This window comes from Sphingobium sp. LSP13-1-1.1 (assembly GCF_040676415.1).
Taxonomy (GTDB): Bacteria; Pseudomonadota; Alphaproteobacteria; order Sphingomonadales; family Sphingomonadaceae; genus Sphingobium.
Genome location: NZ_JBEGHU010000012.1, coordinates 54,826 through 108,660, shown reverse-complemented (window position 1 = coordinate 108,660; position 53,835 = coordinate 54,826). Strand labels below are relative to the sequence as shown.

Below are 53,835 nucleotides of genomic sequence, written 5' to 3'. Positions count from 1 at the left end.
CGGTCTGGGCGTGGCGCGCAGTTGGGATGCGCCCGCGCAGGTCGGCTGGATATTGCCGACGCAGGACGGCCTCTTCGCGGCCGGGCTCCAGTCCGGTGTGCATCGTTTCGATCCGGACGACGGCAGCTTCGCCCTGCTCCATGCGCCGGAGGCCGACCGGCCCGGAAACCGACTGAACGATGCCACCGTCGATCCGGCCGGCGGCCTGTGGTTCGGGTCGATGGACGATGGGGAAGAGGCCGATGAGGGGCGCTTCTACCGCCTGTACCAGGGGCGGCTGACCGAAAGTGGACTGCCCCCCGTTTCCATTACCAACGGCCCTGCCGTCTCGCCCGACGGCACTCTGCTCTATCACACCGATACGCTCGGCAAGCGAATCTGGCGGACGCGGATCGCCACCGACGGCACGCTGCATGATACGGCTGCGTTCGTGGATATAGAGGAGGGCGCCGGCTATCCGGACGGCCCGACCATCGATGCGGAAGGCTGCCTTTGGACAGGGCTGTTCGCCGGCTGGGCCGCGCGGCGCTATGATCCCGCCGGAAAGCTGATGTCGGAGGTCCGCTTTCCCGTCGCCAACGTCACGAAGATCGCCTTTGGCGGGCCTGACCTGTCGGTCGCCTATGCCACCACTGCGCGGAAGGGCTTGACGAACGACCAGCTTGTCGCGCAGCCCAGTGCGGGTGATCTTTTCGCTTTCGATCCCGGCGTACGCGGCCAAACATCCTATATCGCAATCATTTAGAATATAAATCGGAGGAGGAGCAGGAATGTCGGAAGGGAGTGCCGAGAAGGTCAATATGGCTTTCATCGCCGCCATCGTCGCCGTGGCGACCATCGGCGGTTTCATGTTCGGTTATGACAGCGGCGTCATCAACGGCACGCAGAAGGGGCTGGAAAGCGCCTTCGACCTTGGCAAGCTGGGGATCGGCGTCAATGTCGGCGCCATTTTGGTGGGCTCCTCCGTCGGCGCATTCCTGGCCGGGCGCATGGCCGACCTGATCGGGCGGCGCGGCGTGATGATGCTGGCGGCCGTGCTTTTCCTGTTCAGCGCTTTATTGGCGGGTGCGGCGGGATCATCCGCCATCTTCATCATCGCGCGCATCATCGGCGGCCTTGGCGTGGGCGCGGCGAGCGTGATCTCCCCGGTCTACATTTCCGAAGTCACGCCCGCTGCGGTGCGCGGCCGGCTGTCCAGCGTGCAGCAGGTGATGATCATCTCCGGCCTGACCGGCGCGTTCGTCGCCAATTTCGTTCTGGCGCGCTATGCTGGCGGATCGACGGCGCAGCTGTGGCTGGACTTTCCGGCCTGGCGCTGGATGTTCTGGCTCCAGGCCATTCCGGCCGCGATCTACTTCCTGGCGCTGCTGGTCATCCCGGAAAGCCCCCGCTATCTGGTGGCGCGCGGGCAGGAAGAGCGCGCCCATGCCGTGCTCACGCGCCTGTTCGGTGCGGAGGCCGCATCGCGCAAGGTGGTGGAAATCCGCAACAGCCTGGCCGCCGACCATCACCGGCCCAAGCTCAGCGACCTGGTCGACAAGGCCAGCGGCAAGATCCGCCCCATCGTCTGGACCGGCATAGGCCTGGCCGTTTTCCAGCAGCTCGTCGGCATCAACGTCGTCTTCTATTATGGGGCGACGCTGTGGGAAGCCGTGGGCTTTTCCGAAGATTATGCGCTGCAGACCAACATCCTGTCGGGCGTGCTGTCGATCGGCGCCTGCCTTGCCACCATCGCGCTGGTCGACAGGATCGGGCGCAAGCCGTTGCTGCTGATCGGATCGGCGGGGATGGCGGTGACTCTGGCCACTGTCGCCTATGCCTTTTCCACGGCGGTCACCGCGCCAGGTGGGGCGGTGACGCTGCCCGGCAATAACGGCGTGATCGCACTGGTTGCCGCCAATCTCTACGTGATCTTCTTCAACATGAGTTGGGGTCCGATCATGTGGGTCATGCTGGGCGAGATGTTCCCCAACCAGATCCGGGGATCGGGCCTTGCCGTATCCGGCTTTGCCCAGTGGATCGCCAATGCGCTGATCTCCGTCAGCTTTCCGGCGCTGGCGGTGTCGCCCGGCCTTGCGATCACCTATACCGGCTATGCCTTCTTTGCAGCCATCTCCTTCTTCTTCGTTCGCGCCCTGGTGCATGAAACAAAGGGTCGCGAGCTTGAGGACATGGTCGGCTGACCGGCCTGATCACCTTGAAGGCGGGCGCGGCGGAAGCCGTGCTCGCCCCCGCCGTTGGCGGATCGCTGGTAGCGGTACGCTTCGCGGGTGCGGACATTTTGCGGCCCGCTGCCGCGAACAATGTCGATCCATTGCAGATGGCCAGCTTTCCGTTGGTGCCCTACACCAACCGCATCGCCCATGGCCGGTTTCGTTTCGGCGGTCGCGACGTGCGGTTGCCGCTCAATTTCGGGGACCATCCCCACAGCATCCACGGCTTGGGCTGGACCAACGCATGGCATGTCGAGGCGGTCATGCAAAACAGCGCGCATCTGACGCACCATCATGGCGGCCATGACGGCTGGCCCTGGGCCTATGAGGCGCAGCAGCATTTCACCCTGTCGGACAATGCGATCGAGATGCGGCTGATGCTGCACAACATCAGCGATGCGCCCATGCCGGCGGGCCTTGGCTTTCACCCCTATTTCCAGGCGGATGAAGGCACATCGCTTCAATTCCAGGCGGACCGGCTGTGGCTTGCCACGGCAGACATGCTGCCCGTGCAGGAGGTTGCGGCAGATATGCTGGGCGACTGGTCCGCCGGCGCGCCGGTGCGGGGCGACAGGCTGATCGACAATGTCTATGGCGGTTGGAACGGAAGCGCCGCCATCCAGCGGGGAGACGGGACGCGAATCCTGCTGAGCGCGGTGGGCGCTGGCTGGTTCCATGTCTATCGGCCGCCTCTCTCAGGCCATTTCTGCCTTGAGCCGGTCACCCACATGCCCGATGCCGTCAACCGCCCCGGCGGCATGGAAAGCATCGAACCGGGCGCGGAAAAGACGCTTTCCCTGCGCATCGCCGTCTCTCAGGCCGACGAGGTGCTTCCGCAGCGCGACAAAATCGCCTAAGCTGCGCGCTCAGCAGCTATAGGAGCGTTGATGCAATTTCTGCGGACTGCCTTCTGGGTCGTCATCGCCGTCGCCCTCGCGCTATTCTGCGTCGCCAATTACACGCGCGTGGAAGTGAACCTCTGGGGCGACCTGGTCATGGAAACCAAGCTGCCGGTCCTGCTGATCGGCGCCTATTTGCTGGGAGCGCTGCCCTTCTGGATCATGGCGCGTGCGACGCGGTGGCGGATGAAGCGCAAGCTGGAAAACACGGAGCGCGCTCTCGTCGCGGCAACCACTGCGCCCTCTCACCCCCTTTCATCGTCCCTCGCCGTTGCGGACGACACGTCCGCCTCTCCTACCCTCTCCAGCACAGGACCAGCATGACCAGCCCGATCTATGTCGCCATCGATACGCCCGACCTGCGCAAAGCCCAGGAACTTGCGCAGCAGGTGCGCCATCATGTCGGCGGGCTGAAGCTGGGCCTCGAATTTTTCTGCGCCCATGGCCATCATGGCGTTCATGAGATGATGAAGTTCGGCCTGCCGATCTTTCTTGACCTGAAGCTGCACGATATTCCGAACACCGTCGCCAAGGCGGTGCAGGCGCTGCATGTGCTGGAACCCGCGATCCTGACCGTCCACGCCGCGGGCGGACGCGCCATGCTGGAAAATGCGAAGGCGGCGGCCGGGGTGAATACGAAAGTGGTTGCAGTGACCGTGCTGACCAGCCTGGATGATGGCGATCTGCTGGATATCGGCATTGGCGGCAGGGCAGAGGATCAGGTGGCGCGACTGGCTGACCTGGCGCGCAGCGCGGGGCTGGATGGTATCGTCTGTTCCGGCGAGGAGGTTGCGCTGGCGAAGAAGGCCTGGCCCGATGGGTTCTTCGTCGTGCCGGGCGTGCGGCCGGCGGGCGGCGCCATGGGCGACCAGAAGCGCGCAGTGACGCCGCGCGAGGCGCTGGACCGAGGCGCTTCGATCCTGGTGGTCGGGCGGCCGATCAGCCTTGCGGACAATCCCGACATCGCCGCGCGCGAGATAGAGGCGACGCTTTAAGAGCAAGGCGAGATTGACAGGAAACCCTCCCCGCGCAAGGCGTGGGGAGGGTTTTTCATGCCTGCTTCCGATTGCCGGTTCCAGGCTATCGAAAAGGGCGGCGTGAAGGGGCTGAGCCCCTCCCGCCCTTCCCAGTCAGAACCGCCAACCCAGGCTGGCGACGACCTGGTGCCTGTCGGTATCGATGCCGAATTCATCGGTCGTCGTACCATTCGCAAAGTCGATATGCGCATCCTCATATTTGGAATAGCGATATTCAAGCTTGGCAAAGCTGTTGGCGCTGAGGGCGCGTTCCACGCCCGCGCCAATGCGCCAGCCGTCCAGTTTGAAATTGGTATCGGTCTCCACATTGGTGTTGCCGGCGAGCACGTCCAGCTTCGTATTGGTGTAGCCGCCCTTCACATAAACCAGCGTGTTGGGGCTGGCGAGAATGCCCGCGCGTGCCCCGATATAGAGGTCGCGGCCCTGCTTGACGCGGCCGAAGCCGAACTGGTCGGTCGGGTCGGTGCGGCTGCTCTTGGCGGTGGAGTCGGTAAATTCACCCTCGACGCCAACCACGGCGCTACCAAGGTTCACGTCATAGCCGGCACCCACGCCGTAGAGCAGGCCGTCGATCGACTGATCGTCGCGGCTATTGTCATTGTCGACGCTGCTGCCGGCACCGGTATGGTCATAGCCCAGAATGGCCTCGACGCGCGGCCCGGTGAAAGTGGGATTGGCGTCCTGCGCCATGGCGGGGCTCGCGACCGCTGCGCCGGTGAGGAGGGTTGCGACCAGGATCTTACGCATATTCAATACTCCACCTTGTCTTCTCAATTCCCTGTCAGTCGGGAAGACGATGAAGTCGCGAGCGTCCCGTCGGGTTTCATGAACCCAGGATAAACAATTGAATTTGTGTCATTTATGCCACAGAAACAATGTAGTCTGTCGCGTGATCGAGCCAATGGAGCGATGAGTCGATCAGCATGTGACGACGTTGCTCCATGCCCATCGCCCTAATTGGATCGACGCGGCAATCGGCCGCGCTCAATAATCCTTCGAAATGCGCACATTGGCGCTTTCGCGGCCCAGGGTGGAGATGGCGGCAAGCAGCGACAGCCAACGAGTGACCTGATATTCGATGCGGGTGGCGGAATAGCCCTGACCGTCGGTGATCAGCTCCACATAGGTCTTGCGGGTCAGATATTTGCCCGCCGCGATCGATGTTCCCTGGCCCTGCGTCGGGTCGGCAGGAATGATGCGGAGCCGGTCGAGCCCCGCCGCCTTGCGCACCGCATTGATCGGATCCAGGCCACCTTGTCCCTGGAGCGAACCCACCGCCGACGCGAGTTGCAGCGCTTCGGGCGCGGACAGGCTGGTGATCGACGTGCCGAACAGGATCCGGGACAGCAGCTCGTCCTGCGGCAGCGCGGGCACGCTGGTGAAGCTGATCACGGGTTTGAGGCCCGTGCCGCCGACATGGATGGTGGCGGTCAGGTCGCTGACATTCGCCTCTGCATCAATGTCGAGCGTCGGATTGACCGGGGTGCGGCCATCGAACTGGATCTTCCCTTCCCTCAGGTCGAAGCGGCGGCCGGCAAAATCATAGGTGCCCCGGACGAGGTCGGCCGTACCAGCGATGGCCGGGCTGGTGACGGTGCCGCCAATGTCCAGGTCGGCACGCCACTCGCTCTCCAGGCCGAGGCCGGTGACGGTCAGGCGGTTGCGGGCGCGCGCCTTGATGGCGAGGTTCCAGGGAATGCTGGTGCGCGGTCGCTCCAGCTCGTCGCCGCGACGATTGGTTTCGATCACGCGCAGTTCCGGAATTTGCGCGACGGCGGCCGCCCGCCCCATGGTGAAGCGGCTGCGGTTGAGGATCAGGTCGCCACCGATGGTGCCGCCCTTGCCCGTGGAAATGATCGTGATGGGGCCTGTCACGGTAGCGGCAATGTCGTCCCGTTCCAGCAGCGCGGCATTTTCCGCCTGGAGGCGCAGGTCCATCCCGACGCCCGCTATGCCCTTGAAGGTGAAGCTGCCCGTACCCGTAACCGTCCCGCCATTTTGCGCGGCTGCGCTGAAACTGGTCATGACGAGCTGCGCGCCGGAGAAGCGGCCGCGGGCCTTGACGTCGTGCAGCCGCATGCCGGTGACGGGGCTGTTGATCGCCGCGGCGTCGGTTGCCAGCGATCCGGCAATGACGGGATTGCCCAGCGTGCCGCGCGCGTCGGCAGTGATGCTGACGGGGCCGGAAATGTCGACAATCTCCACCCCCGTGAGGCGCCAGAGCGTGTCGGCAGTGCCATTATAGCGAAGCTGCGCGAAGAGGGGCGCGCGATTGAGGCGCTCGACCAAAGAGCCTTCCGAGCCGAGCGGCGTCAGCAGCACCTGCGCGCGGCCGATCGTCTGGCCGTTCGCCACGAAGACCATGCGCGTGGCAAGCCGGTCGTGCGTCAAGATCGCGTTGACGCCCGCATCGACCGGACGGGAACTGAGCGACAGGCCAGATCGGGAAAGACCACGCACGCGCAGTTCGGCCTTGCCCGTCGGCATGTCGCCCCGCCTGTGCACATAGCTGAGCGAGCCCGTCGCCGTGCCGCCCAGGCCCAGATCGTCATAGGCGATATCGAGCAGCGACAGCGGCAGTTTCTGCAACCGCGCCTCTATGCTGGTCGTCCCGCCGCTGAGTTCACCGCCAAGCTGGAGCGAACCGCCCGCGAAGCTGATGGAGGCGGGGTCGAGCCGCCAGCCGTCCTGCGTGCGGCTGACGAGGGCCGGACGATTGAGCTTGATGGGCCGTTCGTCGATGGTGCCGCCGGCCTGGATCTGGATACGGTCGGGCGTGACCTGCGCCTCGCCGCTGAGGTTGAAGAGGCGGCCGCGCTGGCCGGAAAGGCTGGCCGTCACCTTGCCGCTGCCGTCGACCAGATCGGCATTGGCGGCAAGGCGCCCGATCTGGACGGCGCCGATGCGCAGGCCCCTCGCCTGCGTCGTCGCGTTGATCGTCGTACCCGAAGGGTCAAGCAGGATTGTCGCGTCCAGCTTGCCCCGGCGTACGGCAATGCTGGTCGGCCCATCGAAACTGGCGTCGGTCGCGGTCAGGGCCAGCTTCAATTGCTGGACGCCATTTACCGGGGCGAAGGCGATCGAACCGGTCACCGGACCACCGACGTTCAGCACGCCATCGAGCCCGCCTGTCACCGGGCGCAGGTCACCGCCGGCGCTGACGCCCGATGCGGTGACCCGCGCGATGCGGACGATCGCCTGGCCGCCCGGCGGCAGCAGGATCGCGCCATTGCCGGTGAAGGGACCGAGCGTCGATCCGCCCTCCGCCGTGAAGCCGTAACCCGCCGCATCGGGGACCAGATGGGCGTGCATGTCCGTGACGCCGAGCGCCTTCAGCGGGCTTTGCAGGACGACATCGACCGTCGGGCGATCGATCTTGCCGTCCAGGATCAGGCGCAGCGGGCCATAGCTTCTGTGCTGACCGCTGCCTTCGAAATGGAACGTGCCGTCACGACGGCGATAGCCCTTGGCCGCCAGCTTCAACAGCGGCGCGTCAAGGCGGAGATTGGTGAACTGAAGCTGGCCGTCCGGACCCAGCGACAGGCCGCTGCGCAGCACGGGCAGGCCGCCCCCCAGCGACCGCAGGAAGCTGTTGTCCAGCCGCCGCATCCGCGCCATCGCGTCGCCGCTCAAGGAGAAGGCGCCTTTGGCGCCGGGGACAGCGCGGAGCTTAGACGTCAGGTCGACAATGCCCAGGCCGCGAATGGCAAGGCCGCTGACCTGACCGTCCAGGCCAATGTCGTACCGTCCGGATTTCAGGTCGGCGAGGAAGAGCAGCTTGCCCCGCAGCTTGTCGGACCGCACCGTCATCGGATTGCTGACGATCTGCTGGTTCCTGAGTTGCAGCACGCCGTTGAGTTCGAAATTCCGGATGATGCCTTCCACCAGCGGCCCTTGACCGTCGAGCCGGCGGGCACGCAGGTGGAGCGGGATCAGCGCGACGCCCCCTTTGGCCTTGCGACCCTTCCCCTCGGCACGGACGTCGTTGATCACGGTCTTGCCGAAGGCGAGCTGTCTGGCGGTGAGCAGATATTCATAGCCGAAGCCGGATAACGGACCATCCAGCCGGACGCGCGCCGCAACGTCCCGTCCCCCCATCGACCTGAGCAAGGCCTGGGGACGGGCCAGCTTCACGTCGACCAGCAGGTTGTCGAGCGCATTGTTGCGCAGGTCGATGGCGCCGTCCGCGCTGAGATGGATGGCGGCGGAACGGAGCAAGATCTTGCCGTCGATGACACGGTCGGCCATCGACCCGCTTGCCTGGATGGCAAGGCGCGGCGCGGAAAGACGCTGGACGAGGCCCTGCCCTGCCATGGCCGACCCTTCGAGGGTACCGGTGGCCGCATAGGCGCCGCTGCGAGCCGTCAACTGCAGGTCGATCGCCGGATCGCCGTCCAACGTACCGGCCAGCCGACCATCCCAGCGGGTCCAGCTTCCCCTCCCCTGGATGCGAAGATTGGCGTCCTGTCTCAAGCCCGCCATGATCGCCAGCACGCCGCCCCTGGGAGCATTCACCGTGACGTCCAGGTCGAACTTGTCGTCGTCAGGACGGCTGTCGAGCGCGAGGTTGAGCGCATCCTCCCCGTTCAGCACCCGGGCGGCAAGGTCGATAATGGCGCGGCCGCCGCGAATATCGGCATCGCCTGAGAGCGTCGCCTGCTGTAGCTTGCCGGTGATACCCCGCTCCAGGGTGAGGCGGCCGACCGAAAATTGCATCAGGCGAATGTCGAAACCGGGCAGGATCGGCCCTTCCCGTTCGCTGGGATTGAGCTTCGGCAGCTTGTGCAGCGTAGCCTGCGGAATGAAGAGGCGGTCGATGTCGAGCCGGTTGGAAAGCCACGCAAAGGGCCACCAGTCCAACTCCACGCGCGGCGCGTCAAGGAACGCCCCCTTGGGATCCGACAGGGTGACGCCCAGAAGAACGGCCTTTCGGTAAATGCTGCCGTCGATCCGGTCGACATGTATACGCAAGCCCGAAGGCGGACTGATCCTGGCGATGCGGGAAATGAGGAAGCGATGCCCGGGCGCGGTGTCGAGCCAGGCAAGCGCACCCGCGACGATCAGCAGCAGCGCGGCGAGCACGCCAGCGACCCAGCGCTGCCAACGGCCATCCCAGGCGCGGCGGCGACGCGGCGGCTGCGTTTCGGGCGCTTCGTCAGCCATCAGAAGGCCTGTCCCAGCGAAACATAGACCGCGATCTTCGGGTCGCCAGACTGCGGGTTGAGCGGCGTGCCCAGGTCGATGCGGATCGGACCGAAACTGCTGTAATAGCGCAAGCCCATGCCTGCGCCGATGCGCAGGTCCCGAAAGCGCGGCAGGAAACTGGCCGAGATGTTGCCGGCATCGACAAAGGGCACGACGCCGAAATTGCCGAAGCGTATGCGCGATTCCAACGAAAATTCCGCCAGGCTCTTTCCGCCCACCGGATCGTCATTGGGACCGTAGCGGGGACCAATGGCCTGATAGCCATAACCGCGCACCGACGCACCGCCACCTGCGTAGAAGCGCCGAGAGGGCGCGATCCGGTCAACCGTCGACCCCAGGATCGTGCCGAAGCGGGCGCGGGCAGCAAGTACGATGCGGTCGCTCATCGGCTGATAGACGCTGCCGTCGAGTTGCACGCGGGCATAGCCGAAAGTGCTGTTCTGGAAAGACAGTTCGGGGCTGAGGCGGCCGCCGAGGCGGAAACCCTTGCTGGGGTTCAGCAGATCATCGCTGCCGTCATAGGTAAGGCTCAACGGAATGGCGCTGATCAGGAACGTGCGACGGTTGCCGTTGCTGAACGCGTCGGCTTCATCCGATGCGATCAGTTCGCCGCCAATGCGCCAGACCCATTTCTTCTGGAATAATATGTTGGTCTGCCGCTCCAGCACGCCGGACAGGGTGATGGTGCGCGCATCATAGGCATCACGCTTGATATTGCTGACGGACAGCAGGCCCGTCAGCACATTGTCGCGTCGGCGGAAATTGTTGCGGCGATAGGTGAAGGACGCTGTCTGCTCCTGCGTGCCGAGCACGCCGCGCACCGTCACCGACCCCTCGGGCGGGAAGAAATTGCGATTGGTCCAGCTCAGTTCGGCGCGATAGCCCTCGCCCGTGCCATAACCCAGTTCGCCGGCGACGGTCCGCAGCGGCGCCGGCCGGGCATCGATCGCCAGGTCGACATGCTCCCCGTCCTCGGCATCCCTGGGAGTCATGGTCAGGGATGAAACCAGGCCGGTCGCGATCAACGCCTGCCGCAGATCCTCGACATCGGAGGCCATATAGGTGTCGCCCGGATGGAAACGAGCTATGCGCTGGACGTGACGGGCGCTGAACAGCGCGTCATTGGCCATGACGATCCTGCCGAAGGTGCGATATGCGCCCGGATTGACGACGATATCCAGGTCGCCCTTGCGCTCCTCATGATCGATACGGACTTCCGGCTCCTCCACCTTCCCGAAGGGAAAGCCGTTTTCGAACAGTGCGACCGCCAGGGATTGCTGGCCGGCAAGGATGGCGTCGGCGTCGACCGGGTCACCGACCTTGGGCGGGAAGGCAGCGCGCAATTTCGCCTCCCGCTCGCCCGTGGTTTCCAGGCCCGTCAGGTTGACGGCCGAAAGCAGGTAGCGCGCGCCCGGCACGATGCGGAACGTGACCGCCAGCCTGTCGCTGCCCGCCGGCGGAGCAGCGGCCGCTCCCCGGACGCGCGCGGCGTAATAGCCCTTGGCGCGCAGCAGGCGATCCAGCAGGTCGCTGTCTTCCTTTATACGGCGGTTGATCTGGGCAAGGTTGGCGGGCTTCCCCTCCCCCTGGCGCAGCGCCGACAATTCGTTGAAGCGGGTCGTGAACTGGTCGTCGGCAATGTCCTCAACGCCGGTCAGTGCAACCGTATAGCGGCGCTCCTCCCCCGTGTCCGCAAAAGTGGCGGCTTTCTCCTCCGGCTCCTCGGCGGTTTCGGGGGCAGTCGCCTGCTGCGGCGCGTCGGCGGACTGCGGCGGCAGTTCGACCATCGGCGTCACGATGTCGGGTTGCCCCATGTCAGGCCAGGCGACGCCGATGTCGGGCATGGGCGCCAGACCGGGATCGAGGTCGGGTTGATCGGGAACGGGTTGGGCGCCAGCCTGCGGCTTCTCCTGCGCATGCGCGACGGGCAGGAGAAGGAGCAGCGGCACGAGCAGAGCAGCTTGCGGCAGGCCTGAAATGCGGCGACAGGTCCGCAAACCGATGTTCATATCGCTGATCTAGACCAGTTATCGGGCGGATGGCCAGCCCCCAACAACATGGCGAGGCAGGCCGTGCGCGATTGTGCCTGGAGCGAGGAAAGCAGACCTTCAACCTCCGTTCGTTCCGAGCCGGTCGAAAGCATCTGCCGACCCCAGGGTCAGACATGGGAATGGTTCAGCAGGACCGCCCGTCAGAAAGCGGCGTTGAGGCGATCCATCAGTGCGCGGGCCGGATTGGGCTCCGCCTGCGCGCGCGGATACACCATGCGATCCTGCAGGCGGGCGACCCGTTCGTAAAGGTCCTGGCTTGCCTCTATCAAAGCGCGAGCGGCGAAGGGAAAGCTGCCGGCGACCGCCGGATCCGTGATCGCGGCATGGCCGAGGCGATATTTCTCGTCTCGCATCTCCGCATCGCTGACCTCCCCGCGCTGCCACGCGCGCTGGCTCAGCAACCAGGCGATGATGTGCATGAGGCGGGTCGTGACCTTGAGCGATTCGCAGGCGAAGGCGACGCGGCGAACAGGATCGTCAACCTCCGGTTCGTCTCCATCGCGAAAGTCGAAATAGGCGCGCGCTTCGTCAGCCATGACCATGGCTTCCACGTACAGACCATCGACCAGACGGCGATGCAGGGCCTGGTCAAGAGAAGCGGCGAGTTTCATGGCGGATATGTGGCATAGAGCAGGCGACTTGTCAGTCCCGATCCGCCGCCGTTAACCGCGAATTGTCTCATTCGGGATCAATGGGACAGGCATTAACTACAATTTCCTGCCGCTCAGGCTATGATATCGGGAACGAGTTGATCTTCCAGCAACGCCATTTCGTCGCGCAGGCGCAATTTGCGCTTCTTCAGGCGCGCAACCTGCATCTGATCGCCCGAACCGGACTCCACAAGGGCACTGATCGCGCCGTCCAGATCGCGATGTTCGATTCGCAGCAATTCCAGCCGACGCATGATGTCTTCGCGGCTCACCATACACCTACTTTCGCACCCATTGCCGTCCCATCGCCTCCTGATAGCCCGGCAGACCCGCACGAACCATCGCAAATTTCAACGCGGCCTGCCGCAAAGCACGAATCGACCGAAGACAAGGCCAGCGAATCATGATCTACTCGTTCATCCATTGCCCTCGTAAGGAGAATGTCATGGAAAATAGCCACATTTCAGCTCTTTCGGCCAAGCATGCCGGGCTTGAGGCGCGAATCAAGGCGGAGACGAGTCGTCCCATGCCTGATGCGATCCTTGTCGCCTCGCTCAAGAAGCAGAAGCTGCGGCTGAAGGAGGAAATGGAGGCGCAACACTGACAGCGGTGACGCCTGCGTGAAAGGCATGGATCGGCGGTCGTTTTGCCGCTGATCCTGCCCTTTCCAAAGCGGTGAACCGAACAGCTCCGGGGCTGATGAGCCTGCGGAGCTTTTTCTTTGCACGACGGGAAACGGGTGATCCCAGGTAGCTGAGCATTGGCACCCTCGTCCGCCGGCTTATTCAGGCCGGATTGGGGGACGCGTTTTCAGAAAGCGCCTGAAAAAGATCAGCGCACAAACCGCCGCTGGCGCAGATAATCAGGCACGGTCAACTGACCGGGCGACGCGGACGTGGGACGCCGCGCAAGTTGAGGATCGATCGCCACATCGAACGCAATGCCGACCCGGTCTTCCCGCGACCAGACCACCGAACCTGTGACCTGTCCGATGCCGCGCAGATCGAAGCGGACATTCAGACCGTTAGGTATGATGCGTTCGCAATCAGCCATGAGGCCCGTCGCGGAAAGGTTACGGACACGGGCGCGGCCGAGCGGAGCGCCGTCCGCCGAACTCAGGTTGGTAAGCAGGAAAAGACTGTCGCGCGGGCCGGAACGCGCCGGGCCACGGGCATCACCATCCTGATTGCTATCCATCAATAACGCCCTGCAAGATCACTGGAAATTCCAGGCGACCCTGCCATGGCGGCATGGACAAAAGGTTAATCGTCGCGAGAGACTTTTTCCTGCCGCTCGTGCCGTTCCTGCGCCTCGACCGTCATGGTCGCGATCGGCCGGGCCTCCAGGCGGCCCAGCGAAATCGGTTCACCGGTCACTTCGCAATATCCATATTCGCCCTCATCGATGCGACGGAGCGCGGCATCGATCTTGGAGATGAGCTTGCGCTGGCGGTCGCGTGTGCGCAGTTCGATCGACCAGTCGGTCTCGCTCGAAGCGCGGTCGTTGAGGTCGGGTTCGCGAAGGGGCTCATTCTGCAGGACCGCCAATGTCCCTTCCGCTTCGGCCAATATCTGCTTCTTCCAGTCCCACAGGCGCTGCCGAAAATATTCCAGCTGGAGCGGGTTCATGAACTCTTCGTCTGCGGAAGGACGATAGTCGGGCGGGAGTATTACAGCCGATTTCGGCGGATTTGGGCCGTCTTTATCGGAATTCAGGACCGATGCCATCTGGCTCTCCGACTCGCGGGACCCCCGGTGCTGAAAGTGCCGGGGTATCCGTGACTTGTGGTTGACGGCGCCTAATAGCCAGCGTCAAGGCCTGAGACAAGCGGGCAATCGTGGTACGGGCTGCCCGCCGCGCGCTTATCCACGAAAAATCGCGATTCCCGGGCATGGACCAATGATAAAAGAAAATGGACGAGCCGCATCAACCATGCGGCGGGGCTTCGTCTCACTATGGGACGTTAACCATATATGATCATAATTTATTAGTTTTTTCCTCGACTTGGCATCGATATTCAGAGTTAACGCCGTTGAAGTTAACGCTTTATTTTGCGTTGTTAGCAATAGGGAAGGCCCCGCTTCCGTTACTGCAGCGCAGTGGCAAGATTGCAGGGCCGAAAACAAACAAGAGTGGAACCTATGTCGGTACGGATGGCATTGGCTAAATTATGCGCTTGCGCCGCCGGGGGAGCGATCATCGGCGGTGGCGCGGTCCATGTCGCCGAAAGCGCGCGTCCGGCAGGGGTCCAGAGCACGAAGAGCGTCAAGGCAGCGCCGCGCAAGCATTATGCCGTGCGCAAGGTGCAGCGGGTGGTCAAAACGGTATCCTGCGCGCCGCAGACGGTGAATGTCACGACCCAGGCCGCCCCCATTCCCCTGCCCGCACCGGCAGTGGCAGCGGAAATGCCGGTCATGTCCGGCGGCGGTGGTGGAGCGCCGGTCGTGCTGGCGGGCGGCCCCGGCTTTGGCGGCGGCGGATTTTTCGGCGGCTTCTTCGGCGGCAGCGGCGGCAGTTCGGGCGGATCGGTGGTGATATCCTCCACCAGCAGCTCGACCGGCGGCATCACCAGTTCCACCAGCTCTACCACGGGCGGCGTGTCCACCTCGACCGGAGGCGTATCGACGTCCACGGGCGGGGTTTCGACCTCTTCGGGCAATGTGTCGACTTCCTCCGGCAATGTCTCGACCTCGTCGGGCAACGTCTCCACGTCCAGCGGCAATGTGACGAGCAGTTCGTCGACGTCGAGCTCCACGTCCAGCTCCTCCTCGAGCAGTTCCTCGACCAGCAGTTCGACGTCATCGTCGACTTCCTCCTCATCCTCTTCCAGCTCGTCGGGCGGCGACCATCATCATCCGCCGCCGCCGACCGATGTGCCGGCACCGCCAATGGTGCTGCTGTTCGGGGCGGGCGCCGCCGCCCTGCTGGCGCGCAAGCGTTTCGCACGCGCCAAGGCAGGCGCCGAGGGTTAACCGCGGGGCGATCCGGCCGGCACTCCGGGGGGACGGCCGGCCGGATCGGGTTTCAGCTCGTCGCGATGATCCGCTCGATTTCCGGCACGGGGTGGTTCGACAGATCCTTGGCGATCTCACCCACCAGCCGGCTCTGCACTTCCTTGTGATAATGTTTGCGCATCTCGCCCAGGGCAGTGGGCGGCGCGACGACGATCAGCTTTTCAAAATCATTGGCGAGCGCCCTTCGCTTGAGCAGTTCGGCCGCTTCCGCGGCAAAACGCGCCTCTTCCAGATCATGGAAATTGGTCTGCTCCACCGACCCGCGATGGCTGCCGACCGAATTGGGTCCCCGCCCCGTGCCGTCGGATGCCTGCTCGCGATCGGGCGGATTGTCCTGCTGCTTCACCTCCTCCGTTTCCAGATTTGGGAAGGCGGGACTGCCCTTGTTGCGAAAGAACAGCATCTTGCGCCCGTCCGCCACCAGTACCATCGCATCATGGTCTATCTGCATCGTCCCTATCCTTTCTTCCTGACGCCCGATTTCAGGACCAACGGACGACGGTGTGCAGGGTTGCGCGGCTGGTCGCAGAACGGCATAGGGCTGACCCATGCACGACATTCGTTTCCTTCGCGAAAATCCCGCCGCTTTCGACGCTGGCCTGGCCCGGCGCGGACTCGAACCGCTGAGCGCCGAGTTGCTGGCGCTCGACGAACGGAGCCGCGCGATCAAGACGGCGCTGCAACAGGGGCAGGCGCGCCGCAATGAGGCGAGCAAGGCCATCGGCCAGGCCATGGCGCAGAAGGACATGGCGACGGCCGACGCGCTGAAAGCCGAAGTGGGAGCGCTCAAGGAGAGCCTGCCCGCGCTGGAGGCGGAGGACCGGGAAATCGGAGACGCTCTGACTGCGCGATTGGCAGCGATCCCCAACCTGCCTGCGGACGACGTGCCGTTGGGCGAGGACGAGACGCAGAATGTCGAAGTGGCGCGCTGGGGCGAGCCGAGGAGCTTCTCCTTCGCGCCACAGGATCATGCGGATTTCGGCCCGGCTTTGGGTCTGGATTTCGAAGGCGGCGCCGCCTTGTCCGGCGCGCGGTTCACGGCGCTGCGCGGGAAGATGGCGCGGCTGCATCGGGCACTGGCGCAGTTCATGCTCGACCGCCAGTCGGGCGAAAATGGCTATGAAGAGGTCAATCCGCCCCTGCTGGTGAAGGATGAGGCACTGTTCGGTACGGGACAATTGCCGAAATTTGCGGAGGATCTGTTCAGGACCACCGATGGCCGCTGGCTGATCCCGACGGCGGAGGTTTCCCTCACCAATCTGGTGCGCGAACAGATCGTGCCGGTGGAGACCCTGCCACTGCGCCTAACGGCGCTGACACCCTGCTTCCGGTCGGAAGCGGGGTCGGCGGGACGCGACACGCGCGGCTTCATCCGGCAGCATCAGTTCGAAAAGGTCGAGCTGGTCGCGATCTGCAAGCCCGAGGAGTCGGAGGGTGAGCATGAGCGCATGTGCGCAGCGGCAGAGGGCGTGTTGCAGGCGCTGGGCCTGCCCTATCGAAAGGTGCTGCTCTGCACCGGCGACATGGGCTTTGGCGCGCGCAAGACCTGGGACCTGGAGGTATGGCTGCCCAGTCAGCAGACCTATAGGGAGATCAGCTCCGTCTCCAATTGCGGGGATTTCCAGGCGCGGCGGATGAATGCCCGCTACAAGCCGGAGGGCGAGAAGCAGACCCGCTTCCTGCACACGTTGAACGGCTCGGGCCTGGCCGTCGGGCGCACGCTGGTCGCCGTGCTGGAAAATTATCAGCAGAAGGACGGCAGCGTGATCGTGCCGGAGGTGCTGGCGCCCTATATGGGCGGCGTGTCGCGGTTGCAGCCCCGGTAATTTTCCTGCGCCCAAAGGATTGGAATTCAGGCATATGCGCATCCTGCTCACCAATGATGACGGAGTCCATGCGCCGGGCCTGACGGTGCTGGAAGAGATCGCCCGGACGCTGTCCGACGACATCTGGATCGTCGCGCCCAGCGAGGAGCAATCCGGCGCCGGCCACAGCCTGACGCTGACGCGGCCGTTGCGCATTCGCCAGCATGGGGAGAAGCATTTCAGCGTCACCGGCACGCCAACCGACGCGGTGATGATGGCGGTCGGCCATTTGATGAAGGATGCCAAGCCCGATCTGCTGCTGTCCGGCGTCAATCACGGCGCCAATCTGGCGGAGGACGTGACCTATTCGGGCACCGTCTCCGCTGCGATGGAGGGCGCGATTTCCGGAATCAAGTCGATCGCGCTCAGTCAGGTCCATGCGCGGGAGGGCACGGGCGAAGCCGTGCCTTTCGCTGCGGCGCGGACCTGGGGCGAGCGGGTGTTGCGCCCACTGATCGCCATGCCGGCCAGTCCCCGGCTGCTGTTCAATGTCAACTTCCCGGCGATCGACCCCGAAGCGGTGAACGGCATTCGCGTGACGCGGCAGGGCTTTCATGATGTGGACCGGACAAGGATCATCCGCGGCACCGACCCGCGCGGCTACGACTATTACTGGTTCGGCCTTGGAAAAAGCGACGCCGTGCCGGAAGGCAGCGATCTCGCCGCCATCGCCGAGGGCTATGTAACCGTGACGCCGCTGCATTATGATCTGACGCAGGACAGCGCCATGGCGGCGACGGCACAGGCCTTCGGGGCCTAGATTGGCGGACGCGTCGGCACGCAAGCTGTCGAGACGCCGATCGGTCAGGGCACTGGATCCCGCTCACACGGGATGGCGTTCCATGTTTGCCGATGTTCGGGGTGGATCATGATCGAGGGAGAAACCGGGAGCGAGGGACGAACTGGCCGAATGAGCCATGCCGACCGGAGGCATGCCGACCGGAGGCATGCCGACCGGAGCCGGGACCGATGAGGATCGGACCCGTCCGCCCCCCGTCAAGCACGGTGGGCTTTCTGCGGCGACGGTCTTCGCTGCCGATATGGGCCGATCTCACCTGGCGGGTGGCGCTGGTGTTCGGCCTGATCGGGCTGGTGTTGCTGATCCACTGGGTCGGTCGCGACGGGCTGAAGGACAATCTGGACGACAAGATCAGCTTCGTCGACGTGCTTTACTTCACCACGGTCACCGTGACGACGGTCGGCTATGGCGACATCGTGCCGGTCAGCCCGGAAGCACGGCTGTTCGAAGCATTGCTGGTGACGCCGATCCGCCTGTTCGTCTGGCTCATCTTCCTCGGCACCGCCTATAATCTCTTTTTCCGCAACATACTCTACAGGTGGCGCATGGCTCGCATTCAGGCCGATCTGCACAATCATATCGTCGTCACCGGCTTTGGCACCAGCGGGGCCGAGGCTGTGCGCGAATTGCTGGCGCGCGGCGTCGACCCGCGCGAAATCGTGGTGGTCGATCCTGTCGAGAAGGCGCTGGCAGAGGCCGAGGCGCTGGGCTGCAACGTGCTGTGCGGCGATTCAACGAGGGACCGGACACTGAACGATGTCGCGATTCACCGGGCGCGGACGATGATCGTATCGGCCGGGCGTGACGACACCTCGATCCTCATCACTCTGACGGCGCGGCATCTAGCCCCTCGCCTGCCCATCAGCATCGTCGTCCGCAACGAGGACAATGAACTGCCCGCGCGGCAGGCCGGCGCGACCACCGTGATCAATCCCGTGAGCTTCGCAGGGCTGCTGCTGGCGGGCAGCACCAGCGGCCAGCACATCGCCGATTACATGTCGGACCTTGCCGCTTCCGGCGGTCGGGTGAAGCTCAACGAACGCGCCGTGCTGCCGGAGGAGATCGGGCGACCACTTTCCGCCATCGCCACAGGATTGGGCGTGCGGATCTATCGCGATGATCGCGCCATCGGCTTCTGGGAGGAAGCCGCGGCGAAGCTTCAAACCGGCGACCTGATCATGGAAATCGTGCAGGGCGATGCTGCGGGAAAAGCCCGTTCCCTGCCCTGACGTCCTGCCCCCGTGACATTGGCCGCAAAAATCCCTATGTGCGCGGCGATCATGGCAACCAAAATTCCCGAAGCGCCGAAGGTCGGCATGGTGTCGCTGGGCTGTCCCAAGGCGCTGGTCGACAGCGAGCGCATCCTGACCAAGCTGCGTTCCGACGGCTATCAGATGTCCGCCGACTATGCCGGCGCAGACGTCGTGCTGGTCAACACCTGCGGATTTCTCGATTCGGCCAAGGAAGAATCACTTGAGGCCATTGGGGAGGCGATTGCGGAGAATGGCCGCGTCATCGTCACTGGCTGCATGGGCAATGAGGCGGAACTGATCCGCCAGAAATTCCCGCAGGTGCTGGCCGTCACCGGGGCGCACCAATATGAGGCGGTCGTCAACGCCGTCCATGAAGCCTCCCCCCCCATCCCCAACGCCTTTGTCGACCTGGTGCCTGAGGGCGGCCTGAAGCTGACGCCGCGCCACTACAGCTATCTGAAGATTTCGGAAGGGTGCAACCACCGCTGCTCCTTCTGCATCATTCCCTCCCTGCGCGGCGACCTGGTCAGCCGGCGCATCGACGCCGTGCTGCGCGAGGCGGAGAAGCTGGTGCATGCCGGCACGAAGGAACTGCTGATCATCAGCCAGGACACCTCGGCCTATGGCGTCGACACGCGGCATGAGGCGCGCCAGTGGAAGGGTCGCGAGGTGCGCGCGCACATGACCGACCTGGCGCGCGAACTGGGCCAGCTTCGCACCGCGGAAGGCGCGCCGGCCTGGGTCCGGCTGCACTATGTCTATCCCTATCCCCATGTGGATCAGGTGATCCCCTTGATGGCCGATGGGTTGCTGACGCCCTATCTCGACATTCCGTTCCAGCATGCCGCCCCTTCGGTGCTCAAGGCCATGAAGCGCCCGGCCAACGAAGCGAAGGTGCTGGACCGCATCCGCAAATGGCGGGAGATCTGCCCCGACATCGCGATCCGTTCCTCCTTCGTCGTCGGTTTTCCCGGCGAGACGGAGGCGGACTTCGATTATCTTCTCGAATGGCTGGACGAGGCGCAGCTCGACCGCGTGGGCGCCTTCCGCTTCGAGCCGGTTGAGGGCGCCGCGGCCAACGACCTGCCAGGAGCGGTGCCGGAGGAGGTCAAGGAAGAACGCTATCAGCGGATCATGGAAAAGACCGCCGCCATCTCGGCCGCCCGGTTGCGGGCAAAGGTCGGACGCGTGCTCCCCGTCATCATCGATGAAGTGGGCGAGGCGGACGAAGACGGCTCCGTCGGCGCCACCGCGCGCAGCCAGGCCGATGCGCCGGAAATCGACGGCAACGTCTTCCTGCGCGATGTGGACGCAGGCCTGCAACCCGGCAGCATCCTCAACGTCCTGATCGAGGATGCGGACGATCACGACCTTTACGGCGTCCCGGCGGAGTAAGGCACCTGCCTGCCTGTTCCCGCCGCAATGCCTTGCGCATCAGGGCGCTGCCGCGAAGGCGTCCTGATATTCGGTCTTGATCGTCTGCCGCATGGCCGCGTCGACCGGCAAGGCGATCTCATAGCTGCCCTCCGCATAGGGACCGGCGCTATAGGGGCCGATGACGACGGTCACCGCGTCGATCAGCTTGCCGTCCTTCGATGTCGGCACCAGCACCTGCTGCATCGGGTCGATACATTTGCTGAAATCGTCGTCGTCGCTGCGCTTGACCGGCGCTCCCCGCTTTTCGGCGCGGGCCTTGTCCAATGCATCGCAGAAGCGGCTGCGGATGGCAGCCGCGAAGGCGGCTGGCGACGTCATCAATGCCGTGACCGCCGTCTCCCGCTTGCGCGCCTTGTCCCACAGCAGGGCGTCATAGCCCGTCATCCCGTGCGCGCCGCCGGTATAGACATAACTTTCCGACTGGAGCGCCAGGAAGCGCGGCGTATCGGCGGCCACCTTCCAATGGGTTTCAAGCGAATGCGGCCGGAAGGGATAACCTGACTCCCTGGCGGCCTTCTGGTCTTCGCGTGCCATCTTCATGGCGTCTGCCTTGCCGACCGTCAGCGCCTGGCCGAATTTCTCGACCAATGCGGGTATCTGCGCCGCCTGTGCAGGATAGCTATAGGCGAATTCGAGCAGGTCGGTCTTTTCCTTCCGGTCAAATGGCTGCGCGGCCGGCGGCGGCTCCGGCTGGCCTGACATGCGGTTCGCAAAGTTGCTGGCCGCGACATCATTGCCCGGCAAAGCGGCCTGATCGGCATTTTCCGCGTCTCTGGATGGCGAACAGGCGCACAGCAGCAGGGCTGCCGCGACCGGAAGCCCTGCCCTTGCCCTCCCCTTGTTCCGACGCATCAATGAACCTTGGCTGCCGCCATGCACCGTTCACTGATCGCCTTGCGCGTATAGCTGCTCTGCAGCGCCGCTCCAGCATTGGGCCAGCCTTCCGCGATCAGCGCCTGCTCCACCGCATGCGCGCCGTCGAAGCGCCCGCTTTCCGCCAGCGCATAGGCACGGGCGCGCAGCGCCTGAAGGCGTCCATCGTCACTGTGCATCATCACGTCTCTCCTTGTTTTAACACCGTTCAATCTATGCCTGCGCTCCGCCCGACGCAAATGATAGCGTGATCGACCGAGGCGCCCGGACGACGAAAGATTGCGCTTTTCTTAGCCGCCGGCTTTCTTCAAAACACATGACATGAACGATTTTTCCGACCTGCTGAAAGCCGACAACAATCAACCGGCGCGTTCGATCCGCATCGTGGATGCGCAAGGCCTGGAAAGTTGGCTGGGAAGCCAGCCCGAACGCGTCCGCGCGCTGGCGACTGCCCAGAAATTCAGGGGCAAGCCGCATGAATTCGCCATTCTGCCGGGGGAGGAGCCGGCCGATTGGTCGGTGGTTGCCGGCGTCGCGTCCGTCGGGAAGCTGGGCCCATGGTGCCTTGCTAAGCTGGCGGAAGCCTTGCCCGAGGGCGCCTATCGGCTGGCCGAGGGGGCGGCGGGCGCGGCAATGCTGGGATGGCTGACCGCGCAATATCGCTTCGACCGGTATCGCAAGGAGGAAAATGGATCGGGCGCGCGCGTGCTGCTGACGACCGAGGTGGCGCAGATCGACGCGGCCACCCGCCTGGCAGAGGCGGTGGCACTGGTCCGCGATCTGGTGAACACACCAGCCGCGGACATGGGCCCGGCTGAACTGGAAGCCGCGACCCGCAAGGTGGCGGAACGCTTTGACGCCCAGTGCAAGGTGACGAAGGGGGACGCGCTGGAGCATGGCTTCCCGATGATCCACGCCGTGGGCAAGGCGGCGGACAAAAGCTGCGCGCCGCGCCTCATTGAATTGCACTGGGGCGACGCCCGGCATCCGAAGGTGGCTGTCGTCGGCAAGGGCATCTGCTTCGACAGCGGCGGCCTGGATATCAAGCCGTCCTCGGCCATGCGGCTGATGAAGAAGGACATGGGTGGCGCGGCCCATGCGCTGGCGCTGGCGCAACTCATCATGGATTCGCGCCTGCCGGTCAGGCTGCACCTGCTGATCCCGGCTGCCGAAAATGCCGTTTCCGGCAATGCCTTTCGGCCCGGCGACATATTGCGATCGCGCAAGGGGTTGACGGTGGAGATCGGCAATACCGATGCGGAGGGACGGCTGGTGCTGGGCGACGCGCTGACGCTGGCGGAAGAAGAAAAGCCCGAACTCGTGATCGACTATGCCACGCTTACCGGCGCCGCGCGCGTGGCGGTGGGGCCCGACCTGCCCGCCCTGTTCGCCAATGACGATGCGCTGGCCGCCGATATGGATGCCGCCGGCAAGGCGGTGGACGACCCGACATGGCGCCTGCCCTTGTGGGACGGTTACGCCGAAATGCTGAAGTCCGATGTGGCGGACATCAACAATGCGGGCGAAGGCGGATTTGCCGGGGCGATCACCGCCGCGCTGTTCCTCAGGCGCTTCGTGCCCGACACCGTGCCGTGGGTACATCTCGACACCTTCGCCTGGCGTCCCGCTTCACGGCCGGGCCGGCCCAAGGGCGGCGAAGCTTTGGGGCTGCGCGCGGCATTCCATATGCTGCAGGCGCGCTACGGTCATAAAAAGTAAAAAGAAAGCGATTGGCAAGGCCGTTACGCAACCGGATTGGCCATCGTGCGTTACGGGGTCATGGATGCCCATTCCGCACAGAATGAAGCCGCAGAGCTGAACCGCCCGGGCCTAAAACCGCTTGGTCAGTGGATGCGCACCCTGGTCGATTATGTGCGATCGGGCAAGCCCGACCTCACCAACCGGCAGATGGCGCTGATGCTGACCGTCTATATCGGCGCCGGACCGCATACGGTGCGGGGACTCGCGGAGGCGCTGAACGTCTCCAAGCCGGTCATTACCCGCGCTCTCAACAAATTATCGGCGCTGGGCTATCTGCGGCGCGAACGGGATTCCACCGACCGGCGGAATATTTTCATCACCCGGACGTCCAAAGGGGCGGAATTTCTTGACGCCTTTCACCATTTCATCGCAGGAACCGGCCGCGATGAACGCCTCAACCACTCCTCCGCGGAACGCACCGCCTGAACGTATCCGATTCAAGCTGGACGGCCGGTCGGTCAAACTGGATACGCGTATCCATGCCGCGCGCGGCGACCTTGCCGATCTGGCGCTGGCGGGCGTACTGTTTTCCGCCCATTATGCCCGCGCCGTAGAGCTGACCTGCGTCGCCGCCGGTACGCCGCTGCTGGCGTCCGACACGCCCAAGGCGCAGGCGGTCAGTGAATTGCTGCGCGGCGAAAGCTTCCATGCGCTGGACATGACAGCCGAATGGGCCTGGGGCTTTTGCGGACATGACGGCTATGTCGGCTATGTCCGGCGAGAGGCGCTGGACGCGCGGGAAGTGATCAACAGCCGTGTGATCACGGGAACGGCGCCGCTGTTCAGCGCCCCTGACATCAAGTCGGCCATCGCCGATTACTGGCCGCGCGGGGCCCAGTTCGCAGCAGAAGCGCAGGGCGACTTCTTCGCCTGCGCGGAAGGATTCGTGCATCGGCGCCATGCCGCCGCCTTGGACGCGCCGGCAAGCGACTGGGTTGCGGTCGCGGAATATTATCTGGGCCAGCCCTATGTCTGGGGCGGACGCGGGCATCGCGGCGTCGACTGCTCCGGCCTGGTCCAGGTGGCGCTGGGCCAGTGCGGGATCAAGGCGCCCCGCGACACCGACCTGCAGCGCGAGGGGATCGGCTCCCCACTCGCCCCCGATGCTCCGCTTCGACGAGGGGACTTCATCTTCTTTCCTGGCCATGTCGGCATCATGACCGACGAACATAATATGATACATGCCAACGCCCATTGGATGAGCGTGGTGATCGAACCCTTGGCCGATGTCGTGGAACGGCTGGCGGCGGATCATCCGGAACCCGTGACGGCGCGGCGGAGAATTGGCGCATGACTTATCGGATTTTCGTCGACGGCGGCGTCGGCACAACGGGTCTGGAAATCAATGAACGGCTGGCGGGGCGTCCCGAGCTGTCGATCATCACCCTGGACGATGACAGGCGCAAGGATGCCGCCGCGCGCAGGGACGCGCTGAACGCGGCGGACATCGTCATCCTCTGCCTGCCCGACGACGCCGCGCGCGAAGCGGTGGCGCTGATCGACAATGACCGGACGCGGGTGATCGACGCATCAACCGCGCACCGGGTGGCGGATGGCTGGACCTATGGCTTTGCCGAACTGGAACCGGGACACCGGGAAAAGCTGGCATCCTCCCGCTTCGTCGCCAATCCGGGGTGCTGGCCGACCGGCTTCCTCGCGCTGGTGAGGCCGCTGGTGCTGGCCGGCCTGCTGCCTGCCGACTGGCCGGTGAGCGTGTCCGGCGCGTCCGGCTATTCCGGCGGCGGCAAGTCGATGATCGCCGAATATGAAGGCGCGGAAGGCGCGCCCAGCGCATTCCGCCCCTATGGGCTGGGCCTGGCGCACAAGCATGTGCCGGAAATGCTGCGCTATTCCGGTCTGCAGCACCCGCCCGTCTTCGCGCCGGCCGTCGCCAACGCCTATCGCGGCATGATCGTGGAAGTGCCATTGCAGTTGCGCGCCCTGCCCGGCGCGCCTTCGCTGGCGGACGTGCATCAGGCGCTCTTGGCGGCTTATGCGGACTCGCCGATCGTCAGCGTGGAAGCGCTGGAAGACAGCCTGGCAATGACGCAGGTCAGGCTGGAGCATGTCGGCGCGACCGACCGGCTGGCCCTGTTCGTCTTCGGCAATGCGTCCGCCGGCCAGGCAAGGCTGGTGGCGGTGCTGGACAATCTGGGCAAGGGCGCGGCCGGCGCCGCCGTGCAGAACCTGAACATATTGGCAGGTCTGCCGGAAACGGCCGGACTACGCCTCTAGGCCTGCGGCGCGACGCCTCGTTCCCGTCTGTCAGGCTTTACCGACATGCCGGGGGCGAGTCTCGCGCCGCCCGGGATCAATGGATCGTGCCCAGCGCCCCATCATGGGTGAGCAGCACGATCAGTCGCTCGATCTGCCGCCAGTGGCAGAATCGGATATGGTTGCCGAGGTCGCGGCTACGGTCCGCCCGCGCCGCCGCTTCATAGCCCGCATTGTCGCCGAACATCGACATGAGTTCAGCCGCGTCCTCATAGCTCTTTCGATTCGAAAGATATGGCATGTTCATGACAAAGCCCCCCAAAGTCCCCACCCTGACGGTCACGATCCCGTTTCAATCTTCGTGCCATCCGCAGACATTGACGGCGCATCGCAGTTGACGAGGGTGAACGCCGGGTTAGCCAAGTCCCACTGTGGCACAGCTATCCCGCGGCGGGACGAACCTGTCCTGAAAAGACGCAAGGGGGAAAGCACTGGCCATGCTCTCGTGCGCGTGGCAAGGACCGGCGCATGACCAAGTCCAGAAAAGAACCGATCGGCGCGGGCGCCATTCTGGCGCTCACCATTTTGGGAGGCACCATCGTCGGCGGCCTGCTGGGCCAGCCGAGCATCGGCCTGCTGGCTGGCACGGCGCTGGGCATCATCATCGCGGTGCTGCTTTGGCTCTGGGACAGGGGAAAATAGCGGCGCGTCCGACATCTGGGCGCCTTGCCACCATCCCTGCGCCAGCATAAACGATAGGCCATGAAGAAGCATCTGATCGCGCTCGCAATCCTTGTTCTGGTGGTTTTCGCCGGCCTTTTCCTCTACTTCGCGCAAGGTGACACGGCACAGCTTCCCGCTGGTGCGGACGTCGGCAAGGAGCCGGTCTTCACCAGCCCGAGGAGCGAATTCATCCCGACCATCAATGTCGCGGATGCAGCCCCGTGGAAAGGTGGGGAGAAGCCGATTCCGGCAAAGGGCCTGAGCGTCGATCGCTTTGCGGACGGGCTGGACCATCCACGCTCCATGCTGCGCCTGCCCAATGGCGACGTGCTGGTGGCGGAAACCAACAGCGCGGCACGACCGACGAGCGGCATCGTCAACCGGGTGATGAATTATCTGATGAACAAGGCGGGTGCGGGCGTACCGTCCGCCAACCGCATCACGCTGCTGCGCGATGCCGACGGTGACGGCCGGGCGGAAACAAAGACGGCCTTTCTCACCGGGCTCAACTCTCCCTATGGTATGGCGCTGGTCGGGGACACGCTCTACGTCGCCAATACCGACGCGCTGATGGCCTTTCCCTATAAGGAAGGCGATACCAGGATCACGGCCAAGGGGCGCAAGATCCTGAACCTGCCAGCGCAGGCGCCCAACATGCACTGGACGCGCAGCCTGGTCGCCAGTCCCCAGGGCCTGCTCTATGTCGGCGTGGGCTCCAACAGCAATATCGGGGAAAATGACCTGGAGACGGAGGCCAATCGCGCCGCCGTGCTGGAGGTCAATCCGAAGACGGGCGCTTATCGGATCTACGCCGCAGGCCTGCGCAATCCGGTGGGCCTGGCCTTCGAGCCGAAGAGCGGCGCGCTTTGGGGCGTGGTGAATGAACGCGACATGCTAGGCAGCGACCTTGTGCCCGACTATCTGACGCGGGTGGAATTCGGCGCCTTCTATGGCTGGCCGTGGAATTATTGGGGTGGTTACGAGGACCGTCGCGTCCAGCCGCAACGGCCGGAAATTCGGGAATATACCAAGCGGCCGGACTATGCGCTGGGCAATCATGTGGCGCCGCTCGGCCTCAGCTTTGCCGACAAGATCACCCTTGGCGCGCCCTATGCGAACGGCGCCTTCGTCGGGCTGCACGGCAGTTGGAACCGCAAGCCTGCGGCGGGTTACAAGGTGGTCTTCGTGCCCTTTGCCGACAATGGCGAAGTCGGCAAGGCCAAGCCTATCGATGTGCTGACGGGCTTTCTGGGCACAAAGGGCGAAGCGCATGGGCGGCCCGTCGATGTTACGGCAGACGCCAAGGGCGCCTTGCTGGTGAGCGACGATGTCGGCGGCGTCATATGGCGGGTGACGCCGGCCAGCTAAGCGGGCGGAGCCATATTGTCGCGTCGTCACAAGCGAAAAGCCGGCTCCCCCCTTTTCGCGCTCTGGATTCCTTAGTTTGCCGCGATTTCTTGACCAGCGATCGGTTCCGATCGCCTGGAAATCGCTCTAGATGTTCATCCCGTTACGGCCCGCCAGCTCAACCACATATTGCCAGGCGACGCGCCCGGAACGGCTGCCGCGCTGAGTGGCCCATTGGATCGCCTCCTTCGGGTCGAAGCTCAGCCCAAGGCGTCCTGCATAGCCGCTGACGATGGCGACATAGGCATCCTGGTCGATGGCGTGAAAGCCTAGCGACAAGCCGAAACGATCCGACAGCGCCATCTTGTCGTCGACCACGTCGCGCGGATTGACGGGATCGTCCTGCTCCGAGAGATGGCGCGGCACGATATGGCGACGGTTGGACGTGACATAGAGGCGCACATTGGCCGGACGGGCGGCCGTTCCCCCCTGAAGCAGCGAACGGAGCGCGCGCGCATCGCCAACGCCATTTTCATCGAAGCCGAGATCATCCAGGAACAGGATGAACGGCCGCTGCGTGTCGCGCAGCAGGACGAAAAGCTGAGGCAGACTGGCAAGTTCGTCGATCGCGCATTGCAGCAGGGCAATGTCCTGCCCTTCCCCCTGGAGCTTGCCGACAACGGCAGCAACGACCGCCGACTTGCCCGTTCCTCGCGCACCCCACAGCAGCACGTCATGGGCCCCATGACCGGCTGCATGGCGGCGGCTGTTTTCCAGCAGCGCCTCCTTCTGCGCGTCGATGCCGGTCAGCAGCGCATAATCCACCGGTGCGAACGCCTCCACCGGACGGATCGTCGCCCCATTCCACACATAGGCGGGCGCGGATGCCAGATCGGCGGAAGAAGCAGGCGGCGGCGCGATCCGTTCCAGCGCTTCGGCAATGCGGGTCAGCAGGGCGTCGTTCATGGTGCCTTCGCTTAGCGCCCCTCCCCTTCACGGGCAAGCGCGGCGCCGATGTCATTCTTCTGTAGCAATGGCCTTTTACTGGCTGACATCGGGGCCTATAGCGCTGGGGTCGTGACTATCCCAAATCCTACCTTTTCCACCCGCATAAGCCGCTATGGCAGCGAAGCGCTGCGCGAGGCGGCTTTGCTGATCCGGGCCGGCGAACCCGTCGCCGTTCCGACGGAGACGGTGTATGGGCTGGCTGCCGACGCGACCGATTCCCATGCGGTGGCTACGATTTACGCCGCAAAGGGACGGCCCAGCTTCAATCCCCTGATCGTGCACGTCGCGGACCGGGAAATGGCCGGGCGCCTGGCGGAATTTTCGCCCGTTGCGGACGCGCTTGCCGATCGCTTCTGGCCCGGCGCCCTGACCATGGTCCTGCCCGTGCGCCCGGATGCCGGGCTGTCGCCGCTGGTGATGGCGGGGCTGCCCACCGTCGCGCTGCGCCTTCCGGCCCATCCGGCGATGCGCGCACTCATCCGGGAGAGCGGCCGTCCGCTTGCCGCGCCATCCGCCAATCGCAGCGGCTCGATCAGTCCGACGCGGGCCGAACATGTGATGGCCAGCCTCAACGGCAAGATCCGCATGATCCTGGACGAAGGGCCGACAAGCGAAGGACTGGAGTCGACCATCGTCGCGCCGGAAAGCGACTGCCTGCGCCTGCTGCGTCCTGGCCCGATCACGGCGGCGATGCTGGAGCAGGCAAGCCGGTTGCCCGTGGTGACAGGTGCGGGCAAGGCGAAGATCGAAGCGCCCGGACAGTTGGAAAGCCATTATGCGCCTTCCAAGCCAGTGCGGCTCGATGCGCTGAAGGCGGAGAGGGATGAATATCTGATCGGCTTCGGCCTGATGCCCTGCCATGTGAATCTCAGTCCCGACGCCGATCTGCGGGAGGCGGCAGCACATCTGTTCGCGGCGCTGCATATGGCTGATGCCAGCACTGCGGAGCGGATCGCGGTGGCGCCCATTCCCGATGAGGGGATCGGCGCCGCGATCAATGACCGGCTGCGACGGGCAGCGGCCTGATCATATGATCTGAGCGCCCAGTTCCTTCACGCCATCACCCGCAATTGTCATAACCCGCGTCGCGGCATTCCCGGCGACGGCGTTCTTCCTCCTTCTTCCGCTCGCGGGCTTCGCGCGCTTCCTGCTTGCGCATCTTGCGGCCGTAATTGCGGTCGGCCTCTTCCTGGCTGGTCGTGCTCCAGTCCACAACCTGGCTACCGGCCCGTACCGGCGCGGTCACGATATTCGCCGCCGTCCGGGCAATGCAGCCCGGCAGGAACAGCAACAACGCCGGCGCAATCCATGATCCAATCCTGTTCATCTCTCTTCCCCGGCTTGCCTTTCCGGCCAGCTTAGAGATGCAGGCCGTCAGAGCAAGCCGGGCGCGACGAACGGTTCAACCCTTGATCCGCTGGGCAAAACCCTTGCGCAGCTTGGCCAGCTTGGGCGGGATCACCGCCATGCAATAGGGGTTCCGGTCGCCCACCCGTTCCCAATATTTCTGATGATAATCCTCCGCCGGATACCAGGGCGCGTCGGCTTCGATCGCGGTGACGACGGGATTGACCTGATCCGCCTGCGCACGCTCGATGCCGGCCTTCGCCGCGGCCGCCTGTTCGGGCGAATGGGGGAAGATCGCCGAGCGATATTGGGTACCGATGTCGTTGCCCTGGCGGTTCAGGGTCGTCGGATCATGGGTCGCGAAGAAAATGTCCAGCAGGTCGCCATAGCCGATCACCGCCGGATCATAGGTGATGCGGATCGCCTCGGCATGGCCGGTCGTACCGGAACAGACCTGTTCATAGGTCGGATTGGGCAGCCCACCACCGATATAGCCGCTTTCCACGGCCTTCACCCCCTCCAGATTCTGATACACCGCCTCCGTGCACCAGAAGCAGCCGCCAGCGAGGGTTGCGATCTCTTCGGCCATATGCGCGTCCTTGTCCTGAATTGGCCGCCAAGATAGGAAGGGTCAGCCTGCTGTTCCAGTCTGCCGCATCGCTGCCTCGGCCTTCGCGCGTTCCTCGGCCACCAGTTCCTTGCGGGACAGCTTGCCCACCAGCGTCTTGGGCAGGTTGAGGCGCACTTCCACCTCGCACACCTTCTCATGCTTTCCCAATTGCGGGTTGAGCCATTCCCTGAGTGCCGCACCGTCGATCTCCGTCCCCTCCTGCAGGGTGACGAACGCCTTCGGGCACTCCCCCCGATAACGGTCGGGAATACCGATCACCAGCGCCTCCTTGACCGCCGGATGATGGTACAGGATCTTCTCGACCTCGCTGGGGAAAACCTTGAAGCCGCCCACGGCAATCATGTCCTTCAGCCGGTCGACGATCTTTACATAGCCATCCTCGTCGATCAGCCCGACATCGCCCGTGCGCAGCCATCCGTCGACGAACACTTCCCTGTCGGCATCGGGTCGTTGCCAATAGCCCTTCATGATCTGCGGTCCGGCAAAGACCAGCTCGCCCGGTTCTCCTTCGGCCGGCGCGCGCGTGGGATCTTCGCGGTCGACCAGCTTGACGCGGGTTCCGGGCACCGGCTGTCCCACGGTCCCTGATTTGTTGAGCCCCTCATAGGGGTTGGAGCAGACGACCGGGCTGCTTTCGGTGAGGCCATAGCCCTCTACCAGCTTAGAGCCTGTCATCGCCTCGAACCGCTGCTTGACCTCCAGCGGCAACGGTGCGCCGCCGGAAATGCACAGGCGCAGGGAGGAAAAGTCGATATTGGGCGTGGCGGGATGATCGAGCAGCGCCTGGTACATGGTCGGCACGCCAGGCAGCGAGGTCGCCTTCGTCCGCTGCAGAGCAGCCAATACCTGCGTGCCGTCGAACCGGGGCAGCATCACCATCTCGCCGCCGTTCAGCACCGTGCGGTTCAGCACGCATGTGTTGGCGAAGACGTGGAAGAAAGGCAGGACAGCCAATATGCGATCGGGCGCTTCAGGATGAGGATCGATCAGGCGGACCTGCCGCGCATTGGCGGTCAGGTTCTGATGGGTCAGCATCGCGCCCTTGGGCCGTCCGGTCGTGCCGCCAGTATATTGCAGCAGGGCGATGTCCTGCTCCGGATCGATCGCGACAGGCGCGGGGTCTTCGCCATGGCGCAGCAGGTCGGCATAATGGGTGATGCGCGGATCGTGCGGGACCGTTGCGGTCTCCTTGCGCTTGAACAGGCGAAACAGCACCGATTTGGCGGGCGGCAGGGCCTCCGCCACGCAGCCCACGACCAGCCGTTCCAGACTGCTGTTGTCCAGCACCTCCAGCGCCGTAGGCAGCAGTGCGCTGGCCGACAGGGTGAAAAGAATCCTGGTGCCGCTATCCTCGACCTGGTGCTCCAGTTCCGTGGCGGTGTAGAGAGGGGAATAGTTGACGACCGTGGCACCGGCCATCATCGCGCCATAATAGGCCGCGACATAATGGGGGACGTTGGGCAGGAACAGGCCGACGCGATCGCCCTTTCGAATGCCCAAGTCCTGCAATCCGCGGGCCACTCGCCGGATGCTGTGGAGCATTTCGCCATAGCTCGTCTTGCGGCCCATGAAGTCGATCATCACCGCCTGCGGATTGGCCGCGGCGCTGTTCGCCACCATCTCTACCATCGACAAGGGCGGAAAGGTCTGCTCCCAGGCAGAGGGATGATTATAGCGGGTTTCCCAGATTTTTTCGCTGCTCTCCATGTGCACAGGTTAAGTTACACCTTCCCTTTACGCAAGCGTAAAGCACGGCAAAAGGGCCACGCACTCTGCCAAGGCGTGGCCCTCTTTCCAGCCGCTGCCCTCGTCGCTCCGCGCCGGGCGGATTGACGTTACGGCATCAAACGTGGCCCTTGTTGTCGCTGAACGGGTCGAGGATTTTGGCGGCGCCCGAAATCAGGTCGGCCTCACTCTTCAGCGCCTCTTCCGCGCGCCGGGTGGCATCTTCGCGCTCGCGGCGCAGTTCGTTGATCAGCGCCTCGCGATCACCGTCCAGGCGCGAATCGGTCGGGGCTTCGATGCCGGCCTTCTTCGCGGCCTTGGACACCAGCGCGTCCAGTTCCCGCTGCGAACACAGGCCCAGCGTCACCGGATCCTTGGGCACGATGTTGGAAATGTTCCAGTGCGTGCGGTCCCGGATCGCGGCTATGGTGGTGCGCGTGGTACCGATCAGCTTGCCGATGGCCCCGTCAGAGATTTCGGGATGGTTGCGCAGGATCCAGGCGATGCCGTCCGGCTTGTCCTGACGCTTGCTGACCGGCGTGTAGCGCGGCCCCTTGGTGCGGCGGACGGGCTCCGGACCCTTCAGCATCTTCAGGCGATAGTCCGGATTGGTTTCGCCCTTGTGGATTTCCTCCATCGTGATTTCATGGGCGCGCACCGGATCGCGGCCCGTATATTTGGTGCCGGCGGTATCGTCGGCGATCGCCTGCACTTCCAGGATATGCAGCCCGCAAAACTCCGCAATCTGGTCGAAGCTCAGCGCGGTATTGTCGACCAGCCAGCTGGCTGTCGCATGGGGCATGAGAGGCTGGGACACGGGAATTCTCCGGCACTAAAAACAACAAGGGCCGCCCAAGCAGGGCGGCCACGCCCGACCTGAGATAGTGCATCCAGCCCTGTCGGGCAAGGAAAAGCGTCAGGCCGCGCTGTCGAGCATCTGGGGATCGATATTATGAAGGCCGGTCAGGAATTCCTGCGCGCTGCGTTCCCAGCTGAAGCTTCGGCCATAGGCGGCGCAAGCCTGACGGTCGCAGACAAGCGCTGCGGCAATGGCCTGCTCCAGCCTGTCCGACAAGGCGCCGGTTTCGGGAGTGACGATGTCGACAGGGCCGGTTACGGGATAGGCGGCGACCGGCGTGCCGCAGGCGAGCGCCTCGATCATGACGAGGCCGAAGGTGTCGGTGCGGCTGGGAAAGACGAAGACGTCGGCGCCGGCATAAGCGCCAGCCAGCTCGGCACCGAACATCGGCCCCAGGAAATGCGCCTGAGGATAGGCCCTCTGCAGCGTGGCGCGGGCGGGCCCGTCCCCCACGACCACCTGCGTGCCGGGATGATCGCTGGCGAGGAAGGTCTCCAGATTCTTCTCGACCGCGACACGACCGACATAGAGCTGGATGGGGCGCGGCAGATCGGCAAAGATGGCGGGCGGTGCCGCTTCGGGCGTGAAGGCGGTCAGGTCGACCCCCCTGCCCCAGGCGCGGACCTGCGGCAGCCCATGGGCGCGCAACTGCTGCCGCACCGATCGGGTCGACACGAGGACGGCCTCGGCCGGTCCATGGAACCAGCGGATGTAGCGCCAGAACCACCCTGCGGGCAGGCCGGTGCGCTGCGCCACATAGTCCGGGAAATGCGTGTGATAGGCAGTGGTGAAGCGAATGCCGCTGCGCAGGCACCAGCGCCGCGCCGCCAGGCAAAGCGGCCCTTCGGTCGCCAGATGGATCGCATCCGGACGGAAAGCCGATATCATCTGCCCGACCACGCTTGAGCGCGCAAAGGCCAGCCGGATCTCCGGATAGGTCGGACAGGGGATGGATCCGAAGAGATCGGGCGAGATCAGCTTCACCTCATGCCCCATCTTCTCCAGTTCCGCCTGCATGGTATGGAGCGTGCGGACGACGCCATTCACCTGCGGAGCCCAGGCGTCGGTCACGATGATGATCCGCATCGGGGACGGACGCATCGTCGCTTCCCCGGTCACGCCGCAATCCGGGAGGGTTCGTCGGCGGTGCGCCCGGCGATCTCGTCTGCCCAGTGCAGCACCTCCATGCGCCCGTCGAAATGCTCCACCAGGGCTGTGCAACCTTCCACCCAATCGCCGTCATTATAATATTGGATGCCGGCAATCTCGCGGATTTCGGCATTGTGGATATGTCCGCAGACGACCCCGTCGACGCCGCGGGAACCCGCTTCATGCGCCACGACTTCCTCGAAGCGGGAGATGAACTCGACGGCGTTCTTGACCTTGTGCTTGGCCATCTTGCTGAGCGACCAATAGGGCAGCCCCATGCGTTGACGCACAGCGTTCACCACCACGTTGACGCGCATCAACATGGTGTAGGCGGCGTCGCCGACAAAGGCGAGCCAGCGATGCGCCAGCATGATGGTATCGAACTCGTCACCGTGCAGCACCAGCAGCTTGCGGCCGTCCGCGGTTTCATGAAGCGCCTTGCGCCGGATCTCCACGCCGCCGAAGCTGAGGCCGGTGAACTGGCGGAACATCTCGTCATGATTGCCAGGAATGTAGATGACGCGCGTGCCCCGCTTGGCCCGCTTCATCACCCGCCAGACCACGTCATTATGCGCGGCGGGCCAATAGAAACGCCTCTTCAGCCGCCAGCCGTCAATGATGTCACCCACCAGGTACATGGTGTCGCTGTCGACGCTGTCCAGGAAGTCGATCAGCATCCTCGCATTGCAGCCTCGGGTGCCCAGGTGAATGTCCGAAATCCAGATCGTGCGATAGCGGCGACGTTTTCCTTCCCGCTCGGGGATGGCGAAATTGTCGTCGGCGCCATCGTCCAACTCCGCCAGAAAAGGCAGGCGCGTGATGGCATTCATGATGCAACCCCTGAGCTGTTTCCCTCAGGAGCGAATCCATAGCCGCCCTATGTTACAACTCCGCGCCGAATATGACGAAAATGCTACGGATTACAGGGTTTATCCGCGCATCGGCACATAATTCGCCAGGTTCTGGACACGTTCGATCCAGCCAGGGATCGCGGGAAATTCATCCAGCCGAAAGCCACCTTCGTCCGCGACATGAGTGTAGGCGAACAGCACGATATCCGCCAAACTCGCCTGGGCGCCGACAAACCAGTCGCGGCCGGCCAGATGCGCGTCCATGAGCGCGAGCGCCGCCCTACCACCTTCCCGCTTCTGCGAAACCAGCCCGCGCTGCAGGTCGGAAAGCTGCGCCTCGCCAACAACCGACAGCCAGAAGCGCAGCGTGGCGACATTGGGCTCATGGCTATATTGTTCGAAGAACATCCAGTGCAGCATGTCCGCCCGATCAAACCGGTCGGCAGGAATGAGCGCCGAGCCATGGGCAAGATAGGCGCAGGCGGCATTGCTTTCCGGCAGGAAGCGATCCCCCACCTGCAACACCGGAATGCGGCCATTCGCGTTCATCTTCGCGAGAAATTCCGGCGTGCGCGTCTCCCCCTGCATGATGCAATAGGAACGGCGCTCCAGCGGAAGGCCCAGCAGGGCCGCCGTCAGACGGATCTTGTAGCAATTGCCGGAAATCGGGTCCTCGTGCAGGATCAGCGCTTCGCCCACATCCGTCTCCTTCACCCCGGCCCTTTAAACGGCAATGGCGCACACCGGAAACAAAGCGCGGGCGCGGGTCATAAGCCCCGCTTATCCGACGGTGAGCACGATCTTGCCGAAATGATCGCCCGCATCCATCCGGGCATGTGCAGCGGCGGCCTCCGCCAGCGGAAAACGCATATCCATTGCGGGCCGCAGCCTGCCCTGTTCGACAAAGGCCCACACCACCCGCATCAGTTCATCCGCAACCAGGCTCTTGAAAGCCACCGAGCGCGGACGCAGCGTCGAACCCGTCAGCGTGAGCCGCCTGCTCATGATCGCGGGGATGAAGACCTCCGCCCTGGGCCCGCTCATCGCCGCGATGGACACATGTCGTCCATCTTCCGCCAGGCACTGGATGTTGCGCGGCAGATAATCCCCGCCGACCATGTCCAGAACCGCCTGCACGCCCTGCCCGCCGGTGATCCGCTTCACTTCCTCGACGAAATCCTGGCTGCGATAGTTGATCGCGTGATCCGCCCCCCAGGCCTTCGCCTGCTCGCATTTCGCGTCGCTCCCGCAGGTCACGATGATGCCGATGTCGAACAGCTTGCAGAGCGAGATCGCCATGGTGCCGATCCCGCTCGTGCCGCCATGGACCAGGACCACATCGCCTTCCACCACATAGGCGCGCTCGAACAGGTTGCTCCAGACGGTGAACAGCGTTTCCGGCAGGGCTGCGGCCTCGACCAGATCATAATCCTCCGGCACCGGCAGGCATTGGCCCGCGGGCGCTAAGGCATATTCGGCATAGCCCCCGCCCGGCAGAAGCGCGCAGACGCGCCGGCCGATCAACAATTCCGCGCTGCCACCCGCGGCGACGATCGTGCCGGCCACTTCCAGTCCCGGAATGTCCGACGCGCCGGGCGGGGGCGGATATTTGCCCTGCCGCTGCATGACATCCGGCCGGTTGACGCCAGCGGCGACCACCTTGATCAACACCTCATCAGGTCCGGGCACGGGAACCGGCCGCCGCTGCGGCACCAGAGCCTCCGGCCCTCCGGGAGCCGCGATGCCGATCGCCGTCATTTCATTCGGCACGTCACCCGGCATTGCGCCCTCTATCGCCATTGCGCCCCTCGCGGCAGATGTTGCACCGCACCTAAATCGACGGGCGGAATACAGGCCTTATTGACAGACTGGCCCGCAGGGTCAACATTGCGGTTCATGGACATGGAAGGCGATCTGCCCCGAAAGGCCGATGATCCTCTGGCCCAGCTGCTCCGACAGGACCTGGGTCCATTGTCCGTTGCCGAACTCGAAGCGCGCGTTGCCGCGCTGGAGGGCGAAATCGCCCGAACCCGGTCCAAGATTGAAAGCGCCGTTAACCACAAAGCAAGCGCCGAGGCGTTATTCAAGCGATGAACCTCCGCCCCGCCCTGCGCGACTCCATCGGGAGTTTTACCGGGTACGGGCAGTCTGGCAATTCCGGTGGTCAAGATGCCCATCTTGATCCGCCGTCGAGCAATGCCGACATATGGTGCAAGACAGCCCCTCATTGGGGGCCAGGAGTATAAAAGACATGCCATCTTTCGCACCCGCCCTTGAAACCACCCTGCATAATGCGTTGACCCACGCTTCGGAGCGTCGTCACGAATATGCGACGCTGGAGCATCTGCTGCTCGCGCTGATCGACGATGAACATGCGTCGAAGGTGATGCAGGCCTGCGGCGTGGAGCTTGGCGAATTGTCCGATGCGGTGACGCAATATCTGGACACCGAACTCGACAGCCTGAAGGTGGAAGGGGCAAGCGACCCCTCCCCCACGAGCGGCTTCCAGCGGGTCGTCCAGCGCGCGATCCTGCATGTCCAGTCTTCCGGCAAGGATGAAGTCACGGGAGCCAATGTGCTCGTCGCGCTTTTTTCCGAGCGGGAGAGCTATGCCGTCTATTTCCTCCAGCAGCAGGACATGAGCCGCCTGGATGCCGTCAGCTACATCAGCCACGGCGTCGGCAAGGGTACTGCCGCTCCTGAGCAGCGCGAAACCAAGGGCGCTCAGGAAGAGGAAAAGAAGGCGCAGGACAGCAAGGGCAAGAAGGATAGTGCCTTGGAGCAGTTCACGGTCAACCTCAATGAGAAGGCGACGCGGGGCAAGGTTGACCCGCTGATCGGCCGCAGCGCCGAAGTCGACCGGACGATCCAGATCCTGTGCCGCCGGTCGAAGAACAACCCGCTCTATGTGGGCGATCCGGGCGTCGGTAAAACCGCCATCGCGGAGGGCCTGGCGCGCAAGATCGTCGAGGGCGAGGTTCCCGACGTGCTCAAGGAAGCGGTCATCTACTCGCTCGACATGGGCGCGCTGCTGGCGGGCACCCGCTATCGCGGCGATTTCGAGGAGCGGTTGAAGGCGGTCGTCACCGAACTGGAGAAGATGCCGCACGCGGTCCTCTTCATCGATGAGATCCATACCGTCATCGGCGCGGGCGCAACCAGCGGCGGCGCGATGGACGCGTCCAACCTGCTGAAGCCCGCCCTGTCCGGCGGCACAATCCGTTGCATCGGATCGACCACCTACAAGGAGTTCCGCAACCATTTCGAGAAGGACCGCGCCCTGCTGCGCCGGTTCCAGAAGATCGACGTCAACGAACCCACCATCGACGACACGATCAAGATTCTCGCAGGGCTGCGCAGTGCCTTCGAGGAGCATCACAACGTCAAATACACGCCCGATGCGATCAAGGCGGCGGTGGAACTGTCGGCGCGTTACATCAATGACCGCAAGCTGCCGGACAAGGCGATCGACGTGATCGACGAAGTCGGCGCGATGCAGATGCTGGTGGTGCCGTCGAAGCGCAAGAAGACGATCACGCCCAAGGAGATCGAGCAGGTCATCGCGACCATGGCGCGCATCCCTCCCAAGACCGTGTCCGCCGACGACAAGTCGGTCCTGGAAACGCTCGACACGGATTTGAAGCGCGTCGTCTTCGGTCAGAACCGGGCGATCGAGGTGCTGTCCTCCGCGATCAAGCTGTCGCGGGCGGGCCTGCGCGATCCCGACAAGCCGATCGGCAACTATCTCTTCTCCGGCCCCACCGGCGTCGGCAAGACGGAGGTCGCGCGGCAACTCGCCAGTCTGCTCGGCATCCCGCTCCAGCGCTTCGACATGTCGGAATATATGGAACGTCACTCGGTCAGCCGCCTGATCGGCGCGCCTCCAGGCTATGTCGGCTATGACCAGGGCGGCCTGCTGACCGATGCGGTCGACCAGAACCCGCACAGCGTCCTGCTGCTGGACGAGATCGAAAAGGCACATCCGGACCTGTTCAACATCCTGTTGCAGGTGATGGACAATGGCCGCCTGACCGACCATCACGGCAAGACGGTGGATTTCCGCAACACCATCCTCATCATGACCACCAATGCCGGTGCGTCGGACATGGCGAAGGAAAGTATCGGCTTTGGCGAACTGACCCGCGAGGATGTTCAGGAGGACGCGGTGAAGAAGCTCTTCACCCCGGAATTCCGCAACCGCCTCGATGCCATCGTGCCCTTCGGCTATCTGCCGCCGGAAATCGTGGCGCGGGTCATCGACAAGTTCGTGCTGCAACTCGAACTGCAACTGGCGGATCGCGACGTCCACATCACGCTGGACGACGATGCCAAGGCATGGCTCACCAAGAAGGGCTATGACAAGCTCTACGGCGCCCGTCCGATGGGCCGCCTGATGCAGGAAAAGATCAAGCAGCCGCTGGCCGAGGAACTGCTGTTCGGCAAGCTGGTGCATGGCGGCGAGGTCCATGTCCGTATGAAGGACGATGCCCTCGCGTTCGAGATCACCCCCGCCGCCCCCAAAAAGGGCAAGAGGGGTGGCAAGTCGAAGCCCGCGGAACAGGCGAAATAAGCGAACGAAAGCATCGATGAAATGATGAGGGCGGCCCATGAGGGTCGCCCTCATCATTTTTGAACGGAAAGCCGATCCCCCTTCCGTACGATGCATTCAGGAAGATCCGCACGGCGTCCAAGCCGATCCGGTCCGGACAATCTCGCCGCACCCGCCCATTCGGCCTGCCGCGGCAGAACTTGCGGATGATGGTCGATCTGGACCAAATATCCCCGCGCCAATGCAGGAGAGTCACAATGCCGAATGCAATCACGCTGTACACCAATCCGATGTCGCGTGGGCAGATTGCCCGCTGGATGCTGGAGGAAGTGGAACAACCCTATGACATGGTCATTCTGGATTTCGAAAGCGGCATGAAATCCGCCGATTATCTGGCGATCAACCCGATGGGCAAGGTTCCGACAGTCGTGCACGCGGGGAAGGTCGTGACCGAATGCGCGGCGATATGCGCCTATCTCGCCGATGCCTTTCCTAACGCCGGCCTTGCGCCTTCCACCGACAGTCGCGCCGACTATTATCGCTGGCTTTTCTTCACCGCCGGCCCCGTGGAGGCAGCCGTCACCAACAAGGCCCTGGGCTTTGTCGTCCCCGAAGGCCGGGACCGGATGGCGGGCTATGGCAGCTTCGATCATGCGATCGACACCCTGGAACGCGCCGTCTCGGGACAGACATGGATTTGCGGGGATCGGTTCACTGCGGCCGACGTCTATGTGGGCTCGCAGATCGATTGGGGCCTCAGCTTCGGTTCGATACCCAGTCGCCCCGCCTTTGAGGCTTATGCCGGGCGCCTGCGCGAACGTCCGGCCTACAAGCGGCAGAAGGAACTCGACAATGCGCTGATCGCGAAAATGCAGAAGCCCTCCTGAATAAAAAGGCCCGGCGGATCACTCCACCGGGCCATGATGTTTTCGGCAGGCCTGCCTCAGTTGCGCTGATTGCCCATGAAGCGAAGCAGGAAAAGGAACATGTTGATGAAGTCGAGATAGAGGTTCAACGCCCCCATCACCACCGACTTGCCCATCATGTCCGTCCCGGCGACATAGGCATAGATGCTCTTGATCTTTTGCGTGTCGTAAGCCGTCAACCCGGCGAAAAGGAGCACGCCGATAAAGCTGATCACCAGATTCATCGCGCTCGATTTCAGGAACAGGTTGATGAGGCTGGCGACCAGCAGGCCGACCACACCCATGATAAGGAAGGTGCCGAAGCCCGAAAGATCGCGCTTGGTCGTATAGCCCCAGAGGCTGAGGCCAGCAAAGGCGGCCGCCGTCGCGAAGAAGGTCTGCGCAACCGACGTTCCGGTATAGACGAGCAGGATGGAGGAGAGCGACAGGCCCATCACCGCGGCATAGGCCCAGAACATCGCCTGCATCGCGAAGGTCGACAGGCGATTGATGCCGAAGCTCATCGTCATCACGAACAGCAACGGGGCGAACATGATGATATATTTCAGGATGCCGGGCCCAGCCAGGATCTGATAGGCAAGCCCGCTGGAGGCGAACAGCATGGCGACAACGCCGGTCAACAACACGCCGCTCGCCATATAATTGTAAACCGACAGCATATAGCTGCGCAGGCCAGCGTCGTACGCCTCCCCCCGCGCCACGGTCGTGCCGCCAAAACCCGCAATGTCGGAACGGGGATCGGACCAATTGGCCATGAGATATTCTCCTTCACCGGCATCCATGCGGCCGGTTTCCCTATTATCGGCTCATCCCGTTCCCAATTCAAGCCGCGAGCGCAATCTGACTTATGCCCGAAAAGCTACTATAGAAATGCGATGCACCGCTTGTTCGTCGCCCTGCGCCCACCCGCCGGCGTCCGTGCCGCACTCCTCGCCCTGATGAGCGGAATCAGGGGCGCGCGCTGGCAGGATGACGACCAATTGCACATCACCCTGCGTTTCGTGGGAGAGGTCAGTCGCCATCAGGCCAATGATCTGGCCGATGCGCTGGACGAAATCCGCTTTTCCCCCTTCCAGCTCGCCTTGTCCGGCGCAGGCTGCTTCGAGCGCAAGGGCCATGTCCACACGCTCTGGGCAGGCGTGGAGCCGCACGATTCCCTGGCGCAACTTCACCGGAAGGTCGACCGCGCCTGCGTCACGGCCGGTCTTTCCCCGGACGATCGCAGCTATTTCCCCCATGTCACGCTCGCCCGCTTTGGGCGAACGGCAGGCCCCTTGGACGCCTTCATGGCGCTTCATGCCGGCCTTTCCAGCACCCCATTCACCGTGAGCGAATTTGCCCTCTATGAGAGCCACCTCAGCGAAAGCGGTTCGACCTATCATCTGATCGAACGCTATCGGGCGGAAACGGGCGAGCCCTGAGGGAAGATGCTAGCTCAGGCTACGCCGCGATCGCGCCATTCACGAATTGCCCCCCGACAATATGCCGCACGCAACTCGGCTGCCCGCATTCCCAGCCGGGTCGGTTTTATTGTCGTCGGCCTGCGCATGGATCACTATGGCCGCGCCATCCGCGTCCAGCAACGGCGTGGCGCCTCCATGGATGGTTGCGCCGGCGATGACATATTCCATTTCCCCTGAACCGTCAGCGCCGGCGATCATGTTCGGCATGTCGCCCATATGCATTCCGGCCGGGTTGTCCTTGCCATGCTTGTGCCCGGTCGGGTTCCAGTGCCCGCCAGCGCTGGCGAAATCCGGTGGCGTGCACACGCCCGTGCCATGGATATGCACGGCATGCATGCCCGGCGTCAGACCTTGCGCGCGCACCAGAACATGCAAGCCATCGGTGGCCTGCGTCACCACCGCATCACCCCGTGACGTTCCATCGCCAGCCAGCAGCTTTGCACGCGCCACCGGCGCAGCGGCATCACCGGCGGTCGCCGTTTCCGACGATGCGGCAGCACAGCCCGATGCGATGGCAAGCAAGGGGGATGCCAGAAGAATTGCGGCAATTTTCATGATGAACAACTCCAAGAAGGATGCTGCCAGGCGAACGCAGCATAACGGTCTTTTGTTGCCTGAGTGATCCGAAATGTCACCGTCTTTCCGTCCGATAAGCGTCATCTCGAGCTGCTGAACCGGATGTTTCTGCACTGGCAGGAAAGCCGGCGCTCGGCGCAACTCGTCGCCGCCATTGCCGCCGCGCTCGGCTCCAGCAACGCGTTGTTTCATGAGCCGCGCGACAATTGACAGGATTTGCCAGTACCGGAGGCATAAAAAAGGGGCCAGTCTTGCGACCGGCCCCTCTTTTCTTCAGTCCCGAAGGACGGAAATCTTACTGGCCCGAACCCGGACCGTAGGTGATTTCCACGCGACGGTTCTGCAGTTCGCGAACGCCGTCGGCCGTTTCCACGCGGGGGTTCGATTCACCGAACGCCTGGGTGGTCATCACGCCGTCAGGGATACCCTTCGAAGCCATGTAGGCCTTGACCGAGTCAGCGCGACGCTGCGACAGGCCAACGTTGTACGAGGCCGAACCCGAACGGTCCGCATAGCCCGCCAGCATGACCTGGGCGCTACCGCAGTTGCTGTAGGCCGAAACCGCATTGTCCAGAATGGTGGCGGCATCAGGCGTGATGTCCGACTTGTCCCATTCGAAGAAGACGATGTACGGTCCAGGGCTGCACTCCGCAACCGGCGGCGGCGGGGGCGGCGGGGGCGGCGGGGGCGGCGGCGGGGGCGGCGGTGGAGGCGGCGGAGCAGCCGGTTCACCACCGAAGTTATAGGTCAGACCCAGCAGCACGCTGTGGGTGCGCAGCTTGGTGTCAACCGACGAGCCAGCGGGGCCACCGATGGTGGTGTAGGCCGGGATCAGCTTGATATCGTCCTGGTTGAAGAAACGATACTTCAGCGAGACGTCGACATGATTGGTCAGCGGGTAACGAACGCCAGCGATCGCCTGCCAGGCGAAACCGGTGTCGGAATCGTTGACAGTGTCGTTGGCTAGCTTGCCGCGCGACACGCCGACACCGCCGCCGACGAAGCCCTGCAGGCCATCATCGGGACCGAAGTCCAGCAAACCGTTCAGCATGAACGACAGAGCCGAAGCCGAACCACCGAAGCCGCTCTTGTCGAGGTCGACCAGAGCGCGCTTGTACGCCGCTTCTGCTTCCAGACGGAAACCACCGAAGTCATAACCGATGTTGCCATCGACATCAAAACCCTTGTGGTAGTCCACGCCAGCCAGCGTATTGCTGGCGGCACCGCCATTACCGGGGGTGAAGGTGATGTCCTGATCTTCGACGAGGACAACACCGGCATCTGCACCAATATACCAGCTGTTGTCACGCGCCAGGGCCGGGGTGGCCAAGGCGCTTGTCGCAAGCACAGCCGCGAGGGCAAGCTTCCGCATCTGAATTCCCCTTTCAAAAGTGTCACGAAGGACTGCTTAAACCCTGTATCGGCTAGAAAGTTTCATGGCAAGTCCACAATTGGCAAAACTGTTGCAAATATAACGCAGTTAGCTCGCTTGACGACCCCTCAAATCTCATCTCGAACAGCAGTTGCGGCATCAGGCAGACACACTGAAAGTCGCCGCCCGCTCACGTTGCGATCAGGCCATGTTCCTGCAACGCTCCCAATATTGCAACCAGCGCCGAGCGCGCCTCCGCATCGACCGTCGCGCCCCCTGTGGGACTGGCGATCGCCGCCCCGGCCGCGCCGACCACTTTTGTGCCGCCAATATGGATCCCATCCGCCTGCACAGCGCTATCCCGCCAGTTCACGCCGTCATGCAGCATGGCGTGCCCCCTGTCCACGACCCACAAGGACAGGCCGGCCCGCGGAGCGGCAAAACGCCAGCCCCCTTCGGTCCAGCCAGCCACGGCGCCGTCCTGGCCTTCCCAGGCGCCGACCGCGCCGGCCGCCACGACCCAGCAGGCACCCACCGTCGGCGCCACAGGCGGTTCGTCCAGGTCCGCGCTTTCCGCCGCCCCATGCAGCAGCATGTCGATCCGGGCCAAGGCCTCGTTGTGAAACAACTCCTTCTGCGCCTGCCCGGCAAAAAGTTGGGGCAAGGCCCAACGGCATGTCGAATCCATCGTCATGATATAATTGTCCTTTTCTTTCGGAAGGCCATGGTCAGGCGGCCAGGACGATCCGCGTCGCCCTGCCCGGCGCATAGGTGCCGATCTGCCGGATCTCGCAGGCCAGCTCGCCGGGATGCGCCATATCCTCGGTCACCGCAGCGGCCTCATAGGCCCAGGGCGAGTGGTCGGTGATGATCCTGCGCACTTCCATCGCCCCTGCAAACAGCCGCAGTTCATAGCTTTCGCGATCCTCACCCAGCGGGACGTCGGCGCCATTCGTCCAGCGCCATCCATTCCTGCTGCGCCTCGTCCAGCTGATGCTCCAGCCTCCGGTCCCGTCGGCACGCGCCGTCACATGCACCGGAGAAGGCGGCACTATCGCCTCGCCTCTTATCGTCAACAGCGCCTCGGCCGGTTCGCTGTCGCCCACGCCGATCGCAGCCATGCGCAGGCTGCCGCCAATATCCGCCCCGGCGCCATGGAGGGCAAGGTCGACCAACCGGTCCTCCTCCAGCAACAGGAAAGCCTCACCCTCTTCATGCGATGCCATGGCCCATTCGGTGCCGAACAAGCCGCGCCGCAATCCTTCCAGCCGAAAGCTGGCCTCGCCGGTCTGCACCACATGGCTGAACTGGACCAGCTCCTGCCCGACCAGGCACAGATTGCGGCCCATCCCCAGCGCCACTTCGTCCGCTCCACCCAATTCCATGTCCCCCGACAACAGGGTCACCAAGAGAGCGTTGACCTGGTCGATCATCGTCGCGCTGCCCGCGGGCAAGCCATTGTCCGTCCACCCCATCACGGCACGACCCGCCGTCCGCCCGGCAGGCGAAGCCTCCCCGGTCGCACCCATCAGGAACAGCGCCGCGCCGCGCCAACCCTCTCCACCACTCGCCGCCGCCATGAGGAGGGGGGCCGTCGCCGCCCCTTCCCTGATCATGGGCAGGTCCGCCAGCATCAATCTGGTCGGTCCATGTGGCCTGTCAGCCTGCCGCACCACCGCGCCCGACGATGCGCCCGCTGGAATTGCCGCCGCCGCGCCCGGCAAGCGTCGCAGCGCCAGACGCACTGCCATGCCTTCCCACTCCCGCTCCTCGATCTGCCAACGGCCCGCCACGCCCTCCACCGCAACGACGTCGCCCGGCGCATGGCACAGCGCGTCCCAGCCGCAGCGCAGCGTCATCGTCGATCGGCCGGCCCAGGCCGCTCCCAGCTTCCGCGCCGCCAGCAACCGCGCCTCCTCGCCGGACAGCACCATGGGCAGGTCCATTCCCTGCTCCAGCCGTCCCGGACCCGGCCTGCCGATGCGCTGGACGCCCGCCTGATAGTCGCGTGCCGGATCATGATAGCGGACCGACAGGGCCGCCGGCACGCTGTCGGCCGCGCCGCCCGAATGTTCGAAGCCGTCCAGCGCCCGTCCATTGACCGACCGGCACAGATCGTCGGACCCGATTGGCGCGGCGCCCTCGGCCGGTGCAGTCCGCAGGCGCAGTCCGGCCTCTTCTGCGAGCAGGGACAGGTCGAACGCCTCCACCAGCGGCGCCAGCGCGTCGCCCACGTCCGCGCCACTCGCCGCCATGCCGGCCACCGTACCCAGCCCCTCGCCCGTCAATATTCGCCCGCTCAGTTCGGCCGCCAGATCGGCAATTGCGACCGGACCCTCGTCCGCCTCCACCTCGAAGGTCAGGGAGGGGATGCGATTGCCATAATCCGCCAGCGCCAGATCCTCGAACACGGCATAGGCAATCCCCCGATGCCCCGGCGTCGCCGCCAATCCCTGCACCGCCGCGATCAGGGGGTCGACCGGCTGATCCTCTCCTCCCTCATGCAGCCGGAAAGCTCCCAGCTCCGTCTTGAAGTCCCCGGCCGCGCCGTGCAGCAGGTTGCCGTCCGCCCATATCCGTCGCACGGACCGGACCGACCGCGCCGACAGAGCCACGGCAAAGCTGGCCGAATAGCTGTAGTTCGTGACGCTGGGCCGCCCCTTGCCCCCGCCGCTCCTGTGCCGCGCCTCCTTGAGGTCGGTGGCCCAGATCACCGTTCCCGCCACCCGCAGCATTCCGAACAACTTGGGCACCTGCGATCCGTAGGTCGACGTCTGCACCTGGATCTCGTTCAGCCGCCGCCCCTCCACGCCCTTGGGCTTGAACAGCACGGCATGGTCGAACGCATTGCCGATCAACCCGCCAATGGCACCGCCCAGCGGCCCGCCAATGGCCGTGCCAAGGGCGGTCAACACGATCGTCGCCATAGATAGATACTCCTATTCCGCTCGCCAGTAACCGATCACCGGCCAGGGTGAAGGCCCCGGCATCTCCACCACGCGCCCCAGGCCCGCATGGGCATGGACATGCCCGCCCGGCACCACGATCATCAGATGCAGTTGCAGGGGGCCCGGCCGCACCAGCGCCAGATCGCCCTCGCGCGCCGCCTCGACCCGCCGCAATCCCGCCGCCCGCAACCATTCCGACGCCCGGCCCTCATCCCCCGATCGCAGCCCATATCCCTCCGGCGCCGCCCGCTTCAGGACCAGCGCCGCCAGCCCCACGCAATCCAGCCCCCGCTCGGGCGACCGCCCATGCAGCCGGAACGGCACGCCCACCAGCGCCCTGGCCTCCGCCACCGCGCCGCTCATGCGGCTCCCGGATAGCGGGTCAGCAAATCCGTCCCCGGCAGATAAGGCTCCCCGCGAAAATTCACCGCATTGCCGAACCGGCCGATGCACGTCGCAAGCTGCCGGTCGCACCCCTCGGTCAGCAAGGCCAGCGCCCCCGCCTCCACCGCAAATGGCGGCGGATCGGCCAGGCTCACACCGCCGGCGCCATTGTCGATCACCCCCTGCACTATCCCGCCATTGGCTCCGGTCAGCCAGCGCAACGTCCCGAAGGCATAGGCCCCCGGCTCCAGCCCGGCCACGCTCGCCACCGCATCCTCGACCGCGCCGACAATGACCACCCGCCGCCGCCCGGCCAGATCGACGCGACATTGCCTGTCTCCCAGCATTGCCCGGCAATCGGGCGATGTGGACGGCGCGACAGAGGCCTTCAGCGCCGCCATCGCGCCCACCAGCTCCGCCGTAAAGGCCCCCGCCTTGCGCTTCACCGCGCCGATCTCGCCGCGCGCCAGCAGCAGCCAGAGATCGCCCGGCGTCTCCCACTCGGTCAGCCGCAACTCCAGCCCGGCGCCGTCCCAGCGCCCGGCCGCCAGATCCGCCTCGCTGATCGCATCCGCGACCAGCGCGCCCTCGACATCGCTGTCCGCGCCCTCCAAGCCAATCCCGCTCCGCACGGCGGACGGCGTCATCCCCGGCGCCGCCCGATAGAGCATATGCCCGATCTCCAGATCGCGATCATGGCTCGTCAATCCGATCGTCACCCCGTCCCGCCGCTCGATCCGCCAGCAAAAGGCCAATGTCGCCAGCGGTTTCTCCAAAGCCTCCGCTCCGCTCATTCCCTGATCTCCACCAACGGCACCGAAGGCGCCTCGCCCGCCGCGAAGGTCGCCCGATTGATGTCCAGCCGGTCCTCGGCAAAGCGCACCGGCACATCGAAGCGGAAACCGGCGGTCAGCACCGCACCCTCCGCAGGCGCAGCGTCAAAGGCGATCATTCCCAACCCGGCATGGCTCCAGCCGCCCACCATCTCGGCGCCATTCACCGCCACCCTGATGGTGCCCGCCACCGGCCGCGTGATCCGCCGCACCTGCGCCTCTTCGCCGGCGCCGTAGAAGCGCTGCAACGGGAACGCCGTCCGCACCCCATCGCCCAGTCCCAGGCGCTGGTCCAGCGGCCCCGGCGCTTCCCCCATGCCGCAACTGCGATCGTCATAGGGATCGGTGAAGCGGAACCCCCGCGCCGCCCCCCGCCGCGCCCGGAAGAAGGCGATCAGCGCCGCCATGTCCGCCTCCGACCGCACGCCCGGCCCGGCATCGAAGGACAATCGCGCATCGGCCCAGTCGCTGCTGCGCCGCTCATGCCCCGAAACGCTCTCCACGACCTGCGTCGAAAAGGCGGGCGCCACGCTCGCCTCGCGCCCTATCGCCAGAGGAAAAGACACATCATCAAAGGCTTGCACATCTTTCTCCCCAGATAATCTGAAGCAGGTGAAGCCATCCCGCGCCACCTGCGGCAGCGCCCAGATGAAGGTCGCCGCCGTCCCCCGCCGCACCGCCGCATCCGCCGCCGCCGCGATCTCGCGCCATTGCGCGACGTCCTCGCCGCGCAGCACGAAGCCTGAAAGATAATGCTGCGCCTCGACCGGATAGCCCAGCCGCTCCACCGCCAGTTCGACACCCCGCGCCGTCAGCCGCTCGCGCCCCTGCGTCACCCAGTCATAATCTTCCAGTTGCAACACATCGAAGGCGGGGGACGCCCAGCCCAAGGGCATGTTCGCCCGCTTGGCTTCCGGCGCCAGCGGATCGAGCACGGTCGGCAGATAGGCCAGCAGATGCGTCACCGCCCCCGGCGCCACTCCCTTCACCCAGGCGCAGAGCGCCGCCGTGGAGGCCGCCAGCACTTCGCCCGCCCGATCCAGCAATGCCTTCTGCCCGCCGCTCAGCGCGCCCCGCACGTCCGGGATCGACACCAATGCCCCGCCAAAGGCCGCCCGCGCCGCATCGTCATACAGGCAGATGCGCCCATCCGCGGGCACCACCCACCACCAGGGCTCACCCACCTGAAAGCTGATCGGAATACCAGCCGCCAAGCCAATGGAAACAAAGGCCCCGGCTACCATCCGCAAATAGCTCATCGCGCCATCATGCGCCGGGGAGAGCAAGGTTGAAGGCGGCGACCAGCCCGTCAGTGCGGGCGTGCCATCCTCCGCCCTCTGCTTCCAGTCATTCCAGCAATGCGCGTCGAACAGCTCATAGGAGAGCGACCAGATCATCCCCAGCCCGAATGCCTTCGCCTGCCGCGCGAAATCCGCATGCCAGGCCGCGCAGGGCGCATTCAGCACGCCCCCGGCCAGGCTGATATAAAGTCCGCCACCCAGGGGTTCGAGCCGGAAATAATGGCTCATCCCGACATAATGGTTGATGTCCCCGCGATAACCCAATGCATGGATCGATGCGACGATCCGCTCCGGCGTCTGGTTGAAGCAGTCGTCATAGCCGGTCGCCATCGACAGCCCATGTTCGGGCAGCACCACGTCGCCCACACGCAGCACCGATCCGGCGCCGTCGCAGCGCATGTCCGAAAGCTCGCACCATCCCTCGACCCCGGCCGCGAACGGCGTGCTCCCCGCATCATAGGTTGGCGCCGCGAGCGACAGGAACATCCTGTCCACATCGCCCGCCCACACCTCTTCCCCCTCGCTCGGCAGGAATCCGCTCCTGATCGCGGAAAAATCCAGCGTGACAACAGCATCTTCCGGCCCACCACTCGCATAGTTCCACAAGCGCACATACCAGGCCCGCGCATGGCCCGCCGCATCCCTCCCCTCGATCGTCAGCGTCGGCCCATGCGTCTGGTCCAGCCGCCGCAGCCCGCCGCTGCGCCAGCGAAAGCGCAACACGCAGTCGCGAAAATCCCGATCCGTGTCATAGGCGAGCAGAGCATGGCTCCACCTGTCCTCCGCTTCCCAGATCAGCCCGGCCAGATCGCCCGATCCGTAGAAGACCGCATCCACCCGCAGCGCATCGGGCGCGGTCGTCACCACGCTGGCCATCATCGGCCGGGGAAAATTGACGGTCCAGTGCGTCGGTGCAAAACGCTTCATGAACAGCGTTTCCTGCCCCCGCCGCGCATCCGCCAGCCAATAACCCAAGGCATTCATCCGTTTATCGCTCCCCTCACCGCGCGCGCCACCTGCCGCGCGCTGCGCGCCAGCAATCGGGCGCTGTCGGCACCCTGCCCCTGAACCGCAATGGAAACCCGCACGTCCCGGACGCTTCCGCCGCCCTGCCCGCCATTTGGCCCGCCATTGGCAACGACCTGCCCGCTCATCGTCGGCACGAAGACCTCGGGTCCCCGCTCCCCCACGACATAGGCCCGCCCCGGCGCCACCGGCCCGCCGGTCGCCCGCCCGGGCAGACCCAGCGCCGACGCGGCCAGCCCGATCAGCCCGCCGTCCCCCCCGATGCTGTTCACCCCGGCCCGCAGGGCGCCGGCGGCAATGTCATCCAGCATGCGCAGCGCGACCGCCTTCAATTCCTGAAACCCGAACGCCCCGGTGCGCACGGCCCGCAGCAAGCCCTGTTCGATCCGCCGTCCGGCTCGCTCCGCACCCGTGGCCAAGGGCCCCTCCAGCGCCCCTCGCATGGCCTCCACATCCCGCGCAAAACCCTGCGTATCCGCCCGCACCCGCACGACCAGATTATCGATTTCCTCGTCCATCCCACCCCCCAAATTCATCCTGAACCGCAATGCGCTCCTGCGCAGGCGGGAGCTCAGCCCGGCCGAGCTTCCCCTCGTTTCAAGCGGAAGGTCGGCTCCCCCTTTCCGGCGCTATGCTCCCGGCGCCCGACATGCCTTCGTCCGGCATCCCGGCCCGCAGCCTTTCCAGCTCCGCTCGGTCCATCCCGCCGCGCGCCTCCTCCTCATCTCCGCGCGCCGCGCGCAACACGCTCTCCAGCTCGGCCGGCGTCGCCCGCCAGAACTCGTCCGGCCGCCAGCCCAGCAACCACCCCGCGACCCCTGCCAGTCGCGCCGCCATTTTGAAAAAGCTCATCGTCCCCCCAAAATCTGTGCCAATATTCCCCGCAGGACAGGCGTCAGCTTCGCCAGCCCGACCGCCACGATCGCCTCGCCCAGCGCATCGCGCGTCAGCCCCGCCGGCGGCTCCACCAGACAATGCCAGAACAGCCCCGCCATCTCGGCGAGCGACAGCTTCCCGTCGGCGGCCCGCTCCACCAGTGCGAACAGCGGCCCCAATTCCTCCTCGGCCGCCACCAGGGCCGCGAAGCTGGGCCGCAGGACCAGGCGCTCCCCGCCCAGTTCCAGCGCGGCCTCGCCCCTTGCGCCATTGGGCGCGCTCACAGCGACACCACCGGCCCGGAACTCTCCAGGCCCAGCGCATAGTTGCGCTCCCCATTATAATCCCCGGCATAATCGAGCCGCGTCACCAGGAAGCGCCCGCGCATCTTCTCGCCGCTTTCGAAGCTCAGCTCATAATCCTCGATTGTCCCGGCCAGCGCATGGTTGCGCAGCCGCACCTCCGCCGCGGATCCTGTGAATATGCCCGCCGCCGACACGCTGACGGATCGCACGCCCGCGCCGGACAGCAGCTCGCGCCAGCCGCCCGATTCCTTGTGCGTGACATTCACCGCCTCGCCATTGACGGACAGTTGCGTGGTCCGCATCCCCGCCACGGTCGCATAGGCCGCAGGCGCGCCCCCATCCCCTATTTTCAACAGAAACGCGCTTCCTTTTTCCACGCCCATGGCGCATTCTCCTCTAAGATAAACCGTGCAAGATTCGGGATTTGGAGAGAGGCCCCTATGTTCGTCACTGCCCCCCTGATGCTGTTGCTGGCCGCCGCTCCGCAGGGCGGCGTCGATGTCGGCACCGGCCGCAAGGATTATTCCCAGTGCCTGTCGAAACAGATCCAGCCCGCCATCGACAAGAAGCTGTCGCTTGCCGATTTCCAGGCCACGCTGAAGAGCGAATGCGGCGCCAAGGAAACCGCCTTCCGCACCGCCATCGTCGCCGACGACAAATCCAGCGGCATGTCGGAAAAGGACGCCCAATCGGACGCCGACGACCAGATCAGCGAATATCGGGACAAGATCGTCGGAGAATATGAAGACTATTCGAAGCCGGGCGTCTAAGCCCGCGCTTCACCGTCGTCCCCGCGAAAGCGGGGACCCGTCGCCCGCCCGGTCCTCCCCCGCAACGCTGGCGGGCCTATCGGCTACAGCCGCACCACCCGCACCCGATAATCCACCAGGGCCTGCCACCCGTCCCGCCCGGCCGTCCGCCCCATGCGAGAGCGCAGCAGCCGCGCGGCGATGACCTGCCAGCCCTCCACCGGCCCCACTGCCCGCATCACCGCGTCGACCCGCCCCAGCAGGCCGCCCAGCCGCAACGGCGCCTCCCCCGCATCGAACAGGCTGACCGTCATCGTCAGTTCCCGTCCCTCCACATCCTTCGCGCCCCAATCCAGCGCGATGCAGTCCCCCACAACGCCATAGGGCGCGCTCGCCCGCGCCGGCGCGCCGTCGAACAGCCCGTTCAACCCCGCCATCAGCACTGCATCCCCGCGCAGGGCCGCCACCACGGCCGCACGCACCGCCACTTCCGCGCTCATCGCCGTCCCCCTCCCCAATGCCGGCCCGCTTCCCGCAGCGCCAGGTCGCCCATCCACCGATCCTTCAGCCCGCGCCCGGACAGGCGCACAGCCTCGCCCTCGACCCGCGCCTCGATCCCGGAGGCCGCGAGGACGGCGACAATCCCCTGACGCCGCGCCTCCAGCCGCGCTTCGACCAGCGCCTTCAGCCGCGCCTTCATGCCAGCCGCATCCGTCGCCATGGCCGCCACAGCGCGCTCACCACGGCGGGCGGCGTCGCCACATCGCCGTCGCGCGCCGCGAAATGCTCCGCCGCCAGCCGGACGATCCCCTGCCGGATCGCTTCGGGCAGCGCCGCCTCATCGGCCGCCAGTCCCGCCCGATAGCGTATCGTGACCTTGCCCGGCCCATCGACCAGCCGCGCCCGCACCCATCCATCGCCCGACGCATCGATGTCGAAGGCATAGGCCTCCGGCGCCAAAGCCACGCCCGCCGCCTCCACCCCCTCGATCGCCACCACCGGCCGCGCCAGCAGCCTCTGCCAGCTCCCGTCGGCCGCGATCGTCTCCGCCGCCTCGCGCACCACCAGCCACTGCCCGATAAACTGCTCGCAAAGCCCGCAAGCCCCCGCCAGCAGCCGCTCCAGCACCTCATCCTCATCGTTCGACCCGATCCGCAACCAGGCCTTGAGATCCCCCAGCATCGCCCCTCCAAAGAAAAAGGGGACGCCCCGCAGGATGCCCCCAGTCTGCCCCTCTCCCCTGGCGGAAGAAGGACATGAAGCCTTACCCTCCTTCGACCGGCTCCGAACGGTCAGGCGAAGTCGGATGAGGGATGATCAGGACGCAGAAAACTTCATCAGCTTGATCGCTTCCGAATTGGCCACGGCGCCGCCGATCCGCTTCACCGCATAGAAATGCACGAACGGCTTGTTGCTGAACGGATCACGCAGGATGCTCGTCTCGCTGCGTTCGGAAATCACATAGCCCGCCTGGAAATTGCCGAACGCGATCGACAGCGAACCGGCCGCGATATCCGGCATGTCCTCCGCCTCGACCACCGGATAGCCCAGCAGGGTCGCCGGTTGTCCCACAGCCAGGGAAGGCTGCCAGATGAACGCGCCGTCACTGGTCTTCA

The 53,835-nt window shown here is 64.7% G+C and carries 60 protein-coding genes (2 of these 60 cut by a window edge); 24 read left to right on the top strand and 36 right to left on the bottom strand.

All coding sequences use genetic code 11. From position 1 onward, the window contains the following. The 5 genes in view from MRBLSP13_RS08130 to pyrF are tightly spaced (at most 30 nt apart) and all read left to right on the top strand, a layout consistent with a single transcriptional unit that may run on beyond the window. Positions 1–745, top strand: partial view of an SMP-30/gluconolactonase/LRE family protein gene (locus MRBLSP13_RS08130; protein ID WP_363753891.1) — the 3' portion only. Its footprint begins 128 nt before the window's first position; the window shows 745 of its 873 coding nt (coding positions 129–873); its start codon lies beyond the left edge, outside the window; it ends in the stop codon at positions 743–745. Between the two features lie 25 nt (positions 746–770). Further along, entirely contained in the window at positions 771–2,183 is a 1,413-nt protein-coding gene (locus MRBLSP13_RS08125) for a sugar porter family MFS transporter (protein WP_363735241.1), read from the top strand. A gap of 14 nt (positions 2,184–2,197) precedes the next feature. After that, entirely contained in the window at positions 2,198–3,070 is an 873-nt protein-coding gene (locus MRBLSP13_RS08120; protein ID WP_363753889.1) for an aldose 1-epimerase, read from the top strand. A 30-nt stretch (positions 3,071–3,100) separates the two neighbouring features. Continuing rightward, complete coding sequence (locus tag MRBLSP13_RS08115; RefSeq protein ID WP_133651726.1) at positions 3,101–3,436, top strand: lipopolysaccharide assembly protein LapA domain-containing protein; 336 nt, start codon at positions 3,101–3,103, stop codon at positions 3,434–3,436. Continuing rightward, positions 3,433–4,107, top strand: coding sequence for an orotidine-5'-phosphate decarboxylase (gene pyrF, locus MRBLSP13_RS08110; protein ID WP_363735244.1), 675 nt, complete (start codon positions 3,433–3,435; stop codon positions 4,105–4,107). Before MRBLSP13_RS08115 ends, pyrF begins: the two co-directional genes overlap by 4 nt. Before the next feature lie 135 nt (positions 4,108–4,242). On the opposite strand, the gene MRBLSP13_RS08105 is transcribed toward pyrF, so the two are convergent. From MRBLSP13_RS08105 to MRBLSP13_RS08085, 5 genes are all read right to left on the bottom strand, one after another. Then, positions 4,243–4,896 (bottom strand): outer membrane protein, encoded by a 654-nt coding sequence (locus tag MRBLSP13_RS08105; protein ID WP_363735245.1) that lies wholly within the window; start codon positions 4,894–4,896, stop codon positions 4,243–4,245. A 237-nt stretch (positions 4,897–5,133) separates the two neighbouring features. Continuing rightward, positions 5,134–9,312 carry a translocation/assembly module TamB domain-containing protein gene (locus tag MRBLSP13_RS08100; RefSeq protein WP_363735246.1) on the bottom strand — a complete coding sequence of 1,393 codons (4,179 nt, stop codon included), beginning with the start codon at positions 9,310–9,312 and terminating at the stop codon, positions 5,134–5,136. Further along, positions 9,312–11,363 carry an autotransporter assembly complex protein TamA gene (locus tag MRBLSP13_RS08095; RefSeq protein ID WP_363735248.1) on the bottom strand — a complete coding sequence of 684 codons (2,052 nt, stop codon included), beginning with the start codon at positions 11,361–11,363 and terminating at the stop codon, positions 9,312–9,314. The genes MRBLSP13_RS08100 and MRBLSP13_RS08095 overlap by 1 nt, the downstream gene beginning before the upstream one ends. Positions 11,364–11,545: 182 nt before the next feature. Beyond that, positions 11,546–12,016 carry a DUF1465 family protein gene (locus MRBLSP13_RS08090; protein WP_133651721.1) on the bottom strand — a complete coding sequence of 157 codons (471 nt, stop codon included), beginning with the start codon at positions 12,014–12,016 and terminating at the stop codon, positions 11,546–11,548. Positions 12,017–12,129: 113 nt separating this feature from the next. Next, positions 12,130–12,309, bottom strand: a complete 180-nt coding sequence (locus MRBLSP13_RS08085) for a YdcH family protein (RefSeq protein WP_133651978.1) — start codon at positions 12,307–12,309, stop codon at positions 12,130–12,132. Positions 12,310–12,500: 191 nt separating this feature from the next. Here MRBLSP13_RS08085 and MRBLSP13_RS08080 point away from each other — a divergent pair, with 191 nt between their 5' ends. Then, positions 12,501–12,659: a YdcH family protein gene (locus MRBLSP13_RS08080; RefSeq protein ID WP_007684009.1), complete on the top strand. Its 159-nt coding sequence runs from the start codon at positions 12,501–12,503 to the stop codon at positions 12,657–12,659. 227 nt (positions 12,660–12,886) lie between these two features. Here the strand turns inward: MRBLSP13_RS08080 and MRBLSP13_RS08075 are convergent, their stop codons facing one another. Together MRBLSP13_RS08075 and dksA are read right to left on the bottom strand one after the other, a co-directional pair. Further along, the gene (locus MRBLSP13_RS08075) at positions 12,887–13,252 is read right to left on the bottom strand and encodes a PilZ domain-containing protein (protein ID WP_363735249.1); all 366 of its coding nucleotides are present in this window, start codon (positions 13,250–13,252) and stop codon (positions 12,887–12,889) included. Between the two features lie 65 nt (positions 13,253–13,317). Next, positions 13,318–13,782 (bottom strand): RNA polymerase-binding protein DksA, encoded by a 465-nt coding sequence (dksA, locus tag MRBLSP13_RS08070; protein WP_133651719.1) that lies wholly within the window; start codon positions 13,780–13,782, stop codon positions 13,318–13,320. A 414-nt stretch (positions 13,783–14,196) separates the two neighbouring features. On the opposite strand from dksA, the gene MRBLSP13_RS08065 reads away from it, so the two are divergent. Further along, on the top strand, positions 14,197–15,027 hold the full coding sequence (locus tag MRBLSP13_RS08065) for a PEP-CTERM sorting domain-containing protein (RefSeq protein ID WP_363753887.1): 831 nt from the start codon (positions 14,197–14,199) through the stop codon (positions 15,025–15,027). 52 nt (positions 15,028–15,079) lie between these two features. On the opposite strand, the gene MRBLSP13_RS08060 is transcribed toward MRBLSP13_RS08065, so the two are convergent. Beyond that, positions 15,080–15,520, bottom strand: a complete 441-nt coding sequence (locus MRBLSP13_RS08060) for a host attachment family protein (RefSeq protein WP_363735252.1) — start codon at positions 15,518–15,520, stop codon at positions 15,080–15,082. A 97-nt stretch (positions 15,521–15,617) separates the two neighbouring features. Between MRBLSP13_RS08060 and serS the strand changes: the two genes are divergently transcribed. The 4 genes from serS to rimO all read left to right on the top strand — a co-directional run bounded on the left by serS (position 15,618) and on the right by rimO (position 20,381). Then, positions 15,618–16,895 (top strand): serine--tRNA ligase, encoded by a 1,278-nt coding sequence (gene serS / locus MRBLSP13_RS08055; RefSeq protein WP_363735253.1) that lies wholly within the window; start codon positions 15,618–15,620, stop codon positions 16,893–16,895. Positions 16,896–16,929: 34 nt separating this feature from the next. Next, on the top strand, positions 16,930–17,694 hold the full coding sequence (gene surE / locus MRBLSP13_RS08050; protein WP_363735254.1) for a 5'/3'-nucleotidase SurE: 765 nt from the start codon (positions 16,930–16,932) through the stop codon (positions 17,692–17,694). 209 nt (positions 17,695–17,903) lie between these two features. Then, the gene (locus tag MRBLSP13_RS08045; protein ID WP_363735255.1) at positions 17,904–18,962 is read left to right on the top strand and encodes a potassium channel family protein; all 1,059 of its coding nucleotides are present in this window, start codon (positions 17,904–17,906) and stop codon (positions 18,960–18,962) included. Between the two features lie 36 nt (positions 18,963–18,998). After that, complete coding sequence (rimO, locus tag MRBLSP13_RS08040) at positions 18,999–20,381, top strand: 30S ribosomal protein S12 methylthiotransferase RimO (RefSeq protein WP_363735257.1); 1,383 nt, start codon at positions 18,999–19,001, stop codon at positions 20,379–20,381. A gap of 39 nt (positions 20,382–20,420) precedes the next feature. Here rimO and MRBLSP13_RS08035 read toward each other — a convergent pair whose 3' ends face one another. Both MRBLSP13_RS08035 and MRBLSP13_RS08030 read right to left on the bottom strand, forming a co-directional pair. Beyond that, positions 20,421–21,275 carry a DUF4163 domain-containing protein gene (locus MRBLSP13_RS08035; protein WP_363735258.1) on the bottom strand — a complete coding sequence of 285 codons (855 nt, stop codon included), beginning with the start codon at positions 21,273–21,275 and terminating at the stop codon, positions 20,421–20,423. Next, on the bottom strand, positions 21,275–21,478 hold the full coding sequence (locus tag MRBLSP13_RS08030) for a hypothetical protein (protein WP_133651710.1): 204 nt from the start codon (positions 21,476–21,478) through the stop codon (positions 21,275–21,277). The genes MRBLSP13_RS08035 and MRBLSP13_RS08030 overlap by 1 nt, the downstream gene beginning before the upstream one ends. Positions 21,479–21,617: 139 nt before the next feature. On the opposite strand from MRBLSP13_RS08030, the gene MRBLSP13_RS08025 reads away from it, so the two are divergent. Genes MRBLSP13_RS08025 through argC form a run of 4 tightly spaced genes read left to right on the top strand, consistent with a single transcriptional unit; the run spans position 21,618 to position 25,292 of the window. Further along, complete coding sequence (locus MRBLSP13_RS08025; protein ID WP_363735260.1) at positions 21,618–23,015, top strand: leucyl aminopeptidase family protein; 1,398 nt, start codon at positions 21,618–21,620, stop codon at positions 23,013–23,015. 60 nt (positions 23,016–23,075) lie between these two features. Beyond that, a complete protein-coding gene (locus MRBLSP13_RS08020) occupies positions 23,076–23,483 on the top strand; it encodes a MarR family transcriptional regulator (RefSeq protein ID WP_363735416.1) in 408 nt (135 codons plus the stop codon). Next, positions 23,443–24,351, top strand: a complete 909-nt coding sequence (locus tag MRBLSP13_RS08015; protein WP_363735261.1) for a C40 family peptidase — start codon at positions 23,443–23,445, stop codon at positions 24,349–24,351. The genes MRBLSP13_RS08020 and MRBLSP13_RS08015 overlap by 41 nt, the downstream gene beginning before the upstream one ends. Further along, the gene (gene argC, locus MRBLSP13_RS08010; RefSeq protein WP_363735262.1) at positions 24,348–25,292 is read left to right on the top strand and encodes an N-acetyl-gamma-glutamyl-phosphate reductase; all 945 of its coding nucleotides are present in this window, start codon (positions 24,348–24,350) and stop codon (positions 25,290–25,292) included. The genes MRBLSP13_RS08015 and argC overlap by 4 nt, the downstream gene beginning before the upstream one ends. 76 nt (positions 25,293–25,368) lie before the next feature. Here the strand turns inward: argC and MRBLSP13_RS08005 are convergent, their stop codons facing one another. Further along, positions 25,369–25,572 carry a hypothetical protein gene (locus tag MRBLSP13_RS08005; protein WP_133651976.1) on the bottom strand — a complete coding sequence of 68 codons (204 nt, stop codon included), beginning with the start codon at positions 25,570–25,572 and terminating at the stop codon, positions 25,369–25,371. 227 nt (positions 25,573–25,799) lie between these two features. Here MRBLSP13_RS08005 and MRBLSP13_RS08000 point away from each other — a divergent pair, with 227 nt between their 5' ends. Beyond that, positions 25,800–25,973, top strand: coding sequence for a hypothetical protein (locus MRBLSP13_RS08000; RefSeq protein WP_166666292.1), 174 nt, complete (start codon positions 25,800–25,802; stop codon positions 25,971–25,973). Positions 25,974–26,033: 60 nt separating this feature from the next. Then, on the top strand, positions 26,034–27,362 hold the full coding sequence (locus tag MRBLSP13_RS07995; RefSeq protein ID WP_363735263.1) for a PQQ-dependent sugar dehydrogenase: 1,329 nt from the start codon (positions 26,034–26,036) through the stop codon (positions 27,360–27,362). Positions 27,363–27,488: 126 nt separating this feature from the next. On the opposite strand, the gene MRBLSP13_RS07990 is transcribed toward MRBLSP13_RS07995, so the two are convergent. Then, positions 27,489–28,307, bottom strand: coding sequence for an ATP-binding protein (locus MRBLSP13_RS07990; RefSeq protein ID WP_363735264.1), 819 nt, complete (start codon positions 28,305–28,307; stop codon positions 27,489–27,491). A 111-nt stretch (positions 28,308–28,418) separates the two neighbouring features. Here MRBLSP13_RS07990 and MRBLSP13_RS07985 point away from each other — a divergent pair, with 111 nt between their 5' ends. Further along, positions 28,419–29,375 carry an L-threonylcarbamoyladenylate synthase gene (locus MRBLSP13_RS07985; protein WP_363735265.1) on the top strand — a complete coding sequence of 319 codons (957 nt, stop codon included), beginning with the start codon at positions 28,419–28,421 and terminating at the stop codon, positions 29,373–29,375. Between the two features lie 34 nt (positions 29,376–29,409). On the opposite strand, the gene MRBLSP13_RS07980 is transcribed toward MRBLSP13_RS07985, so the two are convergent. From MRBLSP13_RS07980 to MRBLSP13_RS07945, 8 genes are all read right to left on the bottom strand, one after another. Next, positions 29,410–29,676, bottom strand: coding sequence for a hypothetical protein (locus MRBLSP13_RS07980; protein ID WP_133651703.1), 267 nt, complete (start codon positions 29,674–29,676; stop codon positions 29,410–29,412). Positions 29,677–29,751: 75 nt separating this feature from the next. After that, the gene (gene msrA, locus MRBLSP13_RS07975) at positions 29,752–30,285 is read right to left on the bottom strand and encodes a peptide-methionine (S)-S-oxide reductase MsrA (RefSeq protein ID WP_363735266.1); all 534 of its coding nucleotides are present in this window, start codon (positions 30,283–30,285) and stop codon (positions 29,752–29,754) included. A gap of 42 nt (positions 30,286–30,327) precedes the next feature. Beyond that, the gene (locus MRBLSP13_RS07970) at positions 30,328–32,034 is read right to left on the bottom strand and encodes a long-chain-fatty-acid--CoA ligase (protein ID WP_363735417.1); all 1,707 of its coding nucleotides are present in this window, start codon (positions 32,032–32,034) and stop codon (positions 30,328–30,330) included. Between the two features lie 136 nt (positions 32,035–32,170). Then, positions 32,171–32,854: a DUF1013 domain-containing protein gene (locus MRBLSP13_RS07965; protein ID WP_363735419.1), complete on the bottom strand. Its 684-nt coding sequence runs from the start codon at positions 32,852–32,854 to the stop codon at positions 32,171–32,173. A gap of 114 nt (positions 32,855–32,968) precedes the next feature. Continuing rightward, a complete protein-coding gene (locus MRBLSP13_RS07960; protein WP_363754340.1) occupies positions 32,969–33,997 on the bottom strand; it encodes a glycosyltransferase family 4 protein in 1,029 nt (342 codons plus the stop codon). Between the two features lie 29 nt (positions 33,998–34,026). After that, complete coding sequence (locus MRBLSP13_RS07955) at positions 34,027–34,890, bottom strand: UDP-2,3-diacylglucosamine diphosphatase (RefSeq protein ID WP_133651700.1); 864 nt, start codon at positions 34,888–34,890, stop codon at positions 34,027–34,029. 99 nt (positions 34,891–34,989) lie between these two features. Further along, positions 34,990–35,610 (bottom strand): glutathione S-transferase family protein, encoded by a 621-nt coding sequence (locus tag MRBLSP13_RS07950; RefSeq protein WP_363754337.1) that lies wholly within the window; start codon positions 35,608–35,610, stop codon positions 34,990–34,992. Between the two features lie 81 nt (positions 35,611–35,691). After that, on the bottom strand, positions 35,692–36,711 hold the full coding sequence (locus tag MRBLSP13_RS07945; protein WP_363753885.1) for an NAD(P)H-quinone oxidoreductase: 1,020 nt from the start codon (positions 36,709–36,711) through the stop codon (positions 35,692–35,694). A 96-nt stretch (positions 36,712–36,807) separates the two neighbouring features. Here MRBLSP13_RS07945 and MRBLSP13_RS07940 point away from each other — a divergent pair, with 96 nt between their 5' ends. The 3 genes from MRBLSP13_RS07940 to MRBLSP13_RS07930 all read left to right on the top strand — a co-directional run bounded on the left by MRBLSP13_RS07940 (position 36,808) and on the right by MRBLSP13_RS07930 (position 40,347). After that, entirely contained in the window at positions 36,808–37,005 is a 198-nt protein-coding gene (locus tag MRBLSP13_RS07940) for a DUF1192 domain-containing protein (protein WP_363753883.1), read from the top strand. A 157-nt stretch (positions 37,006–37,162) separates the two neighbouring features. After that, positions 37,163–39,481 (top strand): ATP-dependent Clp protease ATP-binding subunit ClpA, encoded by a 2,319-nt coding sequence (gene clpA / locus MRBLSP13_RS07935; protein WP_133651698.1) that lies wholly within the window; start codon positions 37,163–37,165, stop codon positions 39,479–39,481. Positions 39,482–39,717: 236 nt separating this feature from the next. Next, positions 39,718–40,347 carry a glutathione S-transferase family protein gene (locus MRBLSP13_RS07930; RefSeq protein ID WP_363753881.1) on the top strand — a complete coding sequence of 210 codons (630 nt, stop codon included), beginning with the start codon at positions 39,718–39,720 and terminating at the stop codon, positions 40,345–40,347. A gap of 56 nt (positions 40,348–40,403) precedes the next feature. On the opposite strand, the gene MRBLSP13_RS07925 is transcribed toward MRBLSP13_RS07930, so the two are convergent. Continuing rightward, positions 40,404–41,141 carry a Bax inhibitor-1/YccA family protein gene (locus MRBLSP13_RS07925; protein WP_363735272.1) on the bottom strand — a complete coding sequence of 246 codons (738 nt, stop codon included), beginning with the start codon at positions 41,139–41,141 and terminating at the stop codon, positions 40,404–40,406. 120 nt (positions 41,142–41,261) lie between these two features. Here MRBLSP13_RS07925 and thpR point away from each other — a divergent pair, with 120 nt between their 5' ends. Beyond that, complete coding sequence (gene thpR, locus MRBLSP13_RS07920; protein WP_363735273.1) at positions 41,262–41,807, top strand: RNA 2',3'-cyclic phosphodiesterase; 546 nt, start codon at positions 41,262–41,264, stop codon at positions 41,805–41,807. A gap of 39 nt (positions 41,808–41,846) precedes the next feature. Here the strand turns inward: thpR and MRBLSP13_RS07915 are convergent, their stop codons facing one another. Further along, positions 41,847–42,404, bottom strand: coding sequence for a superoxide dismutase family protein (locus MRBLSP13_RS07915; protein WP_363735274.1), 558 nt, complete (start codon positions 42,402–42,404; stop codon positions 41,847–41,849). Between the two features lie 63 nt (positions 42,405–42,467). Here MRBLSP13_RS07915 and MRBLSP13_RS07910 point away from each other — a divergent pair, with 63 nt between their 5' ends. Next, complete coding sequence (locus MRBLSP13_RS07910) at positions 42,468–42,635, top strand: hypothetical protein (protein WP_363735275.1); 168 nt, start codon at positions 42,468–42,470, stop codon at positions 42,633–42,635. 85 nt (positions 42,636–42,720) lie between these two features. On the opposite strand, the gene MRBLSP13_RS07905 is transcribed toward MRBLSP13_RS07910, so the two are convergent. The 10 genes from MRBLSP13_RS07905 to MRBLSP13_RS07860 all read right to left on the bottom strand — a co-directional run bounded on the left by MRBLSP13_RS07905 (position 42,721) and on the right by MRBLSP13_RS07860 (position 51,853). Further along, entirely contained in the window at positions 42,721–43,797 is a 1,077-nt protein-coding gene (locus tag MRBLSP13_RS07905) for an OmpA family protein (RefSeq protein ID WP_363735276.1), read from the bottom strand. A gap of 190 nt (positions 43,798–43,987) precedes the next feature. Beyond that, positions 43,988–44,491, bottom strand: coding sequence for a DUF2793 domain-containing protein (locus tag MRBLSP13_RS07900; RefSeq protein WP_363735277.1), 504 nt, complete (start codon positions 44,489–44,491; stop codon positions 43,988–43,990). A gap of 34 nt (positions 44,492–44,525) precedes the next feature. Beyond that, on the bottom strand, positions 44,526–46,724 hold the full coding sequence (locus tag MRBLSP13_RS07895) for a phage tail protein (protein ID WP_363753879.1): 2,199 nt from the start codon (positions 46,722–46,724) through the stop codon (positions 44,526–44,528). Positions 46,725–46,736: 12 nt separating this feature from the next. Then, the gene (locus MRBLSP13_RS07890) at positions 46,737–47,096 is read right to left on the bottom strand and encodes a peptidoglycan endopeptidase (protein WP_363735422.1); all 360 of its coding nucleotides are present in this window, start codon (positions 47,094–47,096) and stop codon (positions 46,737–46,739) included. 8 nt (positions 47,097–47,104) lie between these two features. Continuing rightward, positions 47,105–47,923, bottom strand: coding sequence for a DUF2163 domain-containing protein (locus MRBLSP13_RS07885; RefSeq protein ID WP_363735279.1), 819 nt, complete (start codon positions 47,921–47,923; stop codon positions 47,105–47,107). Further along, on the bottom strand, positions 47,920–50,247 hold the full coding sequence (locus MRBLSP13_RS07880; protein ID WP_363753877.1) for a DUF2460 domain-containing protein: 2,328 nt from the start codon (positions 50,245–50,247) through the stop codon (positions 47,920–47,922). The genes MRBLSP13_RS07885 and MRBLSP13_RS07880 overlap by 4 nt, the downstream gene beginning before the upstream one ends. Beyond that, positions 50,244–50,807, bottom strand: a complete 564-nt coding sequence (locus MRBLSP13_RS07875; protein ID WP_133651971.1) for a tail tape measure protein — start codon at positions 50,805–50,807, stop codon at positions 50,244–50,246. The genes MRBLSP13_RS07880 and MRBLSP13_RS07875 overlap by 4 nt, the downstream gene beginning before the upstream one ends. 79 nt (positions 50,808–50,886) lie before the next feature. Then, positions 50,887–51,141: a phage tail assembly chaperone gene (locus MRBLSP13_RS07870; protein ID WP_363753875.1), complete on the bottom strand. Its 255-nt coding sequence runs from the start codon at positions 51,139–51,141 to the stop codon at positions 50,887–50,889. Beyond that, positions 51,138–51,449 (bottom strand): gene transfer agent family protein, encoded by a 312-nt coding sequence (locus tag MRBLSP13_RS07865; RefSeq protein WP_363735283.1) that lies wholly within the window; start codon positions 51,447–51,449, stop codon positions 51,138–51,140. The genes MRBLSP13_RS07870 and MRBLSP13_RS07865 overlap by 4 nt, the downstream gene beginning before the upstream one ends. Then, positions 51,446–51,853 carry a phage tail tube protein gene (locus MRBLSP13_RS07860; protein WP_133651687.1) on the bottom strand — a complete coding sequence of 136 codons (408 nt, stop codon included), beginning with the start codon at positions 51,851–51,853 and terminating at the stop codon, positions 51,446–51,448. The genes MRBLSP13_RS07865 and MRBLSP13_RS07860 overlap by 4 nt, the downstream gene beginning before the upstream one ends. Before the next feature lie 57 nt (positions 51,854–51,910). Here MRBLSP13_RS07860 and MRBLSP13_RS07855 point away from each other — a divergent pair, with 57 nt between their 5' ends. Continuing rightward, the gene (locus MRBLSP13_RS07855; protein WP_363735285.1) at positions 51,911–52,240 is read left to right on the top strand and encodes a hypothetical protein; all 330 of its coding nucleotides are present in this window, start codon (positions 51,911–51,913) and stop codon (positions 52,238–52,240) included. An 83-nt stretch (positions 52,241–52,323) separates the two neighbouring features. Here the strand turns inward: MRBLSP13_RS07855 and gp17 are convergent, their stop codons facing one another. The 4 genes from gp17 to MRBLSP13_RS07835 form a co-directional block, all read right to left on the bottom strand. Beyond that, positions 52,324–52,719, bottom strand: a complete 396-nt coding sequence (gp17, locus tag MRBLSP13_RS07850; protein ID WP_363753873.1) for a tail completion protein gp17 — start codon at positions 52,717–52,719, stop codon at positions 52,324–52,326. Further along, positions 52,716–52,919, bottom strand: coding sequence for a hypothetical protein (locus MRBLSP13_RS07845; protein ID WP_363753871.1), 204 nt, complete (start codon positions 52,917–52,919; stop codon positions 52,716–52,718). Before MRBLSP13_RS07845 ends, gp17 begins: the two co-directional genes overlap by 4 nt. Beyond that, positions 52,916–53,401 (bottom strand): head-tail connector protein, encoded by a 486-nt coding sequence (locus MRBLSP13_RS07840; protein WP_363753869.1) that lies wholly within the window; start codon positions 53,399–53,401, stop codon positions 52,916–52,918. Before MRBLSP13_RS07840 ends, MRBLSP13_RS07845 begins: the two co-directional genes overlap by 4 nt. 135 nt (positions 53,402–53,536) lie before the next feature. After that, a protein-coding gene (locus tag MRBLSP13_RS07835) for a phage major capsid protein (protein ID WP_363753867.1) crosses the window boundary here: on the bottom strand, positions 53,537–53,835 show its 3' portion. The gene runs 814 nt beyond the window's last position; only the last 299 of its 1,113 coding nucleotides appear in the window; the start codon falls outside the window, past its right edge — the gene reads right to left on this strand; the stop codon is at positions 53,537–53,539.

Bases quoted from the DNA above. Each gene is read 5' to 3' on its own strand.
- MRBLSP13_RS07870 (WP_363753875.1), bottom strand. From the start codon at position 51,141: ATGAGCTTTTTCAAAATGGCGGCGCGACTGGCAGGGGTCGCGGGGTGG.
- MRBLSP13_RS08005 (WP_133651976.1), bottom strand. From the start codon at position 25,572: ATGCCATATCTTTCGAATCGAAAGAGCTATGAGGACGCGGCTGAACTC.
- MRBLSP13_RS08060 (WP_363735252.1), bottom strand. From the start codon at position 15,520: ATGCAGATAGACCATGATGCGATGGTACTGGTGGCGGACGGGCGCAAG.
- MRBLSP13_RS07955 (WP_133651700.1), bottom strand. From the start codon at position 34,890: ATGAATGCCATCACGCGCCTGCCTTTTCTGGCGGAGTTGGACGATGGC.
- MRBLSP13_RS07980 (WP_133651703.1), bottom strand. From the start codon at position 29,676: ATGAACAGGATTGGATCATGGATTGCGCCGGCGTTGTTGCTGTTCCTG.
- MRBLSP13_RS07875 (WP_133651971.1), bottom strand. From the start codon at position 50,807: ATGGACGAGGAAATCGATAATCTGGTCGTGCGGGTGCGGGCGGATACG.
- MRBLSP13_RS07925 (WP_363735272.1), bottom strand. From the start codon at position 41,141: ATGGCCAATTGGTCCGATCCCCGTTCCGACATTGCGGGTTTTGGCGGC.
- MRBLSP13_RS08100 (WP_363735246.1), bottom strand. From the start codon at position 9,312: ATGGCTGACGAAGCGCCCGAAACGCAGCCGCCGCGTCGCCGCCGCGCC.
- MRBLSP13_RS07915 (WP_363735274.1), bottom strand. From the start codon at position 42,404: ATGAAAATTGCCGCAATTCTTCTGGCATCCCCCTTGCTTGCCATCGCA.
- MRBLSP13_RS07900 (WP_363735277.1), bottom strand. From the start codon at position 44,491: ATGACGATGGATTCGACATGCCGTTGGGCCTTGCCCCAACTTTTTGCC.
- MRBLSP13_RS07885 (WP_363735279.1), bottom strand. From the start codon at position 47,923: ATGAGCGGAGCGGAGGCTTTGGAGAAACCGCTGGCGACATTGGCCTTT.
- serS (WP_363735253.1), top strand. From the start codon at position 15,618: ATGCACGACATTCGTTTCCTTCGCGAAAATCCCGCCGCTTTCGACGCT.
- MRBLSP13_RS07895 (WP_363753879.1), bottom strand. From the start codon at position 46,724: ATGGCGACGATCGTGTTGACCGCCCTTGGCACGGCCATTGGCGGGCCG.
- thpR (WP_363735273.1), top strand. From the start codon at position 41,262: ATGCACCGCTTGTTCGTCGCCCTGCGCCCACCCGCCGGCGTCCGTGCC.
- MRBLSP13_RS08015 (WP_363735261.1), top strand. From the start codon at position 23,443: ATGAACGCCTCAACCACTCCTCCGCGGAACGCACCGCCTGAACGTATC.
- MRBLSP13_RS07845 (WP_363753871.1), bottom strand. From the start codon at position 52,919: ATGAAGGCGCGGCTGAAGGCGCTGGTCGAAGCGCGGCTGGAGGCGCGG.
- pyrF (WP_363735244.1), top strand. From the start codon at position 3,433: ATGACCAGCCCGATCTATGTCGCCATCGATACGCCCGACCTGCGCAAA.
- MRBLSP13_RS07990 (WP_363735264.1), bottom strand. From the start codon at position 28,307: ATGAACGACGCCCTGCTGACCCGCATTGCCGAAGCGCTGGAACGGATC.
- MRBLSP13_RS07840 (WP_363753869.1), bottom strand. From the start codon at position 53,401: ATGCTGGGGGATCTCAAGGCCTGGTTGCGGATCGGGTCGAACGATGAG.
- MRBLSP13_RS08065 (WP_363753887.1), top strand. From the start codon at position 14,197: ATGTCGGTACGGATGGCATTGGCTAAATTATGCGCTTGCGCCGCCGGG.
- MRBLSP13_RS08080 (WP_007684009.1), top strand. From the start codon at position 12,501: ATGGAAAATAGCCACATTTCAGCTCTTTCGGCCAAGCATGCCGGGCTT.
- argC (WP_363735262.1), top strand. From the start codon at position 24,348: ATGACTTATCGGATTTTCGTCGACGGCGGCGTCGGCACAACGGGTCTG.
- MRBLSP13_RS08020 (WP_363735416.1), top strand. From the start codon at position 23,076: ATGGATGCCCATTCCGCACAGAATGAAGCCGCAGAGCTGAACCGCCCG.
- MRBLSP13_RS08105 (WP_363735245.1), bottom strand. From the start codon at position 4,896: ATGCGTAAGATCCTGGTCGCAACCCTCCTCACCGGCGCAGCGGTCGCG.
- MRBLSP13_RS08025 (WP_363735260.1), top strand. From the start codon at position 21,618: ATGAACGATTTTTCCGACCTGCTGAAAGCCGACAACAATCAACCGGCG.
- MRBLSP13_RS07995 (WP_363735263.1), top strand. From the start codon at position 26,034: ATGAAGAAGCATCTGATCGCGCTCGCAATCCTTGTTCTGGTGGTTTTC.
- MRBLSP13_RS07965 (WP_363735419.1), bottom strand. From the start codon at position 32,854: ATGCCCCATGCGACAGCCAGCTGGCTGGTCGACAATACCGCGCTGAGC.
- MRBLSP13_RS08085 (WP_133651978.1), bottom strand. From the start codon at position 12,309: ATGCGTCGGCTGGAATTGCTGCGAATCGAACATCGCGATCTGGACGGC.
- MRBLSP13_RS08000 (WP_166666292.1), top strand. From the start codon at position 25,800: ATGACCAAGTCCAGAAAAGAACCGATCGGCGCGGGCGCCATTCTGGCG.
- MRBLSP13_RS07855 (WP_363735285.1), top strand. From the start codon at position 51,911: ATGTTCGTCACTGCCCCCCTGATGCTGTTGCTGGCCGCCGCTCCGCAG.
- gp17 (WP_363753873.1), bottom strand. From the start codon at position 52,719: ATGAGCGCGGAAGTGGCGGTGCGTGCGGCCGTGGTGGCGGCCCTGCGC.
- MRBLSP13_RS08030 (WP_133651710.1), bottom strand. From the start codon at position 21,478: ATGATGCACAGTGACGATGGACGCCTTCAGGCGCTGCGCGCCCGTGCC.
- MRBLSP13_RS08035 (WP_363735258.1), bottom strand. From the start codon at position 21,275: ATGCGTCGGAACAAGGGGAGGGCAAGGGCAGGGCTTCCGGTCGCGGCA.
- MRBLSP13_RS07940 (WP_363753883.1), top strand. From the start codon at position 36,808: ATGGACATGGAAGGCGATCTGCCCCGAAAGGCCGATGATCCTCTGGCC.
- MRBLSP13_RS07945 (WP_363753885.1), bottom strand. From the start codon at position 36,711: ATGGCGATAGAGGGCGCAATGCCGGGTGACGTGCCGAATGAAATGACG.
- MRBLSP13_RS07880 (WP_363753877.1), bottom strand. From the start codon at position 50,247: ATGAATGCCTTGGGTTATTGGCTGGCGGATGCGCGGCGGGGGCAGGAA.
- MRBLSP13_RS07905 (WP_363735276.1), bottom strand. From the start codon at position 43,797: ATGCGGAAGCTTGCCCTCGCGGCTGTGCTTGCGACAAGCGCCTTGGCC.
- clpA (WP_133651698.1), top strand. From the start codon at position 37,163: ATGCCATCTTTCGCACCCGCCCTTGAAACCACCCTGCATAATGCGTTG.
- dksA (WP_133651719.1), bottom strand. From the start codon at position 13,782: ATGGCATCGGTCCTGAATTCCGATAAAGACGGCCCAAATCCGCCGAAA.
- rimO (WP_363735257.1), top strand. From the start codon at position 18,999: ATGTGCGCGGCGATCATGGCAACCAAAATTCCCGAAGCGCCGAAGGTC.
- MRBLSP13_RS07960 (WP_363754340.1), bottom strand. From the start codon at position 33,997: ATGCGGATCATCATCGTGACCGACGCCTGGGCTCCGCAGGTGAATGGC.
- MRBLSP13_RS08045 (WP_363735255.1), top strand. From the start codon at position 17,904: ATGAGGATCGGACCCGTCCGCCCCCCGTCAAGCACGGTGGGCTTTCTG.
- msrA (WP_363735266.1), bottom strand. From the start codon at position 30,285: ATGGCCGAAGAGATCGCAACCCTCGCTGGCGGCTGCTTCTGGTGCACG.
- MRBLSP13_RS08125 (WP_363735241.1), top strand. From the start codon at position 771: ATGTCGGAAGGGAGTGCCGAGAAGGTCAATATGGCTTTCATCGCCGCC.
- MRBLSP13_RS07860 (WP_133651687.1), bottom strand. From the start codon at position 51,853: ATGGGCGTGGAAAAAGGAAGCGCGTTTCTGTTGAAAATAGGGGATGGG.
- MRBLSP13_RS08095 (WP_363735248.1), bottom strand. From the start codon at position 11,363: ATGAACATCGGTTTGCGGACCTGTCGCCGCATTTCAGGCCTGCCGCAA.
- MRBLSP13_RS08090 (WP_133651721.1), bottom strand. From the start codon at position 12,016: ATGAAACTCGCCGCTTCTCTTGACCAGGCCCTGCATCGCCGTCTGGTC.
- MRBLSP13_RS08115 (WP_133651726.1), top strand. From the start codon at position 3,101: ATGCAATTTCTGCGGACTGCCTTCTGGGTCGTCATCGCCGTCGCCCTC.
- MRBLSP13_RS07970 (WP_363735417.1), bottom strand. From the start codon at position 32,034: ATGGAGAGCAGCGAAAAAATCTGGGAAACCCGCTATAATCATCCCTCT.
- MRBLSP13_RS08075 (WP_363735249.1), bottom strand. From the start codon at position 13,252: ATGGATAGCAATCAGGATGGTGATGCCCGTGGCCCGGCGCGTTCCGGC.
- MRBLSP13_RS07930 (WP_363753881.1), top strand. From the start codon at position 39,718: ATGCCGAATGCAATCACGCTGTACACCAATCCGATGTCGCGTGGGCAG.
- surE (WP_363735254.1), top strand. From the start codon at position 16,930: ATGCGCATCCTGCTCACCAATGATGACGGAGTCCATGCGCCGGGCCTG.